General features: G+C 60.7%; 38 protein-coding genes, 2 pseudogenes and 1 CRISPR repeat array. Of the genes and pseudogenes, 22 read left to right on the top strand and 18 right to left on the bottom strand.

Annotation, left to right across the window (positions count from 1 at the left end; all coding sequences use genetic code 11):
* Positions 1 to 587 precede the first annotated feature (587 nt).
* The 3 genes from ACVWXC_RS09170 to ACVWXC_RS09180 are packed head-to-tail and all read left to right on the top strand — an operon-like array spanning position 588 to position 3,518.
* Positions 588 to 1,967, top strand: a complete 1,380-nt coding sequence (locus ACVWXC_RS09170) for a DUF3084 domain-containing protein (protein WP_011430099.1) — start codon at positions 588 to 590, stop codon at positions 1,965 to 1,967.
* On the top strand, positions 1,964 to 2,422 hold the full coding sequence (locus tag ACVWXC_RS09175; protein WP_049749742.1) for a RuvC family protein: 459 nt from the start codon (positions 1,964 to 1,966) through the stop codon (positions 2,420 to 2,422). Before ACVWXC_RS09170 ends, ACVWXC_RS09175 begins: the two co-directional genes overlap by 4 nt.
* Entirely contained in the window at positions 2,394 to 3,518 is a 1,125-nt protein-coding gene (locus ACVWXC_RS09180; protein WP_099812185.1) for an extracellular solute-binding protein, read from the top strand. The genes ACVWXC_RS09175 and ACVWXC_RS09180 overlap by 29 nt, the downstream gene beginning before the upstream one ends.
* A gap of 69 nt (positions 3,519 to 3,587) precedes the next feature.
* On the opposite strand, the gene tig is transcribed toward ACVWXC_RS09180, so the two are convergent.
* From tig to ccsB, 3 genes are all read right to left on the bottom strand, one after another.
* On the bottom strand, positions 3,588 to 5,261 hold the full coding sequence (tig, locus tag ACVWXC_RS09185) for a trigger factor (RefSeq protein ID WP_011430102.1): 1,674 nt from the start codon (positions 5,259 to 5,261) through the stop codon (positions 3,588 to 3,590).
* Positions 5,262 to 5,349: 88 nt separating this feature from the next.
* On the bottom strand, positions 5,350 to 5,733 hold the full coding sequence (locus ACVWXC_RS09190; protein WP_011430103.1) for a LapA family protein: 384 nt from the start codon (positions 5,731 to 5,733) through the stop codon (positions 5,350 to 5,352).
* 84 nt (positions 5,734 to 5,817) lie between these two features.
* Positions 5,818 to 6,858, bottom strand: coding sequence for a c-type cytochrome biogenesis protein CcsB (gene ccsB / locus ACVWXC_RS09195; protein WP_099812184.1), 1,041 nt, complete (start codon positions 6,856 to 6,858; stop codon positions 5,818 to 5,820).
* Between the two features lie 206 nt (positions 6,859 to 7,064).
* Here ccsB and ACVWXC_RS09200 point away from each other — a divergent pair, with 206 nt between their 5' ends.
* Both ACVWXC_RS09200 and ACVWXC_RS09205 read left to right on the top strand, forming a co-directional pair.
* Positions 7,065 to 8,408, top strand: a complete 1,344-nt coding sequence (locus tag ACVWXC_RS09200) for a hypothetical protein (RefSeq protein WP_457410472.1) — start codon at positions 7,065 to 7,067, stop codon at positions 8,406 to 8,408.
* Between the two features lie 668 nt (positions 8,409 to 9,076).
* On the top strand, positions 9,077 to 10,033 hold the full coding sequence (locus ACVWXC_RS09205) for a sigma-70 family RNA polymerase sigma factor (protein WP_011430106.1): 957 nt from the start codon (positions 9,077 to 9,079) through the stop codon (positions 10,031 to 10,033).
* On the opposite strand, the gene gcvT is transcribed toward ACVWXC_RS09205, so the two are convergent.
* Positions 10,017 to 11,153 (bottom strand): glycine cleavage system aminomethyltransferase GcvT, encoded by a 1,137-nt coding sequence (gene gcvT / locus ACVWXC_RS09210; protein WP_011430107.1) that lies wholly within the window; start codon positions 11,151 to 11,153, stop codon positions 10,017 to 10,019. The two genes, ACVWXC_RS09205 and gcvT, sit on opposite strands and share 17 nt — an antisense overlap.
* Positions 11,154 to 11,232: 79 nt before the next feature.
* Between gcvT and gloA the strand changes: the two genes are divergently transcribed.
* The gene (gloA, locus tag ACVWXC_RS09215) at positions 11,233 to 11,667 is read left to right on the top strand and encodes a lactoylglutathione lyase (protein ID WP_011430108.1); all 435 of its coding nucleotides are present in this window, start codon (positions 11,233 to 11,235) and stop codon (positions 11,665 to 11,667) included.
* Between the two features lie 24 nt (positions 11,668 to 11,691).
* On the opposite strand, the gene ACVWXC_RS09220 is transcribed toward gloA, so the two are convergent.
* Complete coding sequence (locus ACVWXC_RS09220) at positions 11,692 to 12,834, bottom strand: energy transducer TonB (RefSeq protein ID WP_099816137.1); 1,143 nt, start codon at positions 12,832 to 12,834, stop codon at positions 11,692 to 11,694.
* Between the two features lie 259 nt (positions 12,835 to 13,093).
* Here ACVWXC_RS09220 and ACVWXC_RS09225 point away from each other — a divergent pair, with 259 nt between their 5' ends.
* From ACVWXC_RS09225 to ACVWXC_RS09235, 3 genes are all read left to right on the top strand, one after another.
* Complete coding sequence (locus tag ACVWXC_RS09225; protein ID WP_011430110.1) at positions 13,094 to 13,573, top strand: VOC family protein; 480 nt, start codon at positions 13,094 to 13,096, stop codon at positions 13,571 to 13,573.
* A 17-nt stretch (positions 13,574 to 13,590) separates the two neighbouring features.
* Positions 13,591 to 14,448 (top strand): Tab2/Atab2 family RNA-binding protein, encoded by an 858-nt coding sequence (locus ACVWXC_RS09230; protein WP_011430111.1) that lies wholly within the window; start codon positions 13,591 to 13,593, stop codon positions 14,446 to 14,448.
* Between the two features lie 309 nt (positions 14,449 to 14,757).
* Positions 14,758 to 16,316: a CRISPR direct-repeat array (repeat unit 36 nt; unit sequence GTTCCCCCTTCGGGGGGATCCCTAGAAATTGGAAAC).
* Positions 16,317 to 16,470: 154 nt separating this feature from the next.
* Positions 16,471 to 17,472: an o-succinylbenzoate synthase gene (locus tag ACVWXC_RS09235; protein ID WP_457392518.1), complete on the top strand. Its 1,002-nt coding sequence runs from the start codon at positions 16,471 to 16,473 to the stop codon at positions 17,470 to 17,472.
* Here ACVWXC_RS09235 and prfB read toward each other — a convergent pair.
* Positions 17,469 to 18,597 (bottom strand): peptide chain release factor 2 gene (gene prfB / locus ACVWXC_RS09240; protein WP_457392516.1). Its coding sequence is split into 2 segments (ribosomal slippage): positions 17,469 to 18,524 and positions 18,526 to 18,597, totalling 1,128 coding nucleotides; the frame shifts between segments, so codons are not numbered across the junction. The genes ACVWXC_RS09235 and prfB overlap by 4 nt on opposite strands.
* A 255-nt stretch (positions 18,598 to 18,852) precedes the next feature.
* On the opposite strand from prfB, the gene ACVWXC_RS09245 reads away from it, so the two are divergent.
* Positions 18,853 to 19,263 (top strand): DUF4359 domain-containing protein, encoded by a 411-nt coding sequence (locus ACVWXC_RS09245; RefSeq protein ID WP_240527379.1) that lies wholly within the window; start codon positions 18,853 to 18,855, stop codon positions 19,261 to 19,263.
* Here the strand turns inward: ACVWXC_RS09245 and ACVWXC_RS09250 are convergent.
* The gene (locus ACVWXC_RS09250) at positions 19,260 to 20,381 is read right to left on the bottom strand and encodes a methyl-accepting chemotaxis protein (RefSeq protein ID WP_457392512.1); all 1,122 of its coding nucleotides are present in this window, start codon (positions 20,379 to 20,381) and stop codon (positions 19,260 to 19,262) included. The two genes, ACVWXC_RS09245 and ACVWXC_RS09250, sit on opposite strands and share 4 nt — an antisense overlap.
* Before the next feature lie 243 nt (positions 20,382 to 20,624).
* Positions 20,625 to 21,845 carry an HD domain-containing phosphohydrolase gene (locus ACVWXC_RS09255; RefSeq protein ID WP_457392509.1) on the bottom strand — a complete coding sequence of 407 codons (1,221 nt, stop codon included), beginning with the start codon at positions 21,843 to 21,845 and terminating at the stop codon, positions 20,625 to 20,627.
* A gap of 163 nt (positions 21,846 to 22,008) precedes the next feature.
* Here ACVWXC_RS09255 and pth point away from each other — a divergent pair, with 163 nt between their 5' ends.
* Positions 22,009 to 22,686, top strand: a complete 678-nt coding sequence (gene pth / locus ACVWXC_RS09260; RefSeq protein ID WP_414389775.1) for an aminoacyl-tRNA hydrolase — start codon at positions 22,009 to 22,011, stop codon at positions 22,684 to 22,686.
* 44 nt (positions 22,687 to 22,730) lie between these two features.
* On the opposite strand, the pseudogene ACVWXC_RS09265 reads toward pth, so the two are convergent.
* The 4 genes and pseudogenes from ACVWXC_RS09265 to ACVWXC_RS09280 form a co-directional block, all read right to left on the bottom strand.
* A pseudogene (locus ACVWXC_RS09265) lies at positions 22,731 to 23,971 on the bottom strand (AI-2E family transporter).
* 183 nt (positions 23,972 to 24,154) lie between these two features.
* The gene (locus ACVWXC_RS09270; RefSeq protein WP_414389771.1) at positions 24,155 to 25,174 is read right to left on the bottom strand and encodes a tetratricopeptide repeat protein; all 1,020 of its coding nucleotides are present in this window, start codon (positions 25,172 to 25,174) and stop codon (positions 24,155 to 24,157) included.
* Positions 25,175 to 25,775: 601 nt separating this feature from the next.
* On the bottom strand, positions 25,776 to 28,397 hold the full coding sequence (gene leuS / locus ACVWXC_RS09275) for a leucine--tRNA ligase (protein WP_457392505.1): 2,622 nt from the start codon (positions 28,395 to 28,397) through the stop codon (positions 25,776 to 25,778).
* 128 nt (positions 28,398 to 28,525) lie between these two features.
* A complete protein-coding gene (locus tag ACVWXC_RS09280) occupies positions 28,526 to 29,416 on the bottom strand; it encodes a ferredoxin reductase domain-containing protein (protein ID WP_011430120.1) in 891 nt (296 codons plus the stop codon).
* Between the two features lie 317 nt (positions 29,417 to 29,733).
* Here ACVWXC_RS09280 and ACVWXC_RS09285 point away from each other — a divergent pair, with 317 nt between their 5' ends.
* From ACVWXC_RS09285 to ACVWXC_RS09335, 11 genes and pseudogenes are all read left to right on the top strand, one after another.
* Entirely contained in the window at positions 29,734 to 30,741 is a 1,008-nt protein-coding gene (locus tag ACVWXC_RS09285; RefSeq protein WP_457392502.1) for a phosphoribulokinase, read from the top strand.
* Positions 30,742 to 30,815: 74 nt separating this feature from the next.
* Positions 30,816 to 31,547, top strand: a complete 732-nt coding sequence (pgl, locus tag ACVWXC_RS09290) for a 6-phosphogluconolactonase (protein ID WP_414401873.1) — start codon at positions 30,816 to 30,818, stop codon at positions 31,545 to 31,547.
* 115 nt (positions 31,548 to 31,662) lie between these two features.
* Positions 31,663 to 31,833 (top strand): hypothetical protein, encoded by a 171-nt coding sequence (locus ACVWXC_RS09295; RefSeq protein WP_011430123.1) that lies wholly within the window; start codon positions 31,663 to 31,665, stop codon positions 31,831 to 31,833.
* Between the two features lie 699 nt (positions 31,834 to 32,532).
* Positions 32,533 to 32,652, top strand: coding sequence for a transglutaminase N-terminal domain-containing protein (locus ACVWXC_RS09300; RefSeq protein ID WP_228375471.1), 120 nt, complete (start codon positions 32,533 to 32,535; stop codon positions 32,650 to 32,652).
* A gap of 45 nt (positions 32,653 to 32,697) precedes the next feature.
* Positions 32,698 to 33,384, top strand: a complete 687-nt coding sequence (locus tag ACVWXC_RS09305; RefSeq protein WP_228375472.1) for a transglutaminase-like domain-containing protein — start codon at positions 32,698 to 32,700, stop codon at positions 33,382 to 33,384.
* Between the two features lie 87 nt (positions 33,385 to 33,471).
* Positions 33,472 to 34,680 (top strand): annotated as a pseudogene (locus tag ACVWXC_RS09310) (VLRF1 family aeRF1-type release factor).
* Between the two features lie 104 nt (positions 34,681 to 34,784).
* On the top strand, positions 34,785 to 35,291 hold the full coding sequence (locus ACVWXC_RS09315) for a hypothetical protein (protein WP_011430125.1): 507 nt from the start codon (positions 34,785 to 34,787) through the stop codon (positions 35,289 to 35,291).
* Between the two features lie 149 nt (positions 35,292 to 35,440).
* Entirely contained in the window at positions 35,441 to 36,193 is a 753-nt protein-coding gene (minC, locus tag ACVWXC_RS09320) for a septum site-determining protein MinC (protein ID WP_011430126.1), read from the top strand.
* Positions 36,190 to 36,996 carry a septum site-determining protein MinD gene (gene minD / locus ACVWXC_RS09325; RefSeq protein WP_457392497.1) on the top strand — a complete coding sequence of 269 codons (807 nt, stop codon included), beginning with the start codon at positions 36,190 to 36,192 and terminating at the stop codon, positions 36,994 to 36,996. The genes minC and minD overlap by 4 nt, the downstream gene beginning before the upstream one ends.
* A gap of 90 nt (positions 36,997 to 37,086) precedes the next feature.
* A complete protein-coding gene (gene minE / locus ACVWXC_RS09330) occupies positions 37,087 to 37,449 on the top strand; it encodes a cell division topological specificity factor MinE (RefSeq protein WP_011430128.1) in 363 nt (120 codons plus the stop codon).
* Positions 37,450 to 37,682: 233 nt separating this feature from the next.
* On the top strand, positions 37,683 to 39,872 hold the full coding sequence (locus ACVWXC_RS09335) for a cation:proton antiporter (protein WP_457392493.1): 2,190 nt from the start codon (positions 37,683 to 37,685) through the stop codon (positions 39,870 to 39,872).
* Here ACVWXC_RS09335 and ACVWXC_RS09340 read toward each other — a convergent pair.
* From ACVWXC_RS09340 to tsaB, 6 genes are all read right to left on the bottom strand, one after another.
* Positions 39,869 to 40,228 (bottom strand): gamma-glutamylcyclotransferase family protein, encoded by a 360-nt coding sequence (locus ACVWXC_RS09340; protein ID WP_041438264.1) that lies wholly within the window; start codon positions 40,226 to 40,228, stop codon positions 39,869 to 39,871. The two genes, ACVWXC_RS09335 and ACVWXC_RS09340, sit on opposite strands and share 4 nt — an antisense overlap.
* Positions 40,229 to 40,257: 29 nt before the next feature.
* Positions 40,258 to 40,869, bottom strand: coding sequence for a glycerol-3-phosphate 1-O-acyltransferase PlsY (gene plsY, locus ACVWXC_RS09345; protein WP_011430131.1), 612 nt, complete (start codon positions 40,867 to 40,869; stop codon positions 40,258 to 40,260).
* A gap of 24 nt (positions 40,870 to 40,893) precedes the next feature.
* The gene (locus ACVWXC_RS09350; RefSeq protein WP_457392489.1) at positions 40,894 to 41,931 is read right to left on the bottom strand and encodes a DNA polymerase III subunit delta'; all 1,038 of its coding nucleotides are present in this window, start codon (positions 41,929 to 41,931) and stop codon (positions 40,894 to 40,896) included.
* A gap of 100 nt (positions 41,932 to 42,031) precedes the next feature.
* A complete protein-coding gene (gene accB, locus ACVWXC_RS09355; protein ID WP_011430133.1) occupies positions 42,032 to 42,511 on the bottom strand; it encodes an acetyl-CoA carboxylase biotin carboxyl carrier protein in 480 nt (159 codons plus the stop codon).
* A 67-nt stretch (positions 42,512 to 42,578) separates the two neighbouring features.
* Entirely contained in the window at positions 42,579 to 43,136 is a 558-nt protein-coding gene (gene efp / locus ACVWXC_RS09360) for an elongation factor P (protein WP_011430134.1), read from the bottom strand.
* Between the two features lie 36 nt (positions 43,137 to 43,172).
* Positions 43,173 to 43,856, bottom strand: a complete 684-nt coding sequence (gene tsaB / locus ACVWXC_RS09365) for a tRNA (adenosine(37)-N6)-threonylcarbamoyltransferase complex dimerization subunit type 1 TsaB (protein ID WP_011430135.1) — start codon at positions 43,854 to 43,856, stop codon at positions 43,173 to 43,175.
* Positions 43,857 to 43,973 lie beyond the last annotated feature (117 nt).

Consider the following 43,973-nt stretch of genomic DNA (forward strand, 5'->3'; position numbering starts at 1 on the left):
CGTCAGCGTCGCGTAGTGACAACGGAAACGGACAGAATGCTATCGCTTCACCGCTGAGCAGTAATGCTCAGCAGTGTTCAGCGTAAATGTATCAGCCACTCCTGAGACCTATTTTCTCGAGGTGGGCATTGGGACTGATTCGGCGTGGCTACTCCTATTGCGGCGTCGATATTTCTAAACGGACGTTAGCTGAGCAGGTGGAAGCCTTCTCAAGGGGCTCATGTGCAGCAGGTAGCGGCGGCAGGTAGGTGTCTGCGCATCCACCCAGAGCCAGGCAAGTCTTGTAGGAAGGGTTTTCTTGTGGACATTGCGGCTGGAGGGGTGACGCCGACCTGAACGGTGCAAAGGTTACCGCCCTTTTGGGGCGTTCTATAAACCAGCCCCCCTGCCCCGCGTATACGGGGGGGTTCGGGGCTTGCTTGCTCTCTAAGCGAGCATGCTTCAGGGCTACTGTTCGCGTCAGGCGGACGGAGTCCTTCAACCCCATCCGCTTACGCGGGGCCGCACTTCTCTGGCTCGGCCTGCCCTCAACTTCCCAGACCTTCAGGGTAACCTTGCTAAGATTTCCATGGCAGGGATCCCGGGCTATGCAAGGCGTACTGCTGATCCTTTACATGTTGTTTGTCAGTGGCCTGATTGCCGTTGTCGGGGATCGGGTCGGGTATCGGATTGGCAAAAAGCGCCTCACCTGGTTTAACCTGCGTCCCCGCCACACGGCCGTTTTGGTAGCCGTGATTACCGGCGTGAGCATCTCGGCGCTGACCTTGGGCACGCTGCTGCTCCTCAACCGCTCTCTTTCGGAAGCCCTGTTCAGCTACACCAACCAAATTGCCCAGGCAGAGCAGGAGCTGCGGGCCCTCAACCGCCAGAAAGCTCTGCTGGAAGCGGAGAATGCCACTCTCAGAGCCGAGCGAGACCGCCTCAAGCTGGATCTCGACCAATTTCGCAGTCAGCAATCGGCAGCCCAGACACGCCTGAGCGAAGTCCGGGATCAACTGGCTATGGCGCTACAAGAGCGGCAAGAGGCGGAGGCGAAGCTGGCGGCAGCCAACGAGCAACTGGCCCAAGTGCAGCCCGGCCTGGAGCGGGCCCAGGCGGAGTTGGAGGCGGTGAAGGCAGAGGTGGAGGCGGCCCGAAAGATGATTGCCGATCTGGAGTCGCAAAAGCAGGCTCTGCAACTGGATCGGGATCAACTGGAGCGCTCTCTGGATACGGCGCAGACGGCCCTGAGCCAACTGGAAACTCAAAAAAAGCAGCTTGAGCAGGAGATCGCGCAGCTCAACCAGTTAGCGGTGCGGCTGCGGCGGGGAGAGCTGGCCATTCTGGCGGGAGAAGTCCTGGCTACAGGAGTTGTGCAAACGCCAGCAGGGGCAGACCCGGCGGCAGTCCGGCGGCAGTTTGAGCGAGTTTTGGCCCAGGCAGAACAGCGGGCCCTTGCCCTCGGCTCCCGGCCCATCCCCCCTCTGGAGAACGCCATCCTCATCCGCCGCGAGGAGGCCGACCAAGCTCTGGAAAAGTTGAAGGAACCTGGTAGCTGGGCAGTGCGCATCCTCTCCCTCACCAATCGGCTTAAGGGAGAGCCTGTGCCTGTGCTGGTGGAGATTTACCCCAACCAGCGGATCTTCGCCAGGGGATCCGTGCTGGCGCAGGGTGTAATCCAGCCAGGCTTGAGCGAGAACGAAATCCAACAGCGGCTGCTGGAGCTCCTCAACCAGGCCAATCAGCGCTCCCAGGCAGAAGGCCTCCTCTCGGATCCCATCACCGGCACTGTCGGAGAATTCTCGCAGGTGAAGTTCTTGGAAGTTGTGCAGCATCTCCGCCAGAGCACTACCCCCCTGGATGTGAAGCTGGTTGCTGACACCGACATCTACACGGCGGGGCCGCTGCGGGTGAGTTTCCTGATGGCGGAGGCCTCTGGCCAGCAGGGCACCACCCCCGTTCAGCAGGCGGGGCAGATTGGGGGATGAGGGATCCACTCCATCTGGGCGGGCTGGAAGAGGGGCGAGTGCTGATGGGTTTTGACCCGGGGCGGGACAAGTGCGGCCTTGCCGTGGTGCAAGTTCAGCCGGCGTGGCAGGTCTTGCATCGGGAGGTGGTCTCAGCCGGGGAGGCCTTGGCCAGGTTGCAGGCCCTCTGGCAGCAGTTTGGGGCGGAGCGGCTCATCCTGGGAAATCAGACAACGGCGCGAGGCTGGAAACGGCAACTGGAGTCGCTCCTCCCACCCCAACAGATTGTTCTGGTGGACGAGAGGCACAGCTCAGAAGAAGCCCGGCGGCGCTACTGGGATTTTTACCCACCGCGGGGATGGGAGCGGCTGTTGCCCAAGGGGATGCGGGTGCCGGACAAGGCTTACGATGATCTGGTGGCCCTGATTCTGGTGGAGCGGTACTGGCGTGGGCAAGCAAGGGCTGAGCCGACGTGAATTTCTGTACGGGCTCCTGCTGGGGCTGGCGGTGGCCGGCTGTGGCGGGCCTAGGGGCTCTCTGCCCCTCATTCTCGCCCTTAAACAGGGGATCCCGGCCAGCTTGGTGAACGAGTTTCGCCGCCGCACCCAGGTTCGCTTTCGGCTGCAACTGTTGGACGAGCGGGCCCAGTTGCTGGCCTACCTGCAGCAGAGCGTCCAGCCGCCTGAGCCGGCCTGGTGGGAGCCGGGGAGATGGTTCCGGCGACAGCCGCCAGCAGCGGCCCTGAGCCTGTTGGGAGCTGACGCCTTGGATCGGGCCATTGCTGCCGGTTGGCTGGATCCCTTGCCACCTGACCTCTTGGGAGAACGGTGGCAGCACTTGGATCGCCGCTGGCAGGCTGCTGCCCGGCGAGAGGGGCAGATCTGGGGCGTGCCCTGGCGCTGGGGGGTAACGGCCATTGCCTACCGCCGCGACCGGGTGAGCGACCCCATCCGGGACTGGGCGGATCTGTGGCGGCCTGAGCTGGCCGGCAAACTCACCCTGCCCGATCACCCCCGGGAGGTGATCGGGCTCGTCCTCAAAAAGCTGGGCCGCTCCTACAACGATCCCCTCGATCCCGAAGAGGCCGAACTGCGGCGAGAGCTGGGATCCCTGCACCGCCAGGTTCTGGCCTATACTTCCGCCGACTACTTGCCCATGTTGCGCCTGGCCGATAGCTGGGTGGCTGTGGGCTGGTCGCAGGATCTCTATGCCACCCAGGCCAACTACCCCGAGCTGGAGGTGGCGATCCCGGCTTCGGGATCCGCCATCTGGTGGGATGTCTGGGTGCGGCCGCATAGAGCTCACAACGCTTCCCCAGAGCTGGAAGGATCCCTGCTGGCCGACTGGATTGACTTCGTCCTAACCCCAGAGTTCGCCCCCCGCCTGGTGAACTTGAGCGGGATCCCTTCGGTTTGGCCGCTGGATTTGGCCCAACTCTCTCCTCGGCTGCGTCGCAGGGCTGACTTTCAGCCTTCTACCTGGGAGCGCGCCGAGATTTGGCGGCCTCTGAGCCCCGCCGAAGCCGAGTCCTACCTCCGCCTCTGGGACCAGATGCGGCGCGGCCTCTTGTAGCCCGGCTTTTTCCGACCCCGGCGGCCAAGGTGTGAGAACCGGCAAGTCTAGGGAGGCAACCAGGACCCTCTACTTGTCCTTTTTGCTCTTTTTGCCCGCTTTGGGTGTCTCCGCGACGGCCTGTTCCAGTTGCAAGCCAGCAGGGTCTGTGGCCGCCTCTGCAGAAGGCTCAACCGCCTCAGGGATCCCAGACGCCTCTGCTTCTACAGAAGGGAGAGCTGCCTGCGGCTCTGTTGCAACCTCCCCCTCAGCTTTCGCATCGACAGGAGGCTCAACTGCCTCGGGGATCGCGGATCCCTCTGGCTTCTCGGCCTCAAACTCCGTCTCCGGCACCCCTGCCCTAGCCGACTCAGACCTCTCCTGCCGGTCTTCACCCTCAGAGCGGGGCGAGAGGGTGGGCGGTTCGGTGGGGTTGCCTTCGCTATCGACCCAGTTGACCGTGGTTTGGGACTTCAGCCAGGCCATCACCTTGTTGGCGAGCAGATCTTCGTGGACTGCTTGGCGGACTCGCTCCCGATCCAGCTTCTGCCCTTGCTGCGCATAGGCCGCCATCACCTCTTCCACCTCGACTTCCAATTCGTTGGGGCCTACGGCAATCTGCTCCTGCCGGACGATAGCGCTCAGAGCCAAGGTGCGCCGCAGCCGGTTGATGGCCTCGGGCCGGTGGCGCTCCATCAACTGGTTGAGAGTTTCCGGCGGCAGTTGGGACAAGAACTTGCGGATCTCTCCCGGCGTGACCCCTTGCTGCTGCTGCAGCGACTGAAGGCTTCGGGCCAGCAGTTGTGTCGTTTCTTGCTCGACTAGGGTCTCCGGCAGATCCACCTCGGTGGTTTCCAAGATGGCATTGAGGATGGCCGTCTCCAGGTTCTCCTCAGATTGCCGCAGGGCATCTTGCTCGAGGCGCTTTTGCAGGTGTTCCCGCAGTTCGGCCACCGTCTGAAACTCGCTGATCTCCTGCACAAAGGCGTCATCCAGCTCCGGCAGCTCTTTGGTCTTGATCTCTTTGAGGCAGACGGTGAACGTAACCGTTTTCCCGGCCAACTCTTTTCTGAAGTAATCGTCGGGGAAAGTAGCTGTGATCTCCTTGGTTTGGTCGAGCTGCATGCCGACCACGCCCGCCACAAAACCAGGGATGAAGTTCTCCTCTTTGAGCTCCAACTGAAAGTCCTGGGCGGCGATTTCCTCCAGAGGATTGCCCTCGGCATCGCGGGCTTGAAAATCGATCACCACCACATCCCCCAACTGGGCGGGCCGATCCTCCACCGGCAAGAGGGTGGCCCGCTGATCCCGCCACCGGTCGATGAGCTGGTCGATCTGTTCGGGCTTGACGGTGACGCGGGTGGCCGTGACGGTCAGGCCCTTGTATTGGCCGACACGGGCTTCGGGGTACACCTCCACATACCCCGAGAAGCTGAAGTCGGCCTCCGGGTTGAAGCGATCCAGAAGCTGCTCCACCTTGTCGTCCAGCTCGAAGCGGCTGATGGGATGCAGTTGGGTGTCCTTGAGCGCCTGTTGGATGGCCTCGTTGATCAGGTCATCGACGGCACTGGCCATGACGCGCTCGCGGCCCACCTGGCGTATCACCAGGTTGCGGGGAGCTTTGCCCTTGCGAAATCCGGGGATCTGGATATTCCGCTCCAGTTGGCGCAAGGTTTTTTCGTAGGAGCGCTTAACCTGGTCGGCTTCTACCACGATCTTGAGGCCAACCCGGCTGCCAGGACGTTTTTCTTGTGTGACCTGCATAGGAAGTGATGGGCTAGTGGAAGAGGCAAGCAGAATTTCAATTTTACCCCAACTGCTTGGAGATCGACGGGATCCATTCGGAACAGTTCTAGGCAGGGGATCCCTCTGTGGTGACTTCCTTAACGTCCTGAATGTCTTCCTGGGGCTCGGCACGCTTGCTGGGGGGCAGTTGCTTGACTTTGGCTTCCAGCTCCACCACCATTTCCTTCAGCTCGCTAATGGTGACTTCCTTTTCTTGCAACTGCCGATTTTTCTCGCGGGCTTCGATGCTGAATTGGAGACGCATCCAGAGGCTATAGAGCCAGGCAAGGGCGGCCCCGATCCCGGCAGAGGCCAACAGTTCGATCGCCAGCGGGCTTTCAACGCTGACGCCGGGGGCAAAGGTAATCGTGACCGGGCTGGCGTTTTGCATGGCGAAAAGAGCGATTCCCAGGAGGGCCGAGAACAGGATCAGGTAGTTGAACAGTCGCATGCTTTTCTCCTCAGAGGGATCCACGACGGCTTGCCAGCACCAGAATACCCACAAACGGGGGTTGATTTGTTGGCCCAAGAGATCTCAGAAGAACCAGCCATAGCTGTGTAAGCCTTTGCCCAGAAAGTTCACCCCCAGATAACACACCCAAACCACCCCAAAGCCCAAGCTGGCCAAGAGAGCGGGGCGCTTGCCCTGCCAGCCTTTGGTGATGCGGGCGTGCAAATAGGCGGCAAAGACCAACCAGGTGATCAAGGCCCAGGTTTCTTTGGGATCCCAGCTCCAGTAGGTGCCCCAGGCTTCGTTGGCCCAGACGGCGCCGGCAATGATGCCGATGGTCAGCAGCGGGAACCCCAGCCCGATTAGCCGGTAGCTGGTGTTGTCTAAGATTTCCGCCAGGCTCAGCCGTTGCAGCGGGATCCCTTCGGGTGCCGGTTGGGGAGGGGGTTCAGCCGGTCGGGGGGAGCGGATCCCGGCGTAGACCAGTTCTGCAGCGGGCGATGGCAGGGTGGCTTCTGTCCATTCGGGGTGGGTTGCAGGCTGGGAGGGTCCAAATTGCAGGCCGAGGGAGTTGCCCTTTAACTGAACTTCCTGGCCGCGGGTGACGATGAGAAAAGCGATGGCCAAAAGGGATCCCACCAAGAGGGCTGCATAGGCCAGAAGCATCACCGTTACATGCATCATCAGCCAGTTGGATTGCAAAGCCGGCACCAGTGGCTGGGCCTCCTGCATATCTGCCGGCAGGGCCAGGGCGGCAAAGGCCACAACGCCCGTCGCCAGCGGGGCGGTCGTCACCCCCACCCAACGGCTACGAGTCCAGTGGAGAGCCAGCAGATGCAAGGCGGTGATCCCCCAGGCCAAGAAAAACAAAGACTCGTACAAGTTACTCAAGGGGAAATAGCCGGCATCGATCCAGCGGGCCGTCAGCAGGGCGGCGATCGTCAAGTTCGCCCCGATCATCCCCGCCAAGCCCAGCTCCGACAGAAGCTGCACCTGGGGAAACGCTGCCCCGCCCCAATAAAACAGCATGGCCCCTAAGCAAACGGCAAAGGCCACGTTGTTGAGCAAAGCCTGCCACTGAGCTAGATCCAGGCCTGCAAGGGCCGTTATCGCCAACACAGCCATACCTGACCTCAGAAGTTCTCCTGACCTGGCTTGGGCCAGACCGCTGATCCCATTCTAGGGCGGGGGAGGGGATCTTCCCCAAAGGACACATGCTGGTAATGTGGGGATGGCTTATCTGCAGCTCGGCAGGATACCGAAAGTGTTGGGATGTGAGGCTCATGCAAAGACACGCGGGAAAGGCCAGAACCTGGAGATGGGGATGGTGGATGGCTCTGGTGGCGGCTCTTGTGCTGGTCGCTTGCGCTGGATCCCCGCTTGAACAGCCCCAGGAACAGCTACCTCAGCTCGAGCGGCTACCGGTGCCGCCGGAGATCGCCAAGCTGGATGCCTACTTGGAGCACTGCCGTCCGCGAGTACAGATCCTCAGCCCCCAACCCGGAGAGGTGTTGTCGGAGCGGCAAGTAACCGTTCGCTTTGCGGTGCAGGGGTACCCGCTCTTTAAAGATCCGCAACTGGGCCTTGGCCCCCATCTGCACGTGGTGCTGGACAACCGGCCCTACATCGCCCATTACGACGCCGATGCTCCCCTCGTTTTCGAAGATTTGGAGCCGGGATCCCATACTCTGCGGGTGTTTGCCGGCAAGCCCTGGCACGAGAGCTTTAAAAACTCCGAGGCCTACGCCCAGGTCAGCTTCCACGTGCTCGCCTCCACACCGGAATATGTGCCGCAACCGCAGTTGCCCCTGCTCACCTACAACCAGCCCAGCGGCAGCTACGGTGCCGAGCCGATCTTGGTGGATTTTTGGCTGGCCAACGCCCCGGTGCGCGAAAGTTTGCTGACCGACCTGCCGCGGGATTGGCGCATCCGCTACACCCTCAACGGCCAGTCCGGCCTGCTGGATCGCTGGGAGTCTTTTTACTTGAAGGGCTTGAGGCCCGGTCGCAACGTGATGGTGGTGGAGCTGGTGGACAGCAAAGGGGATCCCATCCGCAATGTGTTCAACAGCGCTGCCCGCGAGATCACCTACACCCCCGGGGGCCAAGACACGCTCTCCAAGCTGATCCGCGGCGAGCTGAAAGCGGAAGAGGCCCTGGCCATTGTGCAGCCTCAGCCCACGCCGACCCCAACACCCACCCCGACGCCGACGCCCACCCCGACGCCGACGCCCACCCCGACGCCGAGGCCCACCCCGACGCCGACGCCCACCCCGACGCCGACACCCACCCCGACGCCGACGCCCACCCCGACGCCGACGCCCACCCCGACGCCGACGCCCACCCCGACGCCGACGCCCACCCCGACGCCGACGCCCACCCCGACACCCACTCCCGCGCCGCCTCGCCAGCCTCGCTTTCAGCTGGACCGTTCCCGTCCCACCGCAGAAGGGATCCCGGCTGTTCCCGCGCCACCGCCCGTAGGGCTCACTCCTGAACCTGAACCCAGCCCAGAGCCCTCTCCGCAGCCTGTCCCCACTTCAACTCCCCAGCCTGTGGCTACACCTTTGCCGCGCGTCACCCCCATCCCCTTCCAGGAGCGGCGAGTGCGACAGCAGGGGTTGCGGCTTTTCCCGCCTGGGCTCCATAGCCCCTACTCGACGGATAACCTGTAGTACGATGGCGGCTCGAAGACTTGACTCTATGGGTAGTGTCTGAGATCCAAAATTTATCTTGATTTACTCTAAACTTGGGGCAGCCAAGACGATGGCTTTTCCTTGGGATCTGCCTTGGCTGGTTTGGGGTTGAGGCTCATTGACAACTCTCTCTGAAATCAGCCTCAAAAGGTTTCAGAAATGGATTAGCAGGCTGTTTGATACCTTGCCGGGCCAGCCTCTCCGATAGATTTCTACAGACAAAATAGGCATCTGTAGCGATGTAGAGTGTATCAAAAACATGTTTCTTATCTCAGTACAATCTGGTTAACGATTGAGAGAGCATGACCGATCTTGCTTGCTTTTTTCTGTCCTATTGATTTAAGTTTTGAGTAACGGAATCGCCTTATTTTAGTAACATCTACCCGTAAATCGGCGAGCTGACAGAGGCCGAAACTGAGGAACCGCTGGCGGTAGCTCAAGGACAAGACTCAATAAATTTAGTGAATCAAATAGCCGCTGAAAGTCTGGATTTTAGGTTGCCAAAACCTTTACGGAAAGGCTTTTCTACTGGTATGAATAAAGTGCTGTTTGCAGCAAGGTCGGCTTCGTACTGTGGGAAGCAAGCTTGATGCGACAGCAGAAGCGAAGATTCTGACAGGGCATCAACTTATGGTGTGGGGTTTGATATGGCGGAGAATCTTGAGCTGCAAGACGCAGTGGGGCGTTTTTTAAAAATCATTGGGCGCTACTCGTTGCTCACCGCTGAGGAAGAACTGCATCTGGCCCACCAAGTGCAGCGGATGATGGCCCTTCTGGAGCAGCGGCGGCAGCACGAGTCGCTGGAGGATTGGAGCCGACGGCTGGGGATCCCTTTAGAGGAGCTGCAGCAGATCCTGCGGCAGGGGGAAGCGGCCAAAAAGCGCATGGTGGAATGCAACCTGCGCCTGGTGGTGTCGATTGCCAAGCGCTACCGCAACCGCGGCTTGCCGTTCCTGGATCTGATTCAAGAGGGCACCATTGGCCTCACCCGCGCCGTGGAAAAATTTGATCCCACGCGGGGGTACAAGTTCTCCACCTACGCCACCTGGTGGATCCGGCAGAGCGTGAACCGCGGCATCCAAAACAAAGGGCGCCTGATCCGGCTGCCCGCCCACATGTACGAGAAGGTCTCCCAGGTGAAGCGGCGCTACCGCGAGCTGTCCGCTGAGAAGGGATCCCGGCCTGCCGCAGAGGAAGTTTTCGATTCGCTGGATATTGGCGACAACTACCGCGAACTGATCACCCGCCACATGGCCGAGATCCGATCCCTTAATGTAGGGGTAGGCGACGAGGACGGCACCGAGCTGCAGCACTTTATCCCTGACGAGGACAACGATCCCATCGAACATCTGAATCGGGTTGCCCATTGCGAGGAAGTGCGCGCCCTGGTGAGCCAACTGAGCGAACGCGAGCAGCAGGTAATTGTGGCCCGCTATGGGCTGGATGGGTCGAAGGGCCTGACGTTGCGGGAGATTGGGGAGCACATCGGTCTTTCGCGGGAGCGAGTCCGGCAAATTGAGCGGCGGGCCCTGCGGAAATTGCGGCGGCTACAGCAGGAATACTCCACCCCCAAGGCCGGCAGACAGCTCAACTCCCCAAGCTAACTGGAGCCTGCCCTCTGTAGAACGGCTTCTTCACCACTTCAGCAGGACGGCGCTGGCCCCGAATCTCAATCTCTAGCCGGGATCCCACCTTAGCCCAAGTTGAATCCACATATCCCAGGCCGATGCCATAGCCCAAAGTGGGAGAATGGGTGCCGCTGGTTACCCGGCCGATCGGCTCAGGGGAGTTGGGAGCGTAGATGGCATAGCCGCGGCGGGGAATGGCTCGCTCCAACAGCCGAAACCCCACCAGACGGCGCGGGATCCCTTGCTGGCGTTGGCTTTCGAGGGCAGGCTTGCCGATGTAGTCCCCTGGATTGCTGACCAACCAGCCCAGGTCGGCTTCCAGGGGGGTGGTGCTCTCATCTATGTCTTGCCCGTAGAGACAGAAAGCGGCCTCCAGGCGCAGCGTATCGCGGCAGCCCAGTCCACAAGGCTGTACCCCCGCCTGCACCAGTTGCTCCCAGAGCCAAAGCCCGTCGGCAGGGCCGAGCAGGAGCTCAAAGCCATCCTCTCCGGTGTAGCCGGTGCGGGCCACAAAGACCCCTGCCCCTGAGGATCTCTCTTTTCGAGTCGCAAACTGCCCGTGTTGAAACCGGCGCAAAGCCCTCAGGGATCCCGCCAAAAAAGGCTGCAAAACCTCTTCGGCTGCCGGCCCCTGCACCGCCAGCAACACCTGAGACTCGGTGTGATCTTGAAGTTCCAGGCCGGGGATCCCCTGCTGATGGAGCCACTCCCAGTCCTTTTGGCGGGTGGCCGCGTTGACGATCAGGCTCCAGTGCTCCAGCTCGCCTTCTGGTGGGTGCCGGTAGAAGATGACATCGTCCACAATGCCCCCTAGGGGGTTTAGCAAAACCGTGTAGCGAGCGGATCCCACCGCCACAGCGCCCAGATCGCTGGGCACCAGACGGCTGAGGTGGGATCCCAGCTCCGGCCCCCAGAGGTCGAACTTGCCCATGTGGGAGATGTCGAAGACGCCTGCCCGCTCCCGCACCGCCCGATGCTCGGCCACCACCCCCTGATACTGCAGCGGCATTTCCCAGCCGGCAAAGGAGACAAACCGCGCCCCCAAGGCTTGGTGCAGGGGAAACAGGGGGGTGCGTTGCAGGGGAGTTGAGCTCATCCACGGATCTCTAGGAGTCAAGTCTAGGAGTCAAGGACTAGAATAAACGCAACGTCGCCCATTTCTTGGAGCTCGTCCCATGCGTCTTCTCCACACCATGATCCGCGTTGGCAACCTAGAGCGCTCCTTGCAGTTCTACTGTGACGTTCTGGGGATGCACTTGCTCCGCAAAAAAGACTACCCCAGCGGGGAGTTCACGCTGGCCTACGTGGGCTATGGCGACGAATCGGAAACGGCGGTGCTCGAGCTAACCTACAACTGGGGTACCGACCACTACGAGCTGGGCAACGGCTACGGCCACATCGCCATCGGCGTCGAGGATATCTACAGCACCTGTGAGGCTATCAAAGCCCGCGGCGGCAAAGTGGTGCGCGAGCCCGGGCCCATGAAACACGGCAGCACCGTGATCGCCTTTGTCGAGGATCCCGATGGCTACAAAATCGAGCTGATCCAGATGGGATCCCTGCAGGAGCAGGGTGCCGCCCCCGAAAGAACAGCTGCCGCCTCTGCCTAAACTTGCCAGAAGCGGATCCCCCACCTAGTTGGCGGATCCCCCCACCGTCAACTGGCCCAAGACGTTGATGTCGAAGGTGAAGTTGATCGTCACCGAGTTGCCTTCATAGGCCTCAGGCAGGGGCAAAAAGGGCGCCGCCCGCTGAATTGCTGTCAGCGCTGCGTCGTCGGTTTGTTGGCTGCCGGAAGTGCGGGCCAGGCGAATGCTCTGCAGCTCGCCCCCCCGGCCCACTGTAAAGATCACCACTGTGCGGCGGGAGGTGCCGGTCTGGCCAGGGATCCAATTCTGCTCCACTTTGCGTTGCAGAGCTGCCAGCCAAGGGCCCCAGTCCACATTGGCCCGCGCCGCCACGCTGGGGGGGTTGGGAGCCGATTGGGTGGGGTTGGCCAAGCCGCTGGCTCCTCTGCCCTGGATCCCGGCCCCATCACTGGGAGCGGAAGCGCTGAGGGGCGGCCCCAACTGGGAAGCATCGGAGGGCCGCTCGGCAGGGAGAACCTCCGTCGGCGGTTGGGGAGCAGGCGCAACAGGCTGCAATTGGCTGGGATCCGAGTCCCGCTCCCTGGGCTGCACGGGTAGAGGCTCGGCAGTGGGGGGGCGGGTGGGAGCCGGCGGAGCAGGGGGAGCAGCCGCCACCGGTGGCGGAGTCTGGGTGGGAGTGGGTCGGGGAGCTGGGGTGGGCGGAGGCGGCGCTGCAGTCGGCGTTGCAGTGGGCCGAGGAGGAGCCGGAGGCGCAGTTGGCGTAGGGGGTGGGGTAGATCGAGGAGTGGCCAGAGCAACTTCCGCCGGAGCAGGGGGTGGAACAGGGGCAGGCGGCTGCGGTTGCGGCGGCTGGGGTTGCGGCGGAGGAGGTGGGGGAGCCTCCTGGCGAGGAGCAGCCTGGGATTGGGGTGGACTGCCCTGAGAAGGGGGGGCTTCCGCCCGCTCGCCCCCATCGCGGGAATCCACTTCCGAAACCAGCTCTGCTTCTTCCGGCGGCTTGAGATCTTCTGGCTCTAGCAGGATAAACTCAATGGCCTCTTGTTCTTGCTGGCGAAGTGGCCAAAATCGACTCCAGTAGAGCAAGGCCAGCAGCGCCAGCACGTGCAGCAGCAAGGACAGCGCCACCATCCAAAAAAAGTCGCGCGCCTCTTCCTCGCGGCGGCGCTGTTCAACCCAGATGCTGGTCATGACCAAGCTTGCCCCTTCTTACAAACCTCTCAACACACCGAGTTCTCTTGCTGCAGACTCGGCCAAAGGACTCCGTCTCGCTGACGCGAGAGTGCTCCGCACTGCTGGCGCAAGCAGATTACACGCTAGCTAGTGTTATAGCATCCGAGCGGTTGGGCTTCCTGCGCAAAGGCGTACAGTCGGCATTCCACCTGGCAGCAGCCGTTCTAAAATCGCCTACCTTGATAAAGAGCGGGGATCCCGATTTGCAGGAGAGCCCATGGAACCCATCTGCTTTCATCTGGCCTTTCCGGTTGCCGATCTTGCCTTGGCCAAGGCCTACTACGGCGAGGGCTTGGGCTGCGAGGTCGGTCGAGAAACCCCTGCCGCCGTCATCTTGAACCTGTATGGCCATCAACTGGTGGCCCACCTCACCCAGGAAAAGCTGACGCCCCAGCGGGGCATCTACCCCCGCCACTTTGGCCTGATCTTCCCTGCCCAGGCAGATTGGCAGGCGCTGGCCGAGCGGGCCCGCACGCGGGGATTGCTTTTCTATCAGGAGCCACGCTGGCGCTTTGTCGGCACCCCCCTGGAGCACGGCACCTTCTTTTTGCAGGATCCCTTCTACAACCTGCTGGAGTTTAAGTACTACCGCTACCCTGCCGCCATTTTTGGAGAGCGGGAATGGGCTTTGGTCGGGGATACTGCTTTCCATCCCTCAGGCCAACAGCTTCCGGATCGCTCTCCCAGCAGTGCGTAGCAAACGGGAGGAACACCTTGGCCACTCAACCCCTACACTCTAGCCCTGGGCGCGGCCCCATTTGGCAGATGGATTTCAACGCCGTCCCACTGCGGGATGGGCAGGGGCGGCGGGTTTGGGAGCTGCTGGTCTGCGATGCCAGCGGCCAGTTGCGCCAGGCCAAGTACTGCAGCAACCAAGAGGTCAATAGCACCTGGGTAGCCCAACAGTTGCGCGGCTATCTGGAGGCAGCCCCCCAGCCGCCTGCAGCCATTCGCGTCTTCCGAGCCCGCATGAGCTCCATCTTGCAGCGGGCCTGCAACGCCGCCGGGATCCCCATGCTGCCCAGCCGTCGGGTCTATGCCCTCAAGGCCTGGATGCGAGAGCGGGCAGAGCAGGTTTACCCCCAAGAAACCCAGTTCACCTACAGCCCTGAGCCCCCTGTAGAGCCGGAGCCGCCGGATCCCATCCCCCTGCCGGATAAGTTGCAGGGGGAGCGCTGGGCGTTCGTGACGCTGCGGGCCAGGGATCTGCGGGAAGCCGAGACCTGGCCAATGGAATTCGGCGAGCTGTTCCCGGTGAACTGGGAGGCCTGGGCGCCGGACACGATCATTCCCGGCTTGGTGATTGCCTCGCGGCGGGCTTTGCCCATAGCAGCTTGGCTGAGCGGTATGGAGCCTGCTTATTTGCATGTTGCCGAGGGACGGCTGCTGTTCGAGGCTGGCCTCAACGATTGCTATCTGTTTGCGCAATTAAAAGATGAAAAGCTGCGGGCGGAGGCAGAAGGCTTTGCCCAGCGACAACGCCAAGCCCAAGGGATCCATTTCCTTGCCATCCAGAGCGATTTCCGGGCCCAGTCCTTCGCCGGCTTTTGGCTGATGCAGTACCCTCTCTAGAACAGTTGTCGGCCTGTCTGCCCCGCCACTCGCTCCGCCCCAGTTGCCTGGGCAGCCCGCAAACCCTTGCGTGAATCCTCAGGCTAGCTATGTTTGCGAGGCAACACAAAAATGGTATCAACGCCTCTGCGAGCGCCTCGCCAAAACCCGCAAAGGCTGATTCTTTCGTTGACCCGCTCGATGCCTTGCGCCACAAGGCTTTCAGGCCTCTCACCCCCCCTCTTCGGGGCCCTTTTTTGCCACCTTCGACCGACCCCCTCGCAAATAGGCCTTGCATTCCTTGCCCTGCTTGGGTTTAATAGGGGTAGAGTTCCCCCTTCGGGGGGATCCCTAGAAATTGGAAACTTACTGACGCATCCTACGGATGCTTACTGACGCTAACGCTGTTCCCCCTTCGGGGGGATCCCTAGAAATTGGAAACTTCATCAAAAGCAAGTGATTTAGACCAACTCAGCTTAAAAGATAAGTTCCCCCTTCGGGGGGATCCCTAGAAATTGGAAACATGTCTCAAGCCCTGAAACTGGGCTACCTGTCTACCAAAATTAAAGTTCCCCCTTCGGGGGGATCCCTAGAAATTGGAAACATATTTAGTGAGGGACTTTATTTACCACCAGATGAGTTTTTAGGTTCCCCCTTCGGGGGGATCCCTAGAAATTGGAAACTCGTTAGGATAGTCTGCAACAGCAGCATACAGTTTGCCCACAATATGTTCCCCCTTCGGGGGGATCCCTAGAAATTGGAAACTCAGCTTTCAATTCCGCAAGTGCCTCATCCTCGTCTACTTCGTTCCCCCTTCGGGGGGATCCCTAGAAATTGGAAACTATACAGAACCTCGTTAGCCTCTTTGAGGCTGTTGGGTTCCCCCTTCGGGGGGATCCCTAGAAATTGGAAACGTTTAGTTGAGCCGATCAGGTGGTAGCTCGCACGCGATGGGTTCCCCCTTCGGGGGGATCCCTAGAAATTGGAAACGAGGTTATTTGCGGATGCCTAATGTGTACAAGATCTCGTTAGGTTCCCCCTTCGGGGGGATCCCTAGAAATTGGAAACGTAAATTCCTTAGATATTTTTACTAACTCAGGATGAACTGTTCCCCCTTCGGGGGGATCCCTAGAAATTGGAAACATGGTGGGGTCATCCGTGCGAAAGAAGTGAATGCGAAGTTCCCCCTTCGGGGGGATCCCTAGAAATTGGAAACGGCTTAAAAGGCTTTTAAAGGGCTTTGGGTGTTTTGGTTGTTCCCCCTTCGGGGGGATCCCTAGAAATTGGAAACCTATGCGTATCAAATGGTCCAACGGGCAACGTTACCTAATTGTGGTTCCCCCTTCGGGGGGATCCCTAGAAATTGGAAACTGTATATTAGAGGTATGGACAGCGTCGCGTTAGACGCTGTTCCCCCTTCGGGGGGATCCCTAGAAATTGGAAACGTGGCTCGGTACTGTAGCATTGAGTGGAGCTTCTCCCGTTCCCCCTTCGGGGGGATCCCTAGAAATTGGAAACGTGACGACTATAGTCGTATACACTACATGATCCGACGTTCCCCCTTCGGGGGGATCCCTAGAAATTGGAAACATACTTGAGGAATCCTCAGACTCTCGGTGTTACAGTATTGTTCCCCCTTCGGGGGGATCCCTAGAAATTGGAAACAGATGAGTTCTGCTGAATCCAGTGTATATAGCCGTCCTGTTCCCCCTTCGGGGGGATCCCTAGAAATTGGAAACTTTCAAATCGACCCAAAATTGGGCTAGAGGGACTTAGAAAGTTCCCCCTTCGGGGGGATCCCTAGAAATTGGAAACTGATGGAACTTTGGGAAGAGCTATTCACAGATCGTGAGGTTCCCCCTTCGGGGGGATCCCTAGAAATTGGAAACGCCCAGGGAGTTTAAGAACTCCCGGGCTTGCTTTAGCCACGCGTCCTCAAGTTCCCCCTTCCGGGGGATCCCTAGATAGGGTGTAGGTTGGCCAAGTAAGCGGCTCCCCCTTCCTTGGGGGGAAACTAGCAGCGGGGATCCCCAGGTGTTGAACATGCGCTTTGCGTTTTGCCGATACCGGCGGCCTTTCCGCCATCCCTTGCGCACGCGCTACGGCCTGTGGTCTATCCGCGAAGGGATCCTGGTTCGGCTGACGGACGCGGAGACGGGAGGTCAGGGCTATGGGGAGATTGCCCCCATCCCCTGGTTGGGCAGCGAGACCGTAGAGGAAGCGCTGGCATTTTGTCAGCAGTTGCCCCCTGAGCTGTCGGAAGCAGAGATCGAGAAGATCCCGGCAACCTTGCCCGCCACGCGCTTTGGGCTGGAATGCGCCTGGCTGGCCTGTCGGGATCCCGGCTGGCTGGCAAGGGATCTCTCCGGGCTTTCCTGGTGTGGGCTTTTTGGGAAAACCCCACCCTCAGGTTCCTACCCCGCCTACAAGGTCAAGGTGGGGGTGGAGCCTCTCGAGCAGGAGGTGAAAAAGCTAGAAAGCTGGCTGGAGCAGTTGCCCGCAGGATCCTGCTTGCGCCTGGATGCCAATGGGGGGCTGAGTCTGGAAGGGGCGCGGCGCTGGCTGGCCCTCTGTGACCGGATCAACCAAGAGTGGCCAGGCAAGATTGAGTTTTTCGAGCAGCCCTTGCCACCAGCGCAGCACGCCGATCTAAGCCGGCTGAGCTGGGAGTTTCAGACTCCCATTGCCTTGGATGAGTCCGTGGTTGGGCTGGAGCAGTTGCAAGCTGTCCACCAAGCCGGCTGGAAAGGGATCCTGGTGGTCAAGCCCTCCTTGGTTGGCTCCTGCCTTGCCCTTAGGGACTACCTCAGGCAACACCCTAGCCTAGATTTGGCCTTCTCCTCAGCCCTGGAAACCCCTATCGGCGCTTGGCATGGGCTAGCTTGGGCGGGATCCCTGCAGGCAAAAACAGCCCATCCCAGAGCCTTGGGATGGGGGGTGGGGGAGTTTTTCCAGGAAGGGGATCCCCTCACCCTGATCACGCTCTCAGCCCAGGAGCGGGCAGCCCTGATGCAGGCGGTGTGGGAGCGCCACAGCCAGCCCTAGACGGCGGCGGCTTGCTTGGCCCGTTCCTGCCGCAGGTAGGCCTGGATAAAGTGCATCAGCTCCTCCGGTTCGCCATTCATAAACGCCTCGACATTGTAGGTTTCGGCGTTGGTGCGGTGGTCTTTGATCAACTTGTAGGGATCGAAAGTGTAGGTGCGAATCCGACCCCCAAAGCCCTGGGTCACCATCTCACCCCGGATCTCGGCCAGCTTTTGCCGGCGCTTTTCTTCCTCAAGCTCGATCAGCTTCGCCTTCAGGATCTGGATGGCCCGCTCCTTGTTTTGCAGTTGGGAGCGCTCTTCGGTGCAGCGCACGGCAATGCCGGTGGGCTTGTGGATAACCCGCACCGCCGTTTCCACCTTGTTGACGTTTTGGCCCCCTGCCCCGCCGGAACGAGAAGTCTCGAACTCCAGATCCTCCATCCTCAGCTCGAACTCATTCTCCTCCTCCAGGATAGGCATGACCTCAACGCCGGCAAAGCTGGTCTGGCGCTTGCCGTTGGCGTTAAAGGGGCTGATGCGCTCCATGCGGTGGTTGCCCTTCTCGGCGGAAAGATACCCGTAGGCATAGGGGCCTTCAATCAGCAGGGTGGCCGACTTGATGCCGGCCTCTGCCCCTTGCGAGTATTCCGAAAGCGTGACCTTGTAGCCCTGGTTTTCCGCCCAGCGGGTGTACATCTTCAGGAGCATCTCCGCCCAGTCTTGGGCATCGGTTCCCCCCGCGCCAGCGGTGATGGTGAGGATGGCGCCGTTTTTGTCGTAGGGGCCCGAAAGCAGTTGCCGCAGCTCCCATTGGCCGAGCTCCCGCTCCACCGCCGCCAGGGATCCGGACACTTCGGCCAACAGCTCCGGGTCCGGGTCTTCTTGCAGCAGCTCCAAGGCGCTGGCAGCATCCTCTAGGCGATCCTTCCAGCGGTGGATTTGATCCCAGGAGGCCTTGAGGCTGTTGAGCTGTTGCAGGTGGCGGCGGGCCGCCTCGGCATCGTTCCAAAACTGCGGCTGCGCTGCTTCCTGCTCCAAAATGGCGATCTGCTGCTCCAGGTGGGGCAGGTCAAAGATAGTCCTGAGCACTGCTCAGGCGCGAGGTGAGCGATTCTAGGGTGCGTCTCAGATCGGCCAGTTCCATAGAGAGCATCAAGAGAGAGCATCAAGCTGCGCTTCGGCTCTCATCCTAGCCTGTAGGCTGGCAATTCAACCAAGGGATCCAGCTCTTTTGCAGGTTTGCTGCAACACTGTGAACCGCATTCCTGGCCAATTGGGTGATCCCGCGCCGGCTCTAGGACGCGACAGAGGGGCCTTGGGCGATGGCTTTTGCCGAAGGATCCCTGTCGGAGCACCTCAAGCCCGTAGCAGAATGGAAAATCTTGTTTCGGAGGCCGCTATGCTGAGGGTCTTTTCCTTGCTTTCCGGACTGGTTCTGGCTGGGGGGGTGGCTGCTTTGGCCATCACCAATCCCACCCCGGAAGAGTACGGAGCCTACGCAGGAGACCAATTGGCTGCTTATGCTACACGGGAATACTGCGCCCAGATCCCAGCTTTTTTGCCCACCCTCATTGAGGAATGTCACGCCCTTGTGCAACAGCTGCAACCAGAGCTGGTGGAGCTGTTTCTGCGCCAGACCCGCCGGCAAAACTTCATCCTCTTCAGCCTCTACAGCACCGATTTGTCGTTGCTTAACTTTGGCCCGCTGGGGATCTCCCTGCCCACCTACCACTTTGAAACCTTGGCCGTGGCAGGGCAATTCTATACCTATGAGATCCGCGAGGGCAAAACCACTCCCCAAAAGGGCTAAACCTGGGCCTGCTCCAACAGCGCTTGCAATTCCTCCAGGGCTGCCTGGGCCGACTGCGCCTGCTGGTAAAGGGATTGCACCATCTCGGCGCTGGCCTGAGCCGATTGCAGGGTGGATTGGCTTTGGCGTTGGATGCGCTCTGCCAAGCCGCGGATGCGGTTGCTGGCTTCGGTGGTGCGCCCCGCCAATTTGCGGATCTCCTGGGCAATGGCACCAAAACCGCCGCCCCCACCCCTGCGGTTGGCCTCCACAGCCGCATTAAAGGAGAGCAGGCGAATATAGCCTGCCACCTCTACGATCAAGTCAACGATGGTGTTGATTTCTTTGAGCTCGCGGGAGAGCTCCCGGTTGCTGTCGGCAATGTCCTGAAATAGGCGGCGCACCGCCTCTACCCCGGCAAAGGTGGCGGCAAAGGTGGATTTGCCCTTTTCCGAGAGCACCGAGCTGATCTCGATGATGCGGGCGTTGAGGCGGGACAGCTCTTCCGAGCGCTGCTGGGCTTGGCGCCGCTCCCGATCCAAAGCCAGGTTTTGGCTGAGGATCTCGGCTTTTTGCCGCTCCAGATCGCGGGCATACTGGAGGCTGCGGTTTTTCTCCTGCTCCAGCTCGGCCAGGATCCGTTTCATCTCCTCCTGCTGTTCTTCGAGCTTCCGCTGGGTGGCTAGATGTACCTGGGACTGAGCCACCAACAACACCGGCACATCCAAAAGGCGATAGTCTTGGGGGCCGACTTCTACCACCACCGGGTCGTAGATAGTCTCCTGGGGCCGCCGGAAAGCCTGGCTGGCCGCCTCAATGACATCGCAGTCGCCGGGCAAAAGGAGAAAACCCTGGCCCTGGAACTCTGATAGGGAGCTGATGGGCCGCTTCGAAAACACCTCCAGGCCATAGGGTTTGCTCAGCATCCACTCCAAAATGGCACGCCGAGTCAGCATCCCCCGCACCTGCGACTGCTCGTCCAACACGACTACCCCTGAAAGGGTGGGGTCGTCTTCCAGGCGGCGCACCACGTTCTCGCAGGGGGTGGACTCACCTACCTGAAAATCCACTAGCGCCAGATCGCGCAGTTTGGTGTGGATCGATAGGGTGGGAGTGGGCGGATTCGTCAGGGTAGTCATCCTAGGGATCCTCAGCACAGGCTGGGTAGAGACAAAGTAATGTACAGAGGACAATAAGGACCTGCCTCTGCTCTGCTTTTCAAAGGCCTAGCAGCAGTGGTGCTGGTTACCTTTAGTTTGACTTGGGATCTGGTTTCCTGGCTACAGCTCTGTCCGGGGTTATACGGAAGGAGACTCTTTTTTGTGGTTTTTACGGACGGGCAAGGAAGCTGTCCTGACCCCAGGGGCTGGAGCGATCTGAGCTTAGCGAGGCTCTTGGTAGCGGTGGTAGACCTCGAGGATTTCGCTGCGACCACGGTTGAAAGCTGCCACCACTTGGGGATCGAAGTGGCTACCGCTTTGGCTTTCCACGAAGCGCAAGATATCTGACAGATCCCAAGCTTCTTTGTAGGGGCGGCGGCTAGCTAAAGCGTCGAACACGTCGGCTAAGGCCACAATCCGCCCTTCCAGCGGGATCTCTTCTCCCTTAAGGCCCCGCGGGTAGCCGCTGCCGTCGAACTTCTCGTGGTGGGTGAGGGCAATGATGGCGCTTTTTTTCATCAGCTCCGAGTCCGATTTACTGAGGATCTCGTAGCCAATCTCGGGGTGGCGGTTCATAATCAGGCGCTCTTCGGGGGTGAGGGGGCCTGGCTTTTGCAAGATGGCATCCGGGATCCCGATTTTGCCCACATCGTGCAGGGGGCTGGCATAGAAGATCAGCTCTTGTTCATGGCTGGAGAGGCCCAACTGTTTGGCAATGATGCGGGAGTAGTGGCTCATCCGCTTGAGGTGAAAAGAGGTGTCCTGATCCCGGTATTCGGCGGCTTGGGCTAGACAGAAAATCGTTTCCAGGTGAGCGGCTTTCAGCTCTTCCCGCAAGCGCACATTTTGGTAGGCAACCGCCGCCTGGGAAGCCAGGGCTTCTGCCACCCGGACTTCCAGCTCAGAAAACGGCTGGCTCCAGTCAGCCACCTGGTTGGGCGCTAGGTTGGCAGGGCAATCCGGCCTGAGACGGTTCAAGAGTTGCAGGGCGCCAAGGATATTTCCTGAGGGATCCCGCAGCGGCACAGTGAGCAGGGAGCGGGTGCGATATCCGGTCTGCCGATCCACCTGGGGGTTAAAAGCGTAGGGCAGGTCGGGGGGCAGTTGATAAACGTCCGGCAGATTCAAGCTCTCCCCGGTGAGCACCACATAGCCCACAATGCTAGAAGGAGTAAGGGGCAGGCGCAGATCCTGCAGTTCCTCGTTGCGCTTGACTACAAAAAAGCGCAACTCCTTCCCTTCGCGGATGAACAGGCTGGCGCCATCGCAACCCGTCAGCTCGCGGGCTTGGGCAACAATCAGTTCCAGCAGGCGCCTTAAATCCGTTTCCGAAGAAAGGGCGATCCCCACTTGGATCAGCCGCTGACTCAGGCGCAAGGCAGCAACGGCCTCGAATTCAGCTTCGCCAAGACAGAGATCGAAGGCAGCAGGCCCATGGGACATAACCTGTCCTCCACCGGGTTACGAGTGTTCTCAGAAGCGTTCCCAATGGAGCGATGTCAGAGCTCTGGCAGGGATCCTGCCGCTGCTCCAAGTTGGGAGGCTGGGGGTCGCCAATCCAAAGTAACTCTGCTACCCTACTTTACCTGTGGAAGCGAGAGACACTGTGACCCAGGTCAAGACCCAGCAGCCAGATGAGGTTGCCCTCCAGCTCATCGTTGGCCTAGGCAATCCTGGCCCGCAGTATGCCAACACCCGGCACAACTGCGGCTTTATGGTGGTGGACCGGCTAGCGGAGCGCTGGCGGATCCCGTTGGCTTTGGAAAAGCGGTTCCAAGGTAGCTACGGAGAAGGTTTTGCCCTGGGGGGCAAGCGGCGCCTGCTCAAGCCGGAGACCTACATGAATCGCTCTGGCGAGGCGGTGCGGGCGGTGTTGGATTGGTACAAGTTGGATCCTGCCTCGGTTCTGGTGGTGTACGACGATATGGACTTGCCCCTGGGTCGCCTGCGGCTGCGGGGATCTGGCTCCGCCGGCGGACATAACGGCATGAAGTCTGTCATTGAGCACTTGGGCAGCGAAGCCTTCCCCCGCTTGCGCCTGGGCGTGGGCAAGCCCAAAGGCCACCAAGACAGGGTTGGGCATGTTTTGGGGAGCTTTGAACCCGCTGAGCAGGCAGTGCTGGACCGGGTTCTAAGGGCGGCAGTGGCAGCGGTGGAGTGTTGCTTGCAAGAAGGATTGAAGACGGCCATGAACCGCTTCAACCCTTTGGATTTCTCTGGGCCAGATCGGCAAGATCAGCCAGCTCCTCTCAACCCAGCCAAGACTGCGCCCGGAGAAAGCTGATGCCGGGATCCCGCCCCGCTGTCTGACTAAGCAAAGTCGCCTCATCAAGGACTGCGTCCGGCCACGCGATCTTCCACCCGCGGCAATTCCTCAGAACCGCCTGGCCGCGTCAGGGAGTCGGCTTCCCCAGTGGCAGGAGAGGGCAAGGATCCCTCCAGGTTGCTACCGATCCCTCGCCAAGCCAGAGAACCGGAGGCTTCGGCGGCCTGAGCGCACAGCTTGGCGCGCAGCTCTGCCTCCTGCTTGGGCTTGAGATAAAGGTTCTCCAGCAGCACCGCCATACCGGCTACCCAGGGGGGCGCGATCACCGCCCCAACAATGCCCAACAACTGAGTGCCCCCCAGCACCGCCAGCAATTGATACAAGGGCTTCACCCGCACCGAGGATCCCACCAACAAGGGATCCAACACATAGGTTTCCAGGTTTTGCACGGCAACGTACAGGATCAGCACCCACAAAAAAGTCCAGCCCCCTTGGACGATGGCCAGCACCAAAGCCGGCAGGGATCCCAAGACTGGGCCGATAAAGGGAATCAGATTGGTAAACCCGGCGATTACCCCCAGCGCCAGCGCAAACTCCGACAGGCCCAAAAAGCGGAGCGAGACGGCAATCATCACCCCCAAAATGGCCGAGACCAAGACCCGCCCCTGGATGTAGCCCCCATACGTTGCGCCATCGGCTGCACCTGCTGGGCCAACCGCTCATTCCAGGGGTAGGGGAACAGCTCCACCAGGCCCTGCACCAGGTCAGAGCCGCTCACCAGCATATAACCGGAAATGAAGAGGGTCAGCACTACGGTCAACAGGCCGCCCAGCAGACCGCGGGTGAAATCGAAGGACTGCACCAGCAACTGTTGTCCTGAGCGAACTGCCCAGTTCATCAGCGACTGCGGATCCAGCAACTGGTTCAAGTAGTCCAGCGCCGCCGGATCCACCCCTGCCAGATCGGCAATCCAGGTGTCTGCTAACAGTTGGAGCCGCTCCAGGTAAGAGGGCAACCTTGCCAGCAGCCGCTGGGTCTGGGTCACCACCGTCGGACCCATGAGCAGAGCCAAGCCGGCAATCCCAGCAATGAAACTCAGATAAACCACCACCACCCCCAGCCAACGGGGGATCCGCATCCGCTCCGCCAGATTCACCAGGGGAGCCAGCGCCGCCGCCACCACCACCGCGATCATCACAGTTACCACCAGGTTGCGCAGTTGCCACAGCAACAGCAGCAGCATCCCTGTGGCCACTACCAGGGCTATGGAGGAGACGGAGAGGGTCAGCTGTCTTCGGCTCATCATCTGGCTGGGCTCTCTTCAAGGGGGGCGTTTCAGTCCCCCGGGGTAACAGACGGCTCTACCATCCTGGCCTAGCTTAGCCGAACTTGCCAAACGCCCCTTGCCCAAAGACGCCAAACCCGCAACCTCTCTACTCAATAGCCCAGACAAAGATCCGCAGCAGAAAACCAGCTAGCAGTGGAGTTACCGCAACAGTTCCATCCGTACTGCTTCTACATATTCCAGCAGCTCTGGGGATCCTCTGCCTGCAGCCTGCCACAGCGTCAAAGCACGGCCCAGATCGGCAGCGGCACCGGCCCTATCCTCTCCCTGATAGGCGCGTGCCATGCCGCGGTGGTAGTAGCCCTCGGCTTGCTGCGGCTGCACCTCGATAGCTCGGCTGAAATCCTGAACGGCCAAGTTGAAGTCGCAAATGCTGGCCCACATCAGGCCGCGATGGACATAAGCATCGAAAAGATCGGCAGAGCTTTGGTTTTGCTTGGCCAGCTCGATGGCCAGGTGCGACACATCAAACGCCGATTCCAGATGTCCCTGTTCGGCCCAGATGCGAGAGCGCAACAAGTGGAGTTGGGGGTTGCGATAGGCAATGCGATCCAGAGGGGACAAAGTTGCCAAAGCCTGCTGCAGCTCCCCAAAATACTCGTGTTGTATTCTGGCCTTGAGCAAGTAAGCTTCAGGCAAATAGGGATCCAAAGCAATGGCAATGTCCAGATCCTGTAGCGCTCTGCGCATCAGGTGATCAACGACAGCCGCCTGCTCCGGCTCGGGCAAGGCCAGGGGATCGCTCTGCAACCGATCCCAGAAGTATTGAGCCCGCTGCAGATAGAGCTGCGCGTTCCCCGGCTCTTGTTCCAGAAACTGAGCTAGCCGCGCCAGATAGACGCGATCCAAGTGAAAACGCTCGCCAGCCTGGGTGGAAAGAGGGATCCCCCGCTGCGCCAGCAACTGATGCGCCTGAGAGCGCTGCTCAAGCTGCCGTACTTGGGCTTGCAGTTGGGCTTGTTGCCTGAGCAGGAGCTCAGGATCGGGTTCATCGGCAAATGCCGTCACTTGAACACTCTGCGCTGGCGCCGAGGCAACTTCAGGGACAGCGCCCCGTCCCTTGCGCAGGGAAGCCAACCAGCCGCATTCGCCGCTCAAACACAGCCAAGACAGCAAACCCAAAAGCGCCGATCCGGACAACAAAAGACTGGGCCTCAGCATGGATCCCACCCCACGAAATAGCTTGAAAAAAGAGTTGCCTCTAAGCTAGTTCGCCACAGCCGCAGTGTCCAGACTTTCGGCAATGCCCGTCCTGCGCCACCACTCGGAAACTCCCCCCAGGGGATCCTGCCGCCGGCCAGATCGACCAACTCCACGCGACGATTCTTTGCTGGCTACAGGAGCTGAGAGCCCCACACGGGATCCATGAGGCAACTGGGGCAGAGGAAGAGACAAAAGCCTTGCCGTCAGGTAAGCGGGGCAACCCCACCCGTCCATACGGTGGGGTAGTTTATGAGAGCATGACTCTAGTCAATAATAAGCTCAACTATACTGAAAATAATGTATAATATGTTCAGTACGGATTACTACCAGTTGATCTTTCTGTTTACTTTCGAGTCTGCCAACATGGTAGCCAAAGCAAAGCAGAAAATTGGTAGTAAGACGACACGGAAACTGCGCTTTGGGTATTCTACTCAAAGCTTTGCGGGATACCGCCATTCTGTTTGGACTCCGTCCCGCTAACGCGAATGGAAACAAGCAGAATGCTATCGCTGCATAGTTGAACAGTGATGTTCAGCAGTGTTCAGCGTAAATGTATCAGTTAGACAACCAGGTTAACCAGCTTCTTCGGCACCACAATGACCCTCTTCGGCGTCATCCCTTGCAGATACCTCTGCGCCGCCTCCGATTGCAGAGCCAGCCGCTCCTGCTCCTGGGGCGTGACATCGGCAGGGGCTTCAAAGGAGCCGCGCAGCTTGCCGTTGACCTGCACCACAATCGTTACCGTATCGGCCACTAGGGCCGCCGGGTCATAGGTAGGCCAAGCCTGGCGATGCACTGAGTCGGTGCCGCCCAGGGCCTGCCACAGCTCCTCAGCCATGTGGGGGGCAAAGGGGGCTAGGAGCAAGACCAAGGTGCGGATCCCTTCCGCATAGACTGGCGAGTCCGGGATCTCGGCTTCAGCCAGGGCGTTGCTCAGCTTCATCAGCCCAGCAATGGCAGTGTTGAACTGGTACTCCTCCAAGTCCTCGCTGACTTCTTTGATGGCCGTGTGCACGGCGCGGCGCAGATCCCTTTCCGCTTTGGTCAGGGATCCTGCTTCAACCTTGGCCTGCAGCAGCTCGGCGGCTTTGCCCTGCAAGGACTCCGTCCCGCTACCGCGAACAACAAACTCGTACACCTGCCGCCAGACGCGGTTGAGAAAGCGAAACTGCCCTTCCACATCGGCATCGTCCCACTCCAAGTCCTTTTCCGGCGGCGCCTTGAAGAGGATGAACATGCGGGCTGTGTCTGCCCCGTAGTTGGCCAGCACCTCTTCCGGATCCACGCCGTTGCCCTTGGACTTGGACATAGTTGCGTAGATAACCTGCAGGGGCTCGCCGGTTTCCGGATCCCGCGGGTCGTTGGGATCCTTGACCAATGCAGTAGGGATCCAGCGATCCTTGCCGGACTTGTTGGGGTTGTAGTAGGTGCGCGCCTGCACCATCCCCTGGGTTAGCAGGCGGGAGAAGGGCTCATCGAAATTCAACAACCCCAGATCCCGCAGCACTTTGGTGAAAAAACGGGAGTAAAGCAGGTGCAAGATGGCGTGCTCGATGCCGCCCACGTACTGATCTACCGGCAGCCAGGCGTTGACCAGATCCTTGCGGAAGATCTCGCGGTCGTTGCGGGGATCGCTAAAGCGCAGGAAATACCACGAGGAGCAGATAAAGGTGTCCATCGTGTCCGTCTCGCGGCGGGCGTCGGCACCACAGGCGGGGCACTTCACCTTTACCCAGTCCTCCAACTGGGCCAAGGGGGATCCCCCTCGCCCCGTCAGCTCCACATCCTCGGGCAACAGCACCGGCAGATCCTCCTCCGGCACCGGCACAATGCCGCAGTGGGGGCAGTGGATGATGGGAATGGGGCAGCCCCAGTAGCGCTGTCGCGAGATGAGCCAATCCCGCAGGCGGTAGTTGACCTGCCGTTCTCCCAGCCCCTGCTCTTCTAGCCAGGCGATGGCCCTTTCTACACTTTGCCCCGGGCCTTTGCCCACCGGGATCCCGTCCAGGGGGCCGGAGTTGATCAACACCCCCTCCCCCGTCCAGGCCGCCTGCAGATCTTCAGCACTCGTCACCCCCCCTTGGGGCGGCTGCACCACCAGCTTGATGGGCAGGCCGAACTGGCGGGCAAACTCAAAGTCCCGCTGGTCGTGGGCGGGCACGGCCATGATGGCTCCTGTGCCGTAGCCCATGAGCACATAGTCGGCAATCCAGATGGGGATCCGCTCTTGATTGACGGGGTTGATGGCGTAGGATCCCGTCCAGACGCCCGTTTTTTCGCGGTCTTCGGCGCTGCGCTCGATCTCGCTGCGGGCAGCGGCCTCGGCCTGGTAGGCTTTGACGGCAGCCTGCTGCTCGGGGGTGGTGAGCTTCTCCACCAAAGGATGCTCCGGCGCCAGCACCATAAAGGTGGCTCCCCAGAGGGTGTCAGGCCGGGTGGTGAACACCGGCAGCTCCTCCCCTGTTTCGGTTTTGAAGACAACCCTAGCCCCCACCGACTGGCCAATCCAGTTCTCCTGCATGGTGAGCACCCGCTCCGGCCAGCCGGAGAGCTTCTCCAGGTCAGCCAGCAGTTGGTCGGCATAGGCCGTGATCTTGAGAAACCACTGCTTGAGGAGGCGCTTTTCCACCAGAGCTCCCGATCTCCAGGAGCGCCCTTCCGCATCTACCTGCTCGTTGGCCAAGACGGTCTGGTCCACCGGATCCCAGTTCACCGGCGCCTCCTTCTGGTAGGCCAGGCCCGCTTTGAAAAACTTCAGGAAGAGCCACTGCGTCCACTTGTAGTAGTCGGGGGCGCAAGTGGTGATCTCCCGCTCCCAGTCGTAGGAAAGCCCCAGCCGCTGCAGTTGATCCCGCATTTGGGCAATGTTCTGGTAAGTCCACTTGGCCGGCGGGATCCCCCGATCGATGGCGGCGTTCTCTGCCGGCAAGCCAAAGGCATCCCACCCCATGGGGTGCAGCACCGCGTACCCCTGCATCCGCTTGTGGCGGGCAATCACATCCGTGATGGTGTAATTGCGCACATGCCCCATGTGCAGGCTGCCACTGGGGTAGGGGAACATCGACAGGGCATAAAACTTGCGGCTTTCCGCCGTCAGCTCCGGCGTGCGATCCAACCCGAGTTCACGCCAGTGGGCCTGCCACTTGCTTTCGATGGCCGGAGGATTGTAGCGCGCGTCCACAGTCTAGGGCTCCTGGGGAGAACAGCTCTCGGCTTCAGGTGGGCTAAGATACCAGCATTTTGGCATGTTTTGCGGATCCCCGGCGCCGACGGGATCCACCGGAAACCAGTTAACCCAAAGGGATCCCCTCAGTAGGTTTCCTCGTGCCACCTGTTGGCCTTCTTCAGCTCCTTCTGGAACTTGCTCCAGTCTTGACCGGCTTGCTCGGCAAGGGGGGCCATGACGCTGTTGATGCCGTCCTCCATTCCCTTGAGGCCGCAGATGTAAGTGTAGGTGTTGGGCTGCTGCAGCATCTCCCACAGCTCGGGGCCGTACTCGGCCATGCGGTTTTGCACGTACATCTTTTTGCCGTCGGGGGTTTGCTGTTCGCGGCTGATGGCGTAATCGACGCGGAAGCGATCCCCATACTGGGCTTTCCAGGCCTCTAGATCCCCGTGGTAGAGCAAGGTGGACGTGGTGGGCACCCCAAAAAACAGCCAGATCTTGCCCTGATAGTTGGGATCCTCTTCAAACAGGTGCTTGATGAAGGCGCGAAAAGGGGCGATGCCGGTGCCGGTGGCAATCAAAATCAGGTTGGCGTTCTCATCTTCCGGCAGCAAAAAAGTTTTCCCCGAGGGCCCGGTGATCATCACCTCGTCGCCGGGTTTGAGATCGGTGAGGAAGCCGGAGCAGACCCCTACCCCCGGCTGGCCTGTCTCCTTATCCACGTATTCGGCCCGTTTCACACTCAGAGAAACGGTGCGCCCCTCGCCATCGTCGCCATAGCGGGTAGAGGCAATGGAGTAGAGGCGGGGCTTGTGGGGCTTGCCCTTGTCATCTACGCCAGGAGGAATAATGCCAACGCTTTGGCCCTCCAGGTAGCGGTAGTTGGGATCCGGCAGGCTGAGCACAATGTGCTTGGTCAGGCCGGGTGCCCCTTCCCCCACAAGGGAGTAGGTCTCTACACACTGGCCGATCAGGGGCGCGTTGGGACGGTACAGATTGACAACAACTTCTCGCTTTTGGGCGCTGGCAACCATAACGGCGATCTGCTCCTGGCAATGGGAGAAAACTCTCTAGCAAACACCTTAGCAGCCCGCCCGCCCGAAGGGAACTTGCCGGAGGGGAACACCCCAGGCCGATCCTGAGAAAGCCCGCCCGGAAAACTTCTCTTCTCCTCAGTCGTCGCCGGGAAACAGGCAGTTTTTGTTAAATTGTTCCTTGACGCCGCCCGCCTCTCTGGCCTCAAGCTCGGTTGTGGGGGAGCGTCTTGTGGTAATATGCAAGACCATAAAGAACAGTAACTTTTTTAGAGGCTTCCTCTCAGTTTTGCCCTGCCCATCCCCAAGGAGTTCCCATGGCAAGCAGTCCTGAACGTATTGTAATGATCGGTGTTGCCGGAGATTCTGGCTGTGGCAAGTCCACGTTCTTGCGGCGGTTGGGGGACTTGTTTGGCCGGGATCTCATTACCACCATTTGTCTGGACGACTACCACTCCTTGGATCGCTACCAGCGCAAAGAGAAGGGCATTACGGCGCTGGATCCCCGCGCCAACAACTTCGACCTCATGTACGAGCAGGCCAAGGCGCTCAAAAATGGCCAGAGCGTGATGAAGCCCATCTACAACCACGAGACAGGGCTCATTGACCCGCCGGAGCGGGTGGATCCCAGCCCCATCATCGTCTTGGAGGGCCTTCACCCGATGTACGACGAGCGGGTGCGGGAGCTGCTGGACTTCAAGGTCTATCTGGATCTGGCGCCGGAGATCAAGATTGCCTGGAAGGTGAAGCGGGACATGGCCGAGCGGGGCCACACCTATGAAGATGTGTTGCGCTCCATTGAGGCCCGCCGCCCCGATTTCGAGGCCTACGTCGATGTGCAGAAGCGCTATGCCGATGTAGTCATCGAGGTGCTGCCCACCAAGCTGCTGCCGGAGCTGGATCCGGAGCACAAGGTGCTGCGGGTGCGCCTGATCCAGCGCGAGGGGGTGAAGTACTTTGACCACGTCTATTTGTTTGACGAAGGCTCCACCATCGACTGGATCCCTTGTGGCAAAAAGCTGACCTGCTCCTACCCAGGCATTCGCCTGCACTACGGCCCTTCCACCTACTTCGACCAGCCGGTTTCGGTGTTGGAAATTGACGGCACCTTCGACAAGCTGGAAGAGGTTATCTACATCGAGAACCACCTGAGCAACCTGTCGACCCGTTACTACGGCGAGCTGACGGAGCTGCTGCGCAAGCACCCGGAATATCCTGGATCCCGCAATGGCTCTGGACTCATCCAGGTAATCGTGGGCCTGAAGCTGCGGGCCCTCTACGAGAAGATTCAGGCGGAAGCCAAAGAGCTGGCGGTTGCTTCCTAAGGTTTGGCCTCTGCGTGAAGGGGATCCCTTGACCTGGCTCGGGCAGTTGGGCAAGCGGCGATAGGTGGCGATCCATGCAAGGGTTCCAGTTGGAAATCTGGCCGGAGGGAACAGCCTTTTTCCGGCGGGCGGTCGAGATCTGGCAAGAGCAGGCCGCGGCGGCCATCCGTCAACGGGGCCGCTTTACGGTGGCCTTGGCAGGGGGAAACACGCCACGGAAGTTGTATGCTGCTTTAACCCAGGCGCCGGGGATCCCTTGGCAGCAAACCTGGCTGTTCTGGGGGGACGAGCGCTACGTTCCCCCGGATCACCCCGAGAGCAATTACGGCATGGTACGGCGGATCCTGCTGGATACGGTCGGGGTTCCCGCCTCCCAAGTCTTTCCCATGCCCACCCACTCAGGAGATCCCTTACGGGATGCGGCGGAGTACGAGGCGACCCTGCAGCAGATTTTCGGCACCGAATGCCCTGCCTTTGATCTGATCTGGCTGGGAGTGGGAGAAGACGGCCACACGGCCTCCTTATTTCCCGGTACAGCCGCCCTGGAGGTGCAACACCGCTGGGTGACGGTGGGCCAAAAAGGGGAGGAGCCGCGCCTGACTCTGACCTACCCTGTCTTGAACAGGGCGGCTCAGGTGGTGGTTTTGGTAACGGGGGCCAGCAAAGCCGCGATCGTCAAGGAGGCGCTGACAACGGAGGCCCACCTGCCCTGCCAGCGCCTCAACCCCCAAGGACGGCTGCTATGGCTGCTGGATGCGGCGGCAGCGGCTGAACTGCCCCTGCCCGCGGTGGCCTTGCTCGGCTAGTCCGGCCAATTGCTGCCGAAAAAGCGCTGGCTGAAGATGGCGATTTGACCTGGATCACCGCTGCATCCCTTCCCTTCGAATTTGATGGGGGTAGTTGAGTTTGGAGCGCTGCCCCATGTCCATTCGACTCATTGTCGAATCGGTTCTCCAGAGCACCTACCTCAGCCGCCGCCAAGAATCCCAAATCTGCCATTTCCTCCAGGAGCGGCTTTACGACGAATTGGATCTGGAGGCAATTGATCGGCTGATCTTGGCTTTGCTGAAGGGGCAAGTCCAGCTCGAGTGAGAGGAAAGCTGCGCCGCTTCGCCAAATCCTCAGGCCAGAGCCTAGCCCAGCCTCCTGTGGCAGTCTGGTCGCTTGAGCAGCGGACGGCTACAGGAGTTCCAGCAGGAGAGCTTTCCGGCAGGCTCCCTCAGATGCTTTGGCTGCCTCCCCAGCTCGGACGACGCCCTTGCCAACCGCCGCTCCTCGAAGGTAGGGTGACGCCTTCACCGAGTGACATACTCTCGTCTCTCACCCTAAAGCGCTCCGCGCCGCTGACGCGAACGGGGAGCTACTGCGAGAACCTTCTGCGTCCGGCTGTGCCGTGCCGTTAGGCATGCAGCCGCGGAATGCTCTAGCGCGGGGCTATACCAGATTCCGGCAATGCCGTCTTGTATAGCCAATCTGATTCTACGATATTTTTGCGGGGGTGGCTGTATCCCGACCCTGACTGCCCCCCAGTAGGGGGGTACAAGTCGGGGCTTATCCACCTCCGCACCCCCAGAAGCTAAAACCTCCGTCCTGCTGACCCGACACCCAGGCCACAAGCAAACCTCCAAGGCACCGTCAATGCGCCCCTGCACACTTGCCCAAGGCAAAGCCCCACCTATATTTTATTTGATCGCCAATTTTGGGTAACTGTAGCACAGACGAGCGACTAAGACTTGCGACAAAACCTGTCTGTTGACCGTCCTGGGGCAAGCCTGTGCAAGTTCAAAGCGGTTGCGGCCCCGTTGCAACGGGATCCAAACCCTCTTGGCCTTTGAGCTGCGGGTGGATCCGCCGCCGGCAGGCCAATCGGAGCTGGTGGATCTGGATGGCAACGCGGCGGTTCAGCTCTAGTTTGGGGATCCCACCGAACATCTGCGCGTCCAAACTCAGGCCACGGTGCTCACCCTGCGGGAGAATCCCTTTGACTATCTGCTCTGCGATTGGGCTACCCATCTTCCGATTGACTATCCCAGCACGCTGGCAGCTCAATTGCAGCCTTATCGGACGGCGCAGGCGGATGCTGGCATCCAAAGCCTGGCCTGGGAGCTGTGGGATCAGGTGCAGGGGGAGACGACGGCTTTTTTGCCGGCGCTCAACCAACGCATCTACTCCGAGTGCCGTCACATCCTGCGGGAAAAGGGGGATCCCTCGCCCGCCGGCTTGACCTGGCAGCGCAAAACCGGCTCCTGCCGTGACCTGACGCTGGTGTTGATGGAGGCCTGTCGGGCAGTAGGTCTGGCGGCAGGATTTGTCAGCAGCTACCAGGTCGGCCCGCCGTTGCAAGAGAACCTGGAACTCCAGGGCACAACCGGCAAAGAGCCCGCAGAGCCTGTCCGCCGCCACCTGCACGCCTGGGCAGAGGTGTATCTGCCGGGGGCCGGTTGGCGGGGGTTCGATCCCACCCAAGGGCTAGCCGTGGCCGATGGCCATGTGGCTTTGGCGGCCAGTGCCTACCCCAAAGATGCCGGCCCCATCTACGGCCACTGGCTGGGCAGAGGCGTTCACAGCAAGATGGACTACACCATTCACATCGAGGCGGAATCCGCCCTGCAGAGCCAAGCCCAACTGAGCCCCATATCCTAGCGGGATCCTTTGAGAACCCTGTCAGCGTCTCTCCTGCCGTGATATTCTGCTAGCTTCTAGTTCTAACCGAGCCCTCTCTTGAAAACCATGGACGAACTCAACACCCTGATCCAGGATCTGCAAGCTGCCTTTAGCGACAGCAGCACGCCGGTGCTCTCGCTATACGCCGACATCAACCCTGCCCGTCCCGAAAATGCTGGCCGCGCCTGGGTGAGACGCATCAAGAATACCCTCAAGGAGCTGCTGGAGAGTGGGGAGAGCAAGCCCGATAACTCCCTCTGCGAGCAAGTCCTTGCTCTAGTGGAGCAGGAGCGCCCTTCGGCCCGCACCCTGGTTCTTTTTGCCAGCCGCAATCCCGCTGGCAAGCCAGTGCTGCGCCGAATCGACCTGCAGGTGGAGCTGCCGGTGGTGGATCTGGCCCATGGGCGGGTGGAGGCCCGCTGGGGGGAACCTTACCTCACGCCCCTTTTCTTTGCCTTTGATGAATACGAGCGGGGTGGGGTGTTGCACCTGTCTGGCAGCAGGTGGCGCTTCTACGAGCTCTTTTTGGGAGAACTGCGAGAGGACACGGAAATCTTTGCCAACATCAGCGCCGAGGAATGACAGGAACTGCAGGAGCTGGCCGGCCGTATTGAAAATGCCGTTGCCGAACGTCGCGCCCGCAGCGGTGGCACCTTCGACAAGCTTTCCCCCAAGGAGCGGGAGGCGGCCAAGGTCAGCCTCTGGATGCACAAGCTCTACCTGCGCCTGGCTTCCGCCCTGGATAAGGCAGTGGATCGCCTGGGCATTGAGCGGCTGGTGCTCATGGGCGAAGCCTGGCAGGTGTCCCACTTTGAGGGCTATCTCAACCGCGGCCTACGCAACCGCATCGTCGCGCGGGTGGGGCACCCCGCCAACCTTCACACACCGACGCCGCAAGACATCCTCGACCGAGTGGTACCCGTCCTGGAGGCCGCTGAGCGCCGAGGAGAGCTGGCTTTGTTGGAGCGGATTCGAGAGCAGCCCGGCGCTTGGGGCTTAGATGCGGTGCTGGACGCCCTCCAGCTAGGCCGGGTGGAAATCCTTGTCCTGCCCTGGAGGCTAGAGGCCACCATCTGGCGCTGCCCAGACGGCTCGGTGGGAGGAACCCCAGAGATGGCCCAGCTCCTCTGCCCAGAGCCGCAACCGGTGGCGCTGCGGGATCAGGTCTGGGTGCTGGCCCGCGATTTCGGCGCTAGGCTGGAGTTTGTCCGCGGCGAGGACGAAGACCGCTTGCTCCACGAGTTTCAAGGAGCAGCCGCGCTGTTGCGCTGGTAGAGGCCGCTCCAACCGGGTCGAGCAGCTCTCTGGCTGGATCCTGAAGCCGCAGTGTAGGCTAACATAGCCTAGCCCACCTCTGAAAAGTTTTCTGAGGGATCCCGTTGACCCAGTCTATTGATCTTCCCACCAGCGTTGATACGTTTTTGCAAGAGCTGGCTGCGATTCAGCAAGTAGGGCCAAAGCGGATAGCCATTCTGGGCAGTCGCCATGTGCCCATCACCCACCAGTACCTCATCGAAACCCTCAGCTACGCTTTGGCCCTTACCGGCAACCGCATTCTCACTTCCGGGGCCATTGGCACCAACCTGGCTGTGATTCGCGGAGCCATGCGGGCGGACATGAAATCCCTGACGGTGATCCTGCCCCAAAGCCTGGAGCGACAGCCGGCAGAGTCGCGGGCCAGCCTGGAGCAGGTGCTGCATCTGGTGGAGCACCCCGAAAATGACCACCTGCCCCTGGCGGAGGCCAGCCGCCTGTGCAACCTAGAGATCGTCAGCAAGTGCCAGCAGTTGATCTGCTTTGTTTTCCACGACAGCGTCACGCTTTTGGAGGCCTGCAGGCACGCTGAGGAGCAACACAAGGTGGTTACGCTCTTCTATTTTGACTGATTGGACTGCAGCTCACTGCTCTCAACCTTTTGCCCCGAGGGTAGCAGTGTAGAAGGCCCCGATAGCTCAACATAGACTGCAGCGCATTCCCGACGTTGGGCGAATGGAATAGGATAAGGCTTTGTATTGAGGCAAATCGTTGGGCAGCCATGATGGGATCCCCGGCATGGAACCCGGAAATTTCTGCAGTCTCGCCGACCTCATCCTCTAATCCGCGGGGATCCGAAAGGGGTGTTTATTTTCGATTCGATGCCCAAGGGATCCATCTGCATTTGCCCGCCACCCTGGCTTGGGAAGAAGTCTGGGACGATTTGGTGTGGCAATTGCGCAGCCGCAAACCCTACTGGGCAGGAGTGGCCCCCCTGACCCTGTGGTGCCAAGAGCGAGAGCTGGACTTGCCCACCCTACAAACTCTGGCCGTCTTGTTGTCGCGGCATCGGTTGTCCTTGTGGCGCGTCCAAACCGGATCCCGAGGGACGGCGATCGCGGCGGCGACCCTAGGCTATTCTGTGGAACAATCTTCCCCCTTGGAGGCGATTCCCCCCGTCTCCCCGGATACTACTCCCCTCTACCTGCGGTCCACGGTGCGGTCGGGGATGTCGGTGCGCCACCGTGGCTCGGTTTTTCTGCTGGGGGATCTCAACCCCGGCGGCGAGATCATTGCCGGCGGCGACATTTGGGTCTGGGGACGGCTGCGAGGGCTGGTGCATGCTGGTGCTGAGGGGGATAGAGGCGCGGTGATCTTGGCCTTACAGTTGGAGCCAACTCAGTTGCGCATTGCCGATCAGGTGGCCCGTCCACCCGAGGGCGGATCCCCTCCCAACACGCCAGAGGTGGTTTACTTGCAGGAGGGTGTCATCTGCATTGCCAGCCTTCAGGATTTTCTGCGGAGGGGGGTATGAGCCGAGTTATCGTCGTCACCTCTGGGAAGGGGGGAGTGGGGAAAACCACCCTAACGGCCAATTTGGGCACTGCCTTGGCGCGCTTGGGTCGCTCGGTGGTGGTGGTGGATGCCGACTTTGGCCTGCGCAACCTGGACTTGTTGCTGGGGCTAGAGAATCGGGTGGTGTACACGGCTTTGGAGGTGATTGCGGGGGAATGCCGCCTTGAACAAGCATTGGTGAAGGACAAGCGCACCCCCAATTTGGCGTTGCTGCCGGCGGCCCAAACCCGCAACAAAACGGCAGTCAGCCCGGATCAGATGCGGCAGTTGATGGAAAAGCTTGCCAGCAGCCATGACTACGTGTTGATCGACTGCCCGGCGGGAATTGAACAAGGGTTTCGCAATGCCATTGCGGGGGCAACGGCAGCCCTGCTAGTAACTACGCCCGAAGTAGCAGCGGTGCGGGATGCAGACCGGGTGGTGGGCTTGTTGGAAGCGGCAGGGATTTCCTCTATCCAGCTAATCGTCAACCGCCTGCGCCCCGATATGGTAACCGCTGGCCAGATGATGGCAGTGGAAGATGTGGTGGAGGTGCTGGCCATCCCCTTGGTGGGTATCATTCCAGAAGACCGGGAGGTGATCGTCTCCACCAACAAAGGGGAGCCCCTAGTCCTCTCGGCCAACCCGACTCAGGCTGCCCAGGCCATCCAGCGCATTGCCCGACGGCTGGAAGGGGAGACGGTGCAATTTCCCAAGTTGGCCAGCTTGGGCGAGTCTTTCTGGGAAAAGGCCAAGCGGTTTTTCAGCCAAAAGGTGCTCTGAATCTCAACGGCTCTTGAGCTCCATCTCAACGGGATCATCCTCTTTGCCTGGAGTCTTTGCTTTCCCTGCTATGCACCTTCAATAAAGCCCATGCTTCTCGATTTCTTGGATCAGCTTTTTTCCCGCCACTCCGGCAACAGCCGCGAGCAAGCCAAGCAGCGCCTGAAACTGATCTTGGCCCACGACCGCGCCGACCTCACCCCGGCAGCCTTGGAAGCGATGCGCCTGGAGATTTTAGGGGTAGTATCTCGCTATGTGGAGCTGGATTCGGAGGGGATGCAGTTTCACTTGGCGGCAGAAGGGGGGACGACGGCCCTGATCGCCAACCTCCCCATTCGCCGTGTCAAGCCCCTGGCGGAGGCCCGCCTCAATTCCTGTGAAGGGGAGAACCCACAACAGGATCCCGGAGCGGCCCCATCCGAGGGCGGCCATTTGAGCTCGCCTTCTCCCTGAGCTACCCTAGACTCAGGGAGCAGTAATTCAAGGTGTTACATAGAGTGTTACATCCGCCTAGGCTGCGTCCGTTCGCCAAGATGCCTTCTCTTTGCTCCCACTTGTGTCTGTCCCGGCCGGGGGTGCCTTGTAGCTGTTTGCAGCCTGCTCATGGTAAACCGTCTGTGGCCCCAATGCTGACCAGGACAAAGTCGCCGGGACGGAGTTCGCGCTAAGGGAGGTTGAGCCTCGGCATGGAAAACTCCTTTGAGCTGACGATCCTGTTTACGCTGGCCTTGGTGGCCGGGATCGCGGCTCAAGTCCTGGCCAATTTTGTTAAAGTGCCCAGCATTGTTTTCCTGCTCCTGTTTGGGGTGCTGCTGGGGCCAGATGGCCTGGGCTGGGTTCGTCCCCAAATCATGGGATCTGGCCTGGAGGCGCTGGTGTCGTTGGCGGTGGCTCTGATCCTGTTTGAGGGGGGGCTGAACCTGCGGCTGCAACGCCTTAACCAGGTCTCCGACAGCTTGCGCAATCTGGTGTTGCTGGGATCCCTTTTGACCTTGGGAGGGGGAGCGCTGGCGGCCCACTATTTGGGGGAGTTTCCCTGGCCCCTGGCCTTTTTGTTTGGATCCCTGGTGGTGGTGACGGGGCCGACGGTGATTAACCCCATCCTGAAGCGGGTGCGGGTCGATTCCGCCGTCAGCACCCTGCTGGAGGGGGAAGGGGTGCTCATCGACCCCGTGGGGGCCATCTTGGCGGTGGTGGTGCTGCAGGTGGTGCTCTCCGGCCACCCCAGTTTCTTGCTGGCCCTAGAGCAGCTATCTAGCCGCTTGGCCATTGGGTCGGCGGTGGGGGCGCTGGGGGGCTGGCTGATGGGATCCTTCCTGCTCTGGTCGCGGCAGTTTTTGACGGAGGAGCTGCGCAACTCGGTGGTGCTGGCGGGGGCGCTGGGGGTGTTTGCCCTGGCCCAGTCGCTGCGCTCCGAGGCGGGTCTAATGGCGGTGGTGATGGCCGGGTTGGTGGTGCGGCAGAAGGCGGCCATTGCCGAGCGGAGCGTGCGCCAGTTTCACGGCCAGTTGGTGGTGATGGCCATCTCGGTGTTGTTTATTCTGCTGACTTCCACCCTCTCGCTCAAGGCGGTATTTGCGCTGGGGTGGGGAGCCTTGGCCACGGTGCTCTGCCTGATGCTGGTGGTGCGTCCTTTGAGCGTGTGGCTGTGTACCTGGCGCAGCGACCTGAATTGGCGGCAGAAGCTGTTTGTGGCCTGGCTGGCCCCCCGCGGCATCGTGGCGGCCTCGGTGGCTTCTTTGTTTGCCATTTTGCTCACCGAGCGGGGCATTACCGGGGGGGATGCCCTCAAGGCGCTGGTGTTTTTGACCATCTCGGTCACGGTGACGGTGCAGGGGCTGACCGCTGCCTGGGTGGCCCGCTGGCTGGGCTTGGATCAGGGGAGTTCTACGGTGATCATCGGCAACCATCCGCTGGTCGGCCAGTTGGCCCAGTTGCTGCGCTCCCTCAACCAGGCGGTGGAGGTGCTGCCGCTGCCGTCGGGATCCCGTCTGCGCGAGCGCACCGCCAATCTTCCCGCCGAGCTCAACGGCCACAAAGCCGGCCATACCTCAGGGACCCACCCCGCCAGCGGCAATGGCAGCTCCAAAGCCCTGCCGGTTCGCGTCAGCGGGACGGAGTCCTCAGAGGAACCTGGCCAGGTGCTGCCCGGATCTTTGCAGGAAGCCGTGCTGAGCGAGTCAGCCTTCTTGAAGGCCGATATCGACCATGCGGAAACTCTGTTGATCCTGACTTTGGATCCGCAGGTGAACTGGGCCATTGCCGAGCTGATGGTGAAGCTTTCGGTTTCTGCCGCCATCTGGACGGTGTTGCTGCCGGAGATGCCCATCTCGGAAGGGATCCGCACCCTGCCGATCCCTTTTTCCCAACTGCAGCGCTGGGCCAGCTACCTGGAGGCCAATCGGGCCGAGCTGCGCTCGATCACCCTGCCCACCCTGGCGGACCTGGGCCTGAAGCCCCCCCAATCCGCCGCGGCCTCGGCTCGGGAGTCGATCGCGGCAGCGCGCTCAGCGCTGCTCAACCCTTTTTCGGCCCAGATGGGGCTAGAGGATCCCACGTTGGAGCGGCTGCGGGATCAGTTCGCCTACCGCATCAAAGCCGATCTCTGCCTGCCTTTGTTGCTGGTGCGTCCGCAGCGTCTGGGAGGCTGGTTTGGGGAGAAGGGCAAGTCGTCCCAGGTCGGTCGGCTGTTCTACCTGCCGGAGCCGGGCATCTGGCGACGCGGAGATTGCATCTACTACCTGGAGCGCACGTCCAGCCCCGTAGAGGCCGTTGCTCCCTCTGCCAGAGAGTTGGATCCCCCAGAATGGGATCCACCCTCAGCCGAGCTACTGCCCCAGTATGTTGAGGGCGTCAAGCTCCACTTCGATCTCTAGGGGTCCCAGGGCAGCCAGCGGCCACTAGGAATGAGGGGACACCCCTGCACCTGCTCAGGCCGACCCAGATAAACCCAGGCAAAGGTGCCGCTCTCCAGTTGCACCCACTGCCGTTCGTATAGCCGCGGGTGGTCTTCCAGCTCATCTAGGCGGGGCAACAGGCCCAAGGGAATGCGGTAGCGCTCGCCGTAGAGCCGGTTGCGGCCAGGAACGGCCATCGGGTAGGGGCCGAGATCGTAGAGGTCAATGTGGTTGAGGCTGTCTGGGCCCAAAAACTCTGCCCCTTGCAGCAGGCTGTGGTACTGGCCGCCCCGCAGCAGGGATCCGTAGACAAAAACCACGGTGGAGGGTTCCATGTAAAGCTACGCAACTTTGACAACCGGGATCAGGGGGATTGGGCCCATTTTTGGCCGATGCGCGGCTCCGAGCCGGCCAGCAGGCGTTCGATGTTGCGGCGATGGGCAGCAATGACATAAACCCCCCCTGCCAAGGCAAACAGCAAATACGGCAGAGGCTGGCCCAGAGCCCACATCAAGAGCGGCGCCGCCACCGCCGCCAGCAGGGAGCTAAACGAGACGATGCGGGTGAGGGCGATCCCCAGCAGCCAGACACCGAAGGTAGCCAGGGCTACCGGCCAAGCCATGGCCAACAGGATCCCCAGGCTGGTGGCCACCGACTTGCCCCCCTTGAAGCCCAGCCAGCAGGAGCGGCTATGGCCGATCACCGCCCCCAGGGCCGCCACGACCACCCACCACGGCGAGCCCAGAGCTGATCCCAGCGCCACCGCTGCCGCTCCCTTGGCAGCGTCCACCAGCAACACCAGCAGCGCCGGCCCCTTGCCCACTGTCCGCAACACGTTGGTTGCCCCCGTTGAGCCGGATCCCGCTTGGCGGAGGTCGATCCCACCCCAGCAACGGCCCACCCAGTAGCCGGTGGGGATGGATCCCAGCAGGTAGCCTCCAAGGGCGGCAAGGAGGGCGGAAAGCCATGCAGGCATAGACACGTCTTGAACGCTCTCTCCTCACTTTGCCACAGGGCTTGGGTTGCCACTGCTGTCGAATCCGGCCAGGTTGACCTCCCAAGCAAGGCGCGGCTGCACAAATTGCAAAAGCTGTTGGCGAATCTGCTCCAGTTGCCGGATGGCCTGGCGGGATCCCTGCGCCCAGAACTGCTGCTGCAGATAGTCAATCAGCCACAGCTGCGCCGGCAAATCGAGAGCAGCCACTGCCCTAGCCACTTCCAGCGCCTGCCGCAGCGAGTGGGGCCAGCGTCTTAGGTCCTGCAGCAGTGACGGCGGAAGGCTTTGCAGGTGCTGCTGGGCGGCCAGCGCCCGTCCAGGGCTGCCTTGGGCTAGGGCAATTAGCTCAGAGCGAGGGATCCCGGGCAGCTCCGGGCAGCCCAAAGCTGTCAACACTTGCTCCATCTCTGCCGAGCTGAGGCGGCGAAACGGCACCATCTGGCAGCGGGACAGCAGCGTCGGTGGCAAAGGGTGGGGAGGGGGGGTAGGCGAGTGGTGGGAGGCGATAAGAACGATGTGGGCCGGCTCAGGCTCCTCCAGGGTTTTCAGCAGGGCATTGGCCGCACTTTCTGTCAGGGTTTCCGCTCCCTCCAGTACAACTAGCGAGCGGCGGGCGTGCATTGGCCTACGGGCACAGAAGCGAACCACTTCCTGCACCTGTTCCAGGCGAATTTGCGGCGGGGAGCGCCGCTGCAGAGCTTGTGCCTCCGGGGCGTCTGCTGCTATCAGGCGGCCCTGGTGGAGATAGGTGGGGCTGACCCAGTGGAGATCGGGATGGGTGCCTGCGAGGAGCCAACGGCAGTTGGAGCACTGGCCGCAAGGGATCCCTGAGCTGGCCTCGCAGAAGAGGGCCTGGGCAAACCAGCGGGCCATCAGGCTCCGTCCCACCCCTTCTGGTCCCAAGAAACAGTAGCTTGAGGTCACCCGCCCCTTTTCCAAGGCCGCCACGAGCAGCCGCGCCGCCAGCTCCTGCCCGACGATGTGCTGGGGGGGCAGAACCGTGACTCCCTCAACCATCTCGGCAGCTCTGGGCTGAAGCATCGGCAAAGTTGCCTAGTCGCAGGCAAAGGTCGGCAAGAGAAATTGCCACAGCCCCTCCTCCACCAAGGGATCCCTCCCTATCTCTGCCCCAGCCTTGTTGTTAGCCGGTGGGATCCAGTCGCATTAAAACTTGGCCAAATTCCACCGGCTGGCCGTTGCTCACCAAAATCTCCCTCACCACGCCCGCCGTTTCAGCTTCTATCTCGTTCATCAGCTTCATGGCTTCGATAATGCAGAGAGTTTGGCCCTTGTTCACCCGTTGGCCAACCTGCACAAAATCCGTTTCTCCAGGGGCAGGAGCGCTGTAGAAGGTGCCCACCATCGGCGCCGTCACCTCCACCCAGTGGCTGGGGGCAGGCTTAGGAGCGCTCTCAGGAGGGGGAGCTTCTGCAGGGGAAGCAGGGGGGGGTTCTGGCGGCGGGGCAGCGGGCGGAGCAGCGGCAGCAGCAGCAAGGCCAGCCGGGATCCCTTTGCGCAGGGTGAGGCGGAAATCCTTGTACTCCAGGATTAGCTCGGTAACGTCGCTCTCCTGCAGAGCGGCCAGCAGAAGGCGAACTTCCTGCCAATTGACAACATCCAAGGGAAGATTACTCCTGATGCATCACCTGTCCACAACGGCAGCCCAGCGGCAAGAAGAGGGGGAGCCATCACTCGCGGCCTATATAGGTGTCGGTGCGAGTATCGACACGCACCCGTTCTCCCACCTTAATAAACAGAGGCACCTGGATCTCAGCGCCGGTCTCCAGCTTGGCGGGCTTGGTTCCCCCTGTTGCCGTATCTCCTCTCACGCCGGGGTCGGTTTCCACCACTTCCAAGACAACGGTGTTGGGCAGCTCCACATCGATCACCTGCCCCTTCCAGCGCAGGATGGCCACCTCCATGTTCTCTTTCAGGTATTTCACGGCAGAGCCGATTTGGGCAGCGCTGAGGGGAGCCTGTTCGTAGGTCTCCATGTCCATGAACACGAAATTGTCCCCTTCTGAATAGAGATACTGCATATTCACTTTTTCAATAGTGGCGGCGGGCAGCATCTCGCCGGCGCGGAAGGTTTTCTCCACAACGTTGCCGGTCTGCATATTTTTGAGCTTGGTGCGCACAAAGGCCGCGCCCTTGCCGGGTTTCACATGCAGAAACTCGATCACCTTGTAGGGAGCGCCATCAATTTCCACAGAGACGCCGGGGCGCAAGTCGTTGCTTGAGATCATGTCAGCACAGGGATCCGTTGCTCAGACTTCCCAATCTTACCCCGGCTGCGGGGCACTCCGATTCAGCTCTCTGAGATCAATGGGCGGCTGACGTCCGTAAAGAGGCAACACCGTCTGCCAGGAAGGGCGCAAGCCTGCTTGGAAGTCGGCGCGGGCCAGTTCCGCCAACGCCAGCACAGGCGCCGGATCCACCCAGTCGGCAGCATCGACGACCAGAGCCTGGGGCCACTGCCGCAGAACCTTCTGCCAAGCCGCTTCTTCCCAGATCTGATCCGCCACTTCGGCAACCCAATGTTCTGGCCCCAGCCGGTACACGCCACCATACTGCTCCCCTCGCTTGGCGTCCATCTGCACCGCCACCGTCAGCGGCTGAGGCGGGGATCCCTGCTCCTGCCACACCTGGCGGGCGAGAACCGCCAAAGTCGAGTAGCCGAACACCGGAATGCGCAACTGCTGGCCCAACAGCCGCGCCACACTTACCCCCAAACGGCTGCCGGTAAAACTCCCCGGCCCCAGAGCGACAGCGATCCCCGCCATCTGCGACCAGTCCTGGCCGGCCAAGAACTCCTTCAGGCAAGGGTGCAACTGCGCCGCCATCTCCCGATCCAGCCACCAACTCCGGCTGCGGCTCTCCCCCAGCTTCTCCTCCAGCGGCAACACGGCCAAGCCCAGAACAGGCGTGGTGGTGTGGATCCCTAAAATCCAGCGGGGAACTGACATGGCCTCTCTCAGGATCAAGCGAGGTAGTTGACAGAACTTAACGGATGATTTAAGGTTAGGTTGTCAATCTTCGCGCTTCCTCAGGGAAGTTTGCCATCATGACCACTGTTATCCAAC

Source organism: Thermostichus sp. OS-CIW-20 (genome assembly GCF_054061455.1).

Coding starts and splice junctions, on each gene's coding strand:
- ACVWXC_RS09170 (WP_011430099.1), top strand. CDS start 588: ATGCAAGGCGTACTGCTGATCCTTTACATGTTGTTTGTCAGTGGCCTG.
- ACVWXC_RS09175 (WP_049749742.1), top strand. CDS start 1,964: ATGAGGGATCCACTCCATCTGGGCGGGCTGGAAGAGGGGCGAGTGCTG.
- tig (WP_011430102.1), bottom strand. CDS start 5,261: ATGCAGGTCACACAAGAAAAACGTCCTGGCAGCCGGGTTGGCCTCAAG.
- ACVWXC_RS09190 (WP_011430103.1), bottom strand. CDS start 5,733: ATGCGACTGTTCAACTACCTGATCCTGTTCTCGGCCCTCCTGGGAATC.
- ccsB (WP_099812184.1), bottom strand. CDS start 6,858: ATGGCTGTGTTGGCGATAACGGCCCTTGCAGGCCTGGATCTAGCTCAG.
- ACVWXC_RS09200 (WP_457410472.1), top strand. CDS start 7,065: ATGGCTCTGGTGGCGGCTCTTGTGCTGGTCGCTTGCGCTGGATCCCCG.
- ACVWXC_RS09205 (WP_011430106.1), top strand. CDS start 9,077: ATGGCGGAGAATCTTGAGCTGCAAGACGCAGTGGGGCGTTTTTTAAAA.
- gcvT (WP_011430107.1), bottom strand. CDS start 11,153: ATGAGCTCAACTCCCCTGCAACGCACCCCCCTGTTTCCCCTGCACCAA.
- gloA (WP_011430108.1), top strand. CDS start 11,233: ATGCGTCTTCTCCACACCATGATCCGCGTTGGCAACCTAGAGCGCTCC.
- ACVWXC_RS09220 (WP_099816137.1), bottom strand. CDS start 12,834: ATGACCAGCATCTGGGTTGAACAGCGCCGCCGCGAGGAAGAGGCGCGC.
- ACVWXC_RS09225 (WP_011430110.1), top strand. CDS start 13,094: ATGGAACCCATCTGCTTTCATCTGGCCTTTCCGGTTGCCGATCTTGCC.
- ACVWXC_RS09235 (WP_457392518.1), top strand. CDS start 16,471: ATGCGCTTTGCGTTTTGCCGATACCGGCGGCCTTTCCGCCATCCCTTG.
- ACVWXC_RS09245 (WP_240527379.1), top strand. CDS start 18,853: ATGCTGAGGGTCTTTTCCTTGCTTTCCGGACTGGTTCTGGCTGGGGGG.
- ACVWXC_RS09250 (WP_457392512.1), bottom strand. CDS start 20,381: ATGACTACCCTGACGAATCCGCCCACTCCCACCCTATCGATCCACACC.
- ACVWXC_RS09255 (WP_457392509.1), bottom strand. CDS start 21,845: ATGTCCCATGGGCCTGCTGCCTTCGATCTCTGTCTTGGCGAAGCTGAA.
- ACVWXC_RS09270 (WP_414389771.1), bottom strand. CDS start 25,174: ATGCTGAGGCCCAGTCTTTTGTTGTCCGGATCGGCGCTTTTGGGTTTG.
- ACVWXC_RS09280 (WP_011430120.1), bottom strand. CDS start 29,416: ATGGTTGCCAGCGCCCAAAAGCGAGAAGTTGTTGTCAATCTGTACCGT.
- ACVWXC_RS09285 (WP_457392502.1), top strand. CDS start 29,734: ATGGCAAGCAGTCCTGAACGTATTGTAATGATCGGTGTTGCCGGAGAT.
- pgl (WP_414401873.1), top strand. CDS start 30,816: ATGCAAGGGTTCCAGTTGGAAATCTGGCCGGAGGGAACAGCCTTTTTC.
- ACVWXC_RS09295 (WP_011430123.1), top strand. CDS start 31,663: ATGTCCATTCGACTCATTGTCGAATCGGTTCTCCAGAGCACCTACCTC.
- minC (WP_011430126.1), top strand. CDS start 35,441: ATGATGGGATCCCCGGCATGGAACCCGGAAATTTCTGCAGTCTCGCCG.
- minD (WP_457392497.1), top strand. CDS start 36,190: ATGAGCCGAGTTATCGTCGTCACCTCTGGGAAGGGGGGAGTGGGGAAA.
- minE (WP_011430128.1), top strand. CDS start 37,087: ATGCTTCTCGATTTCTTGGATCAGCTTTTTTCCCGCCACTCCGGCAAC.
- ACVWXC_RS09335 (WP_457392493.1), top strand. CDS start 37,683: ATGGAAAACTCCTTTGAGCTGACGATCCTGTTTACGCTGGCCTTGGTG.
- ACVWXC_RS09340 (WP_041438264.1), bottom strand. CDS start 40,228: ATGGAACCCTCCACCGTGGTTTTTGTCTACGGATCCCTGCTGCGGGGC.
- plsY (WP_011430131.1), bottom strand. CDS start 40,869: ATGCCTGCATGGCTTTCCGCCCTCCTTGCCGCCCTTGGAGGCTACCTG.
- ACVWXC_RS09350 (WP_457392489.1), bottom strand. CDS start 41,931: ATGCTTCAGCCCAGAGCTGCCGAGATGGTTGAGGGAGTCACGGTTCTG.
- efp (WP_011430134.1), bottom strand. CDS start 43,136: ATGATCTCAAGCAACGACTTGCGCCCCGGCGTCTCTGTGGAAATTGAT.
- tsaB (WP_011430135.1), bottom strand. CDS start 43,856: ATGTCAGTTCCCCGCTGGATTTTAGGGATCCACACCACCACGCCTGTT.